Here is a 57,671-nt window from a genome sequence, read left to right as displayed (position 1 = left end):
CTACGTTGTATCAGGCAGGTGCATTTCCCGTTCTAAGCTTGGGAAACGAATTATCAGCCGCTCAGACTTTGCTGAATCAGCTTAATGAAACAGACATCCCCGCTTACGGTGTATATCTGAGTAACGAAAAACTAAGTTCAATCCAAATTCCGGAAAAGGCAGAATTGATTATTTTACCCTTTGGAATTTCGTTGAACAGTAACAAAAACCTTGCCAAAATTTATCAGGTCAGCAATATAGAAGATGCCAGATCAGCTGAACAGTTGGGCGCAAAAGGCATCATTATAAAAGGTAATGAAGCAGGAGGTTTGGTTGGTTACGAATCGTCATTTGTATTGTTTCAACGTGTTATTAAAGAAATTACCAGTATTCCTGTTTGGGTACAAGGAGGAATCGGACTTCATACTGCAGCCGCCATAAAAGCTTTAGGAGCAGCTGGAATTGTTCTGGATAGTCAGCTAGCTTTGTTCCCGGAAAGTAATGTTCCTCAAGACATTAAAGAGCTTTGTTCAAAACTAAACGGCACCGAAACTAAAATAATTGCCGATCACCGCGTCTTGGCAAGACCGAATTCTCCCGTATTACCGGAAAATATTACTTCAGAAGAGCTTAAAGAATATTTTACAGATCTTGATATCAGCAAGAGCTATATTCCAATGGGCCAAGACATTTCATTAGCGATTGATTTGTACGAGGATTTTAAAACGTTGAAAAAATTAGTTTTCGGATTTAAGGAAGCTATGTTTGGTCATTTGAGACAGGCAAAAGCGCTTCAGGTAATAGACCATGATAACATTTTAGCAAGAGAATTAGGCATAAAATATCCCATTGCACAAGGACCAATGACCCGTGTAAGCGATGTTCCGTCCTTTGCCAATGCCGTTGCAGAAGCGGGAGCTTTACCTTTCATTGCCTTATCTTTATTAAAAGGTGAATCGGCAAAATTTTTAGTAATGGATACTAAAAAATTAGCCGGCGAAAAAACCTGGGGAGTAGGAATTTTAGGTTTTGCACCGCAGGAATTGAGAGAAGAACAGACTTCATATATATTAGAAGCGAAACCTCCCGTTGTTTTAATTGCAGGAGGAAGACCGGCACAGGCAAAAGTATTTGAAAAAGCCGGAATTACAACCTTCCTGCACGTTCCTTCTCCTGCCCTTTTAGATATTTTCTTAAAAGAAGGTGCTAAAAATTTCATATTTGAAGGAAGAGAGTGTGGGGGTCATGTTGGCCCGCTTTCGAGCATGGTTCTTTGGGAAAAACAGATTGAAAGAATTTTAAAAGAAGATAACCCTGAAAATATCAGCGTATTTTTCGCAGGGGGAATCCATAATGATTTTTCAACAGCATTTGTTTCCATTATGGCAGCTCCATTGGCTGCGAGAGGTGTAAAAATCGGAGTCTTAATGGGAACCGCTTATTTGTATACGGAAGAAGCCGTCTCTTGCGGAGCCATTCAGGAAGAATTCCAGCTGCAGGCAATGCAGGCAAAAGAAACCGTATTACTGGAAACCGCTCCGGGACACGAAACCCGTTGTTTAGATACGGCATTTGCACAATATTTTAATACTGAAAAAGCAAAACTTTTAGAAGCCGGAACCGACAAAAAAGAAGTCTGGGAAAAGCTTGAAAAATTAAATGTAGGACGTTTAAGAATTGCCGCAAAAGGCGTTGAACGTCAAGGAGACCATTTAGTTAATATTCCGAAAGAAGATCAGCTGGATCTGGGAATGTATATGATCGGTCAGGTGGCAACAATGCATGATAAAGTAATCTCCATGGCTGAACTTCATGAAAATGTAGCGGTTAATAATTTCGATTATATCCAAAATGCAACGTTGCCGGAAGAACCAATTTCAGTGGAAAAACCTTTGGATATTGCTATTATCGGTATGGAATGTATATTTCCGGAAGCTAAAAACCTGGAAGAATACTGGAAAAATATCATTACAGGAAAAGACAGTGTAACGGAAGTTCCGGATGAAAGATGGAATAAAGAACTTTATTATAAACCGGATTCCAATGAAGCCGATGTCTCCCATTCAAAATGGGGAGGATTTATTCCAAAAATTGATTTCGATCCGCTGGCATTCGGAATCCCGCCACAATCTCTGGCAGCGATTGAACCTACACAATTATTAACGTTATTGGTTGCAAAACGTGCTATGGAAGACGCCGGTTATGGAGAAAAAAACTTCAACAGAGAAAATATTTCTGTAATCATCGGTGCTGAAGGGGGAAATGATTTGGCCAACAGTTACAGCTTCAGAGGATATTACAAGCAGGTTTTCGGAGAGCTTCATGAAGAAGTGAAAGAAGCCTTTCCACATACAACAGAAGACTCTTTCCCGGGAATTTTAGCGAATGTAATTGCAGGAAGAATTACCAACCGTTTAGATTTGGGTGGAAGAAACTATACCGTAGATGCAGCTTGTGCTTCTTCTTTGGCGGCCATCGAACTGGCTTGTCAGGAACTGATTTTAAACAAATCAGACATGGTTCTTGCCGGAGGAGCGGATTTACATAACGGAATCAATGATTATTTAATGTTTTCCAGCACACACGCACTTTCCCGCAAAGGAAGATGCTCAACTTTCGACAGCGAGGCAGACGGAATTGCCCTCGGAGAAGGTGTCGCTATTTTAGTATTAAAAAGATATGAAGATGCTCTAAAAGACGGCGACCGCATTTATTCGGTAATCAAAGGCGTTGGCGGATCAAGTGACGGAAAGGCTCTGGGACTTACAGCACCAAGAAAAATCGGACAGGTTCGTGCATTGGAAAGAGCGTATACTCAAGCAGGAATCAGCCCTGCATCTGTTGGATTGGTTGAAGCTCACGGTACAGGAACTGTTGTTGGAGATAAAACTGAACTGAGTGCTTTAACGAATTTATTCAGCCGTTCGGGAGCTTTGCCGGGACAGACTCATTTAGGTTCTGTGAAAACTCAGATCGGCCATACAAAATGTGCGGCTGGATTGGCAGGATTAATTAAAGCTTCCCTAGCAGTGTATCATGGTGTAAAACCTCCTACCCTTCACCTTCAGAAACCTAATGCATATTATAATTCGGTAACAAGTCCATTTGCTTTTCACTCAGAAACAGGATTATGGAATAATAAAAACCGTTACGCAGGAATCAGCGCTTTTGGTTTTGGAGGTACAAATTTCCATACCGTAATTGCCAATCATCCTAAAGAAGACGATTCTGCGGTGCTGAAATCTTGGCCTTCAGAATTATTTGTATTCCGTGGAGACACCTATGATGAAGCTAAAATTCAATTGAATCAGATTAAATCTTTGCTTGAAATCAATGACAGCATTTCATTAAAAGATATTGCGTACAGTTTGGCGATCAGTTCAGAAAAGCAGGTTCAGTTAAGCATTGTCGCAGATACGGCAGAACATTTGATGATGAATATCGAACTGGCTTTATCCGGAATTGAAAGCAAAGACACATTTACAGTCAATAAAAAAGAAGGAAAGGTAGCATTCCTGTTCCCTGGACAAGGCAGTCAGCGAATCAACATGGCACGTGATTTATTCGTAGCGTTCCCTGAAATGCGAAAATTGATCGATTCACACCCTGAACTGGAAAAAGTAATTTTCCCTTCAAAAACTTTTGATGAATCAGCTTTAAAACAGCAAAAAGAAACGATAAAAGACACACGTTTAGCACAACCGCTTTTAGGAATTGTTGATCTGGCTCTGGCTAAATTCTTACAATCTATCGGAATTGTTCCGGATATGTTGGCAGGTCACAGCTATGGAGAATTACCTGCATTATGTTTCTCCGGTGTTTTTGAAGAAGAAAAATTGGTTGAATTAAGTACTAAACGAGCTCATTCAATTTTGGATTCCGTTGAAGGCGGAGATCCAGGTTCTATGATTGCTGTGAGTGCTACCAAAGAAATTTTAAAGCCAATTTTAGATCAGACAGAAGGCTGTTATCCTGTTAATTATAATGCTCCGACTCAATGTGTTGTGGCAGGAAGTACGGAAGCGATCAACAAATTAATGGAAGTTTTGAAACAGGAAAGAATTTCAGCGAAAAAACTGGAAGTTGCCTGTGCATTCCACAGTCCTTTATTGGCAAAATCGAAAGACTTATATGCTGATGTTTTAAAAGATATTGCTTTCAAGGAAATGCAGATTCCGGTTTGGTCAAACACGACGGCAGAAATCTATCCTGCAAATGCTTCAGAAATAAAAGAAAGACTGACCGATCATTTGGTACAGCCTGTAAGATTTGTTGAAGAACTTCAGGCAATGTATGAAGATGGCGCAAGAATTTTTATCGAAGTTGGACCGGGTAAAGTTTTGACGGGATTAACAAAATCTTGCTTAGACAAAGATCAATTGACATTATTTGTGGAAGACAGCAACGGTAACAAACTTACTCATCTTCTTTCCATGCTGGCTCAATATTTAGGAACGGGAAGAAACTTTAACATTGCTAATCTTTTCAACGGACGTAACGCTAGACTTATCCAAATCGATCAGCCTGAACTTTACAAGAAAAATCCTGCCATCTGGCGTGTGAACGGGCAAACTGCACATCCAACGACGGGCGCACTTCCCAACAACGGTGCATTACCAATCATAAACCCAATCCAAATGAACAACTTTACCAACAATACTCAGGCTCCTGCAACTGAAAGCTCATCTACCGCAGAACGTATGCTTCAGGAATATTTAAACAGCATGAAAATGATAATTCAGGCGCAACGTGATGTGATGCTTTCCTTTTTAGGACAAAATCCACAGGTAAATCAGGCACCAGTTTATACTCAACCGGTTCAGATTCCTGTAAATAATCAGGCTCCTGTCATTTCTTCGCCAATCAGTGACGGTGCTGAAAAAACAGTAATTATTCCTGCGAAAACAGTGGCTCCTGTAAAAGATATAAAAGCTTTATTAATGCAGGTTGTAAGTGATAAAACTGGCTATCCTCAGGAAATGTTGGGTATGGAAATGGATCTTGAAGCCGATCTGAGTATCGATTCCATTAAAAGAGTTGAGATCATCGGAACGCTTAAAAACGAATTGGGTGGTTTAAAAATCGATCAGGCCAACGAAGATACGATTATGGAACAGTTAGCTGCCATCAAAACTTTAAATGGTTTAGTGAGCTGGTTTACAGAATACACCGGAAATTCAACAGCTTCTCAGAAAAATGCTGTTGAAGAAGTTAAAACATCGGATGCTCAAACTCAGTCTAAAACGTTATCACTTGAAGAACTTCAGACTGAAATTTTAGATATTGTAAGTGAAAAAACCGGCTATCCAAAGGAAATGTTAGGACTGGACCTTGATATGGAAGCGGATTTAAGCATCGATTCTATCAAGAGAATGGAAATTATTGCAGATCTGAAAACAAAGATAGGTTTCGGGCAGGATCTGGAACAGGCAGATGATTTAATGGAAAAATTAGCAGCCATTAAAACATTGAACGGTTTGGCAAGCTGGATTCACGAAATGAGCGGATCAAGCGATTCTGAAACTATTTCAAATGTTTCAGCTAATAATTTATCACGCCTTCGTTTTGATTTAACGCCAACCGAAATTTCTATGCCTCAAAACACAGATATTTTACAAGGAAAGCGTTTTGCCATCACTCAGAATGACAACAATCAGACATTAGCCATTAAAAATGAGCTTGAAAAACATGGTGCGGATGCAGAATTGATTGATTCTGATAAAGATTTAACGGATTTTGACGGATTAATTATTCTTGATTTATTCTCATCTTCTGCGAATCACAACATCATCGATCATGTTGATTTAATCAAAAAAATGGATCTTGATAAAGCACAATGGATCTATCTTATTTCCGATATTCCGGCTCACGTTCAGGAATTGACAGACACTACCCTCTTGCGCCATTATAAGGGACATCCAGGACTTTTCAAGAGCCTTGCTCGTGAATTTGAACAGACCAATTGCAGATTAATCAGCTTAACATCGCCTCAACAAATCGAGCAGATTGCAGAAATTACATTAAAGGAAATTTTAACGAAAGATAAACCTGCAGAAGTTATTTATAAAAACGACAAAAGACACAAAGTAGATATTATTCCGTCGCCTTTGTCAACTGGTTTAAGTGAGGCTCAAATTCAATTGGATCAAAATTCCGTGGTGTTGGTTCTTGGCGGTGCGCAGGGAATCACTTCCGAATTGGTAAAACATATGTCACAGGCTTATCCTTGTACGTATGTCTTGGTCGGAAGATCAGCTGATCCGAGAAATCAAGCGACAAAAAATGAGTTGGAAGCATTTAAAACTAAGGAAGAAATAAGAGCTTATCTTATCAAATCCGGAACATTTACTTCGCCTTCTGAGATCGAAAAAGAAACGATAAAAGTTTATAAAAACAATCAGATATTGCGTACCATAAGAGATATGGAGCAATTGGGAAATACCATTGTTTATCAGTCATTAGATCTTTGTGATGAAAATGGTTTATCTGAATTAATCAACAGCATTTACGAAAAATACAACCGTTTAGACGGCGTTATTCACGGAGCTGGATTGTTGGAAGATAAATTATTCAAACAAAAAACAACAAGCTCTTTCGGACGCGTTTTTGACACGAAAGTAAAACCGCTTCGTGTATTGGCTGAAAAACTTCGTACCGATTGCCAGTTTGTGGTGTTATTTTCAAGTATTGCTTCGGTGTATGGGAATAAAGGGCAAACGGATTATGCAGCGGCAAACAGCGTTTTGGACGATTACGCCAATGCTTTAAATAAAAAATTAAAAGGAAAAGTAATCTCCATCAACTGGGGTCCGTGGAAAGGCGCAGGAATGGTTTCATCATCTTTGGAATCTGAATACGAAAGAAGAGGAATTTCTCTTATTCCATTGGATCAGGGGAAGGAAATTTTCCTGAATGAAATAAAATACGGAACAGAAAGTCAGGTACTTATCATGTCCGGAAGTAATTGGTAATCTCTGTTTTAAGTAAAAACGTATGAAGAAAACAGATGTTGCAGTAATTGGTTTATCCTGCGTCTTTCCGGGGGCGCAGGATGCCCAAACTTTTTGGCAGAATATTGTCAATAAAGTAGATTCTACCCAATTGGCGCCGGCCGATCGTATTGATCCTGTTCACTTTGGTGATCATTCAGGTTCGGTCGACCGTTTTTATTGCCAACGCGGTGGATTTATCCCTGATTATGAATTCGATCCTACTTCTTTCGGTATTTTGCCGTTAGCAGTTGAAGGAACAGAACCTGATCATTTATTAACCTTAGATTTAGTTCAGAAAGCCTTAGACGATGCAGGAATTTTCAGGAAAAATATCTCCTTGGAAAAAGCAGGAATTATCATCGGAAAAGGAAATTATACAGGTCCCGGCGCGACTCGTGCCATTGAAATTGTAAGAACAGGTGAGCAGATTTCTTCATTATTAAAAGAATTATTACCCGAAGTTTCTTCAGCAGATATCGAAAAAGTAAAACACGCTTTTCAGGAAAAAAAAGGACGTTTTGCTGCCGATACAGCAATGGGATTGATTCCTAATTTAGTTGCTTCTTTGGTTGCGAACCGATTCAATTTGGGAGGTGTAGCTTTTACCGTTGATGCCGCTTGTGCAAGTGCTTTATTAGCAGTGGATCATGCTGTTCAGGAACTTCAGAGAGGTCGTTCAGATATAATGATCGCAGGCGGAGTTCATACCGGACAAAACGCTGCGTTCTGGAGTATTTTTTCTCAATTGGGAGCCTTATCAAAACAACAAAAAATTAAACCTTTCAGCAATGATGCCGATGGATTATTGATCGGTGAAGGCTGTGGATTTGTCGTGTTAAAAAGACTGGAAGACGCTGTAAAAGATCAGGATAAAATTTATGCCGTAATCAAAGGAGTCGGAATCAGCAGTGATGGTAACGGAACCAGCGTAATGAGTCCTTCTGTAAAGGGTCAGTTAAAAGCTTTACAACAAGCCTGGACAAACGCAGATTTGGATGAAAAGCAGATCGGTTATCTTGAAGCTCACGGAACAGGAACTCCGTTGGGAGATAAAACCGAATTGCAGACTTTAGCTCAGTTTTTCGGAAAAGAAGAAAATGCTAAAATTGCCGGAATCGGTTCTGTAAAATCAAATATTGGTCATGCGATGCCCGCTGCCGGAATTGCAGGTTTAATTAAAACCTGTCTGGCTTTGCATCACGACACATTGCCGCCAACATTATATTGCGAAACTCCGACTTCGGAAATGCAGAATACGAGATTTGAACCTGTTCAGGAAGCGAAAAGCTGGTCAAAAACCGGATTGCCAAAAGTTGCGGCAGTGAATGCTTTCGGGTTTGGAGGAATCAATGCGCATGTGGTTTTGGAAGGTTATAATTTGCCTAAAAAAGACAAAGTTCTGATCCTGGCAAGACCAACGCATGAAGAATTATTAGCCGCTTTACAAAATAACGAAACAACGATTGGTGAAGGGAATTTCCGTGTTGCGGTTTTTGAACCCACTAAAGAAAGAATAGAAAAAGCGACGAAAATTGTTGCTAAAAATAATCCGTGGCGAAATAAACAGGATATTTGGTACACCAATACACCTTTGCTTCAAAACGGAGAAAAAGTAGCCTTTGTATTCCCCGGTTTAGATGGGTTGGCAAAAGGTGAAATTGAAAGTGTAAGCCGATATTTTAATCTTACAGCTCCGATAGAAACGGAAGGTGAAGGCTTATTGAATGATGCGTTGAACATTTTCAACAACTGCAGCATTTTGGATAATTCATTAAAAAAATTAGGAATTATTCCCGATATGAATGCAGGTCACAGTTTGGGAGAATGGCTCGCGGGCTACTCTTCGGAACTGGCAGAAGTGAATTCTGTGAAGGCATTAATTGATGTTTTAAACCCCGAAACGTTTGAATTAAAGGATTCAAAATTCATCGCGATCGGGTCCGGAATTGAAACCATTAAACCTATCATCGAAGAAATTCCAAACGTGTACATTTCCAATGACAATTGTCCGAATCAGGTGATTCTTTGCGGAAGCAATGCAGCATTGGATGAATTGGTTCCGATATTAAAATCAAAACAGATATTTCATCAGATATTGCCTTTCCAATCAGGGTTTCACTCACCTTTTATCGCTGATAAATTAGATGTGATTTTAGCCGGAATGGAAAAAGCACAGTTTCAGAAAACGAAAATTCCGTTATGGTCGGCAACAACTTTAGAACCGTATCCGGCAGATCAGGAATCCATCAGAAAACTGAGTGCGGAACATCTTGTGGAACCCGTTCGTTTCCGTGAACTGACGGATAAACTGTACGAAGAAGGCGCAAGATTTTTCATTCAGGTTGGAACCGGAGGATTGATCGGATTTATTGATGATACTTTGAAAGGAAAAGCATTCAGTACGATTGCTTCAAGCACGCCTGTACGATCTGCATTGGCGCAGTTACAACGTGTGGTTGCCGCTTTATTTGTGGAAGGAAAAACGATTGCTTTAGACTTTTTAGATATTCAAAATTCTTCAAAAACATCATCTGGAAAAGGAATTAAGCTCGAATTAGGTTCGCCAATTATCCGTGATTTCAAGGAAATTAAAAATTTAGCAAAAACCGTTGAAGTTCCGAAACAAAAAAATGTTTCAGTGGCTAAAACAGGACATCCGCTTGTTCAGGCATTTCAGGAAAATATTGCAGAAATGATCAGCATGCAGGAAGAGGTATTAACATTATTCCAGAACCCTGAAATCAAAGTTTCAAGACCGGCACCGATTGTTCCTCAAATAACTGTTCCGGCGAGTAAAGATTTTTCAAAAACATTGCATGTTGATTTAGAAAATCATCCTTACTTGATCGATCACAGCTTATTGAGACAGCCAAAAGGCTGGCCAACAGTTGCCGATATGGAACCAGTTATTCCGATGACGATGATCTTTGAACAGCTGGCGGAAATTGCTCAGGCAGAAATTTCAGGCAGTAAAGTTCATAAGATCATGAATGTAAGCGTTTTCCAATGGATGAATGTGGCAAAACCTTTCGAAAAAACCGTAAAAGGTGAATGGAAATCAAGATATCACGCCTATTTGGAAATCGAAAATTTTGTAAATGCAGAAGTTTTATTAACCTCAACAGATCGCCATATCCCGAATATCAATCTTTCAGTTGGAGATGTATTGCCAATCGAAAGAACACCTGAAGAAATCTATGAGATGCATATGTTTCATGGTGAAAAATATCAGGGAATTACGGAAGTTTCAAAAGTTGGAACGAAAGGAATTGTCGGAAAGATCAAAGGGAACGGCGGAAAAGGTTCTCTTTTGGATAACGCAGGACAATTGTTTGGGCTTTGGCTTCAATTAACATTAACAAAAGACAGAATTGCATTCCCTGTAAAAATCAAAGACATTGAATTCTTCGGAGATCTGCATGATCAGGACGGAATTTTTGAATGCACATGTAGTTTAACAGAATTAAATGACGAATTTGCAATTGCGGATATCGTTCTAAAAAAAGACGGAAAAGTCTGGTGCTTGATTTCAGGATGGCAAAACCGTCGTCTGGAAATCGATGCCGCGTTGTGGAATGTCTCAATGTCGCCTTTGCACAATCGTCTTTCCGAAGAAATTGCGCCTGAAATATTTTTCTTCCATCAGGCGTATTCAAGAGTGGCGTCGTGGGATTTTATCCTGAAAAGATATTTTAATCAAACCGAAAAGCAATACCATCAGACACTTTTACCGAACAAGAGGAAAAGCTGGATGGTAAGCCGAGTGGCGGTGAAAGATGCCGTTAGAAATCTTCTTAAAAAGGAAAAAGATCATCCTTGTTATCCGATTACTTTTGAAATTGGAAAAGATGAGGTTGGAAAACCGTTCTTAATTGGAGATTCTACGAAAGACATTCACATTTCTTTAGCACATAAAGGAAAAGATGCAGTCGGAATTGCAAGAAGCGGAAAACAGGTCGGAATTGATATGGAAATTATTGAAGAACGCAGCTCCGGATTTTACGATTTAGTCTTTACAGATCACGAATTAACTTTATTAAAAGACAAAGATCAGGCAGAATGGACGACCAAATTCTGGGTAGCCAAAGAAGCCTACGGAAAGTTTTTGGGAACCGGATTAAAAGGAAATCCGAAACAGTTCGAAGTTGAGAAAATTACAGAAGATTCTTTATGGATCAATCAAACAGAAATCAAAACCATTAAACATAAAAATTATATCATAGGATGGACACTTTAAATACAACAGAAAAATTAAATCACGAAGAATTATTCACCCTTTTAAAAGGATTTATCACAGAAGTTATCGGTGAGGAATTTGCGGAAGAAATGGATATTACCCCGGAAAGTTCATTCACAAAAGACCTTGAAATGGACAGCATTGAAATTGTGTCTTTTTCAGAGAAAATCAAGGCTCATTTTGGTGACCAGATCGACTTTACGGGATGGTTGTCTTCGATGGATCTTGATGAACTGATCAACCTGGATTTACGTATGATCATCAATTATATCTACGAATGCCAATAATCGAAATCAATCATAAAAAAGTTCATATTCAGGAACTCAATAAAGGTGCTGAGCAAACCGTGGTTTTGATCCACGGAATGTTCAGTAATCTGTCCATTTATTATTTTAATATTGCTCCGGTTTTAGCAAAAAAATTTCATGTGGTGATGTACGATCTGAAAAGCCACGGCATGAGCGAACGTTTTGAAGACGGCTACGACTTGGGAAATATGTCTTCCGATCTGATCGCTTTAATGGATGAATTACAGCTTGAAAAAGTACATCTTGTCGGTTATAGTTTCGGAGGCTTAATTGCTTTAAAAACGGCTTTAAACTATCAAAACCGTATCAATCAGCTCATTGTGATGGAAGCTCCTGATCCTCAGGATGAAAAAGCCAGAGGAATTATCGATCAGTACAGCAAGGAATTTCTGGAGCATTATGTGGCTAATTTTACAGACACCACGAAAGTACAGATGGGCAAAAGGCAGATGGAGAAAAACCATCGCATGTATGAGTTCCTTTTCAACAAAACCAGCATCAAAGCGGATATGATCAGGGAAAAAGATTTCCTGAGTGAGGTAAATTTATCTGAAATACATATTCCGACCTTATTGTTGTACGGTTCAGATTCCAACTGCAGAGCAACCGGAGAATGGCTGAACGATCAAATTCCTGATTCTCAATTAAAATTAATTCCAGGAGATCACAACATCCCGATTCAGGAGCCGGCCCTGATCGCAGAAAAAATGGCTGAATTTTTATCTAAAAACTTATCAAAAACTTTGACACAAAACCATGGCTAAATTTGTATTTGTTGTTCCACCTTTGACGGGTCACGTCAATCCCACGTTAAGCATCGGTGCTGCCCTTCTGGAAAGAGGGCATGAAGTAGCCTGGATCAGTCTTGACAAAAATTTAAGTGCAAAACTTCCTGTCGGAGGAGAATTATTGTTGATTGAATACGATCAAACCGACGAAGAAAAAAGAGAAAGTGAAAACTATCTCGATATCATCTCTAAAAAAGTAGTCTACGGAATCGACAGCGTTAAATTTCTCTACGAAGAAGTACTGATTCCTTTAAACAGACATTGCTATAACGGTATTGTAAAATTACTTAAGCTTTACCAACCCGACATGGTGATCGGCGATCATCAGTTATTTGCCGCAGCGGTTGCTGCCAAAAAAATGGGACTTCCCTATTCTACTACAGTCACCGCCCCGGCTGCCATTAAAATCATGGACGAATTACCGAAAGTTCATGAATGGGAAGAAAAACAGGTTATCGCCTTACAAAAAGAATTAGGCATTGATGGTGATAAAGCATTGGACTGTTCAGATCTTCTGACATTGGTCTTAACTTCAAGATATTTCTTTGGCGAAATGGATCTTCCGACCAATTTCCAGTTTACGGGTCCGGTTCTTACCGAGCGCCGTATTTCCTGTGAATTTGATTGGGAAACCTTTCATCAAAGCTCAAAGAAAAAAATTCTGGTCAGTATCGGAACAACTTTCGATCATGATCACAAAAAAGCATTTTTCCAAAAAGTGGTTGATGCTTTTAAAGATGAAGATCTCACGGTTATTGTCGTTTCAGATCCACAGCTTTTCGAAGAATGGCCGCAGAATTTTATGGTGTATCAACAAGTTCCACAATTGGACCTTCTGCCACATTTGGACGGAGTTGTTTCTCACGGAGGTCATAATACGGTTTCGGAAGCACTTTCAAACGGACTGCCTTTGGTTGTGATTCCGATTGCTTACGATCAATCTCATGTTGCAGGTCGCGTTGTGCGTACAGGAGCCGGGGAACGCTTAAATTTCAACAGATTTAAAGCCAATCATCTGAATGAGGCCGTAAAAACAATTTTAAACAATCCTGGTTACCGTGAAGCTGCCGAAGCTGTCCGTGAATCTTTCTTACAAGCCGGAGGTACAAAAACTGCAGCCTATTTACTTGAATTAGCATTAATTCCAACTGCTGAAATTGAAAAACCGAAATCTAAATTTCTATTCGTAATTCCCCCGTTTTTCGGACACATCAGCCCGACTTTAAGCGTTGGCGCGAGTTTAATTTCCCGAGGTCACGAAGTAAAATGGTTCGGAATTACACCTTTAGATCAAAAACATATTCCGGAAGGAGGTAGTTATTTTTATCCTGAACAGGATTTAATTCCGTATCAGGATGAGATCGCAAGAATTTTAAAAAGACAGGATGATGGTCCCTCTTGTTCAGGTCCTGAAGTGATGAAGCTGGCCTTGGAAGAAACCTATGTTCCCTTCGCTAAAATGATGATGCCCGGTTTGGAAACACTCACCCAAGAATGGCAACCGGACGTTATCGTGAATGATTGCATCACTTTTGGAGGAGCCCTTTTCGCTCATAAAAACAATATTCCGTGTGTAACGACAACGCCTGTTCCGCCTGATGTGATGGGTGATACCGCGAACAGTGCACCGAAAATTTTCGAATGGCAGCAAAGTTTAATTAAAAATCTTCAAAAAGAAGTTGGCATCGAGGATGACGGAATTTTTATTCATTCTCATGACTTGAATTTAGTATTTACTTCTCAAAAATTTGCTGATTTTGAAACCGTTCCTTCTCACATGGAATTTGTGGGTCCCGTAAAAGGTCGTCCCAATCCGGCACCTTTTGACTGGGATAAATTAAACGCTTCAACAACTCCGAAAATATTTGTTTCATTAGGAACTCTTTTAGTGGATATCAGAAAAGCATTTTTCGAAAAAGTGATCGCTGCATTTGCAGATCAGCCTGTAACAATTATTGCCGCTACTCCACCCGAAATTTTTGAAGAATGGCCTTCCAATTTCATCGTGAGTAGTTTTGTACCTCAATCAGCTTTGATGCCTCACATGGATGCGGTGATCTGTCATGGTGGTTTTAATACGGTAAACGATACTTTTACCAACGGTTTACCAATGCTGATTACACCCATTGCTTACGATCATTTTCATATTGCAAAACTGATCGAAAAAGCAGGCTGCGGAATCAGCATCAGATATAAAAGATTACGTGTTGAAACGCTTCGACAAACTATTTTTGAATTATTGGAAAATCCAATGTACAGAAACGCAGCGAAAGAAGTTCAGGCAAGTTTACTCAATGCAGGCGGAAACGATCGTGCCGTAGAATTGCTGGAAAACTTCGTTCAGCAGGAATCATTGGTCGAGATATAGAGCACGCTTAAATTTGATATTTTTTAAACATTAAGAAGTTAAGGCTTAAGTAAACTTAATAAAAATCAATCTATTGATTTCTTCATCATATTTAGCTTCATTTACTTAAAATCTTAATGTTAGAATAAGAATAAACAAAGTTTATTTTAATTAAGAAAATTAAAAGAAAGGCAATAAAAATTATATTGTAAAATTTAAATAGCTCTTAGCTATGAAAAGAAAATTGTTATTTGGCGAAAGAATGCTTTTGGGAGACGGTACAGAGCCTTTCAATACGGTAATTCCTTTCAGGTTACGGGGAACATTTGTTTTAAAAGAAATTCAGCATGCCTTGGACAGACTTCAGGAAAAACATCCGTGGTTAAAGGCTGTTATCCAACATGATGAAAAAAATATTCCGTGGTTTGAAGTTTCGGAAAAAGCGAAAATCCCGATCCGAATTTTAGCCCAAAAAGAAGAAAACGACTGGCTGGAAGAATCGAAAAAAGAATGGTACAAAATGTTCAATTACAGAGAACAGCCGTTCATGAGATTTGTCTGGATCAAAGGTGAAGAAATTTCGGACATGATGTTTGTTTTCCATCATTGCTTATGCGACGGTGGTTCCGCCATGTCGGTTTTGGATGAATTTTTAAAAGTTTTAAATGATCCTTTAGCGGATATCGGTGTTGAAAATCCGATTTTGGGAATTCAGGATGTGGTTCCTTCCCATATTCTTTCAAGTTTCGGGCAAAAATTTAAAGCAAAAACGATCGGAAGACTGGCTGCAACGGCGATTAAATTTATTCCCGTTGGTAAAAAATCGATTGACCGACAAAGCGATTATTTAATTCATTGGAAATTTAATTCAAAAACGAGTCAGGAACTGGTTTCTTACTGTAAAGCAAATGAAGTGACGGTGAATACCTTCTTGAGTGCAGCTTTGCTTCAGGCTTTTAAAAAAGTGAGAGGTGAAGGTGCTTTTAATAAAGTTTCCTGTCCGGTTGATATCAGACGTTTTGCGACTCAGATTAAAAACGATCATATTTTTGCTTTCGGATTAATGATCGTACTGTCTTCTGATCATAAGCTGAGTTTTACAGAAAATTTGAAGCTGATGCAAAAATCAGCGGACAAAAAGACATCAAAACTCAATCCTTACATCACGATGATGGTAATGGAATCGGCGCATGATGCGTTATCGAATTTCACCAAATTATTGAAAAACGGAAAATCTTCCAACGACTGTATGTTTTCTAATTTGGGACGTATTCAGATTGAACATCAGTATAAAGAATTCTCGCTGGAAACCATTTTCAGCCCGTCCGTAATAGGACCTTTAGGAAATACGACGACGATGGTAACTTCTACTTTCAGAGGGGAAATGGATTTTTCTTTCATGGGAAGTGAAGGGTATTTACCTTATGTGGAAGCCTTGTCGATCCGTGATGAAATGGTGAAAATCGTAAAACAACAACTTGAATATTTAGCCGTATCATGAGACAACTGATGATGGTGGAAAGGATCATGTATGTTGATGCTAAAACACCTTTAAACTGTGTATTTACCGCAAAGATCAACGGAGAAATTTCTGAGGAAAATTTTAGAGTTGCTTTAGATAAAATACAGAAAAAACATCCTTTATTGAGATCGAAAATCGATAAAAGTAAAAAGTATCCCGTTTTTGTAGAAGAAAAAGAAATTGCCGCCATTCCGCTTCGAATTTTTGAAAGAAAAACCAATGAAGACTGGCTTTCCGAGTCTGAAAAAGAATGGTACAGGATTTTTGAAGAGGCTAAAAAACCTTTGGCTCAACTCGTTTGGGTGAAAGGTCAACATATTTCTGAAATTCTGTTGGTGATGCCTCATTGCATTTGCGACGGAACTTCGCTTGTAACGCTGATGCGTGAGATTCTTGCTGTATTGGATGATCCGTATGTTGAACTGGGGTCTTATCAAACCTTCAATTCTGTGAATGATTTTCTCCTTGCTGATTTTAATCTTAAAAAAAAGAAACGAAAGGCCCGATTTTACTTAATGATGGCAAAGCTTTTTTTCCTGACTCAAAGAAAAAGCAAAAAGAGAAATTTAGGTAAAAACTACGTGATACACTGGAAATTAAATTCAGAAACATCGAAAAAAATCACCGAAAAATGTAAAGCAAACAGAATTTCTGTTCATGCGTTGCTGTGTTCGGTTTTTATGAATTCTTTTCAGGAAATCAAAGGAAAACAGGCGAAACGAAAGGTGATCAGTCCGGTAGATGTCCGTCATTTTGTACCGGAAATTCAGCAGGATCATTTGTTTGCTTTTGCTCCAACTGTCGAACTTTCTTTACAAAAAGGGAATCAAGATATTTTGGAAAATTCTAAGTATATTAAGAAAGATCTTTTGCAGAAAATTGAAAATATGGAAGCGAGAGAACTGTTGTGGATGGGCGAACAGATGCACCCGATCGTGGAGCGTATGATTTCGATGTTAAAATCCAGCAACGGCGGACACGACATTACACTGTCGAATATGGGAAAAATCAATATTCCGAATGATCATAAGAACTTTAAAGTAGAATCCATTATTAGTCCGACGGTGGCATTTCCTTGGCTGAATTCCAATACATTAGTAACAACGACGTTCAACCAGGAAATGGATTTTACCTTTATGTCGAATGAGGATTTTCTTTCCAAAGAAGATTCGGTTAAAATAAAAAATAAAGCTATGGATCTGTTGATTTCATGAAATTTAAAATAAAAAAAGCTCAACCAAAACCGCTCAAAAAAACAACTCTGAACCGCTTTCTGAGAAAACGGATGATCATCTATGCCCTTCCGAATGTGGTCTTTAATTTTATTATTGCTCTTGCAAGTTTCAACGAATTGGGATATACTCATTTTTTCGCCTGTACTCAAAGTTTGGCGCGATTAACTTTGCCAATGGCGATATTTTTACCCGTTGTTCTCACCATAGATATTATGAAAAGAGTAACAGATGCCGCCAGTCAGAATGCGATTGAATTTGCGGTGGACGATCAGCTTAATGTAAAGAAATTAATGACAAAACTAAGCATTCTTCACGGATTGGTCTCCGGTCTACTGGTTTTATCCAGCTTACTTTTTGCTCAGTTTATTCTTTCAAAACATTATAAGCTTGATGCAACGGCAATGGCTGTTTTAGTAGGTCTACTGGCAGGTTTACTTTCTGTTTTGTTTACCTATCTTCCGATCATGAAACTGAAAAGGTATTTGTACAGACAACCGCAAATTTCAGTGGAAACAAATAATTGAAATTATTTTCGTTACAATATTTCTATCCTTTCTAAACTATCAGAAAGGATATTTTTGTTCAGATGAGATGTATCCTTTTTAAAATATTAAGAATCGATCAAAATTTGATTAATTGTTAAAATCATCACTCATTTTTTGACGCAAAGATTTTATTTAAAAACTTAATTATTTAAGTGAGCAAAGAAGAATCAACAAGTTGATTTGATGAAGCTCTTTTTTCAAGCTTAGCGGCGCAAATTTTATTTGTCTTTACCTTCTAAAAAATACTGTGTAAATAAAAATTTTATCCAATTTAAACAGATTCTAAAATTTATTCTTTACTCTTTTTGAATTCAAAACTTACCATTTTTATGTAAATTGGCAGATTAATTAATCATTTCCTGCCGAACTCATGAAGCTGCCTAAAGAATATATTTTACCGGATGCGAATATCACCACACTTTCGGTATATGATCTTTTAAAACATACTCAGAATGCGGGTTTCATTGAGAATAAAGATTTTAAGGAAATCTACCCTCTCACTTTAGAATGCAATGCGGGAGTTTTTACGAAATCAATTTCTACGATTGATTATCCTAACGTTTCTGTAAGCCAGGTCGGCTCTTCATTGATGACTGCCTGTTCTTGCGATAACGAAAGCCAGAAATTGTGCGAGCATCAGACTGAAATTATCCATGCCATTATTGAGCAGAAAAATTTCCGGATTTTTTTTGATCATCACTTGAGACAGCGAACTTTGCTGGTTGCAGCAAAAGGTTTCGGACTGGAAAATGAACCTCATTTGGATGCTTATTTTCAATTGGAATATAAGGATGGAAAACTGGATATTCAGCCTAAAATCAAAGAGCTTGTCCGAATGGATGAAGAGGTTTTTAAACAGGAGCTTCTTCCTCAGCAACCATCAATTCTGGAAGAAATGGCAGCGCAGGATACCGCCAGAGAGAAAATATTGGTGATCGGAAGACATCGTTTTTATAATCAGCTCAATTTTTCGTTGATGGAAGCAGATCTTACCAAAAACGGAAAAATAAAGAATCCGATTACAGGGGTTGATCCCATGAATCTGATCTGGAAAGCCGAACAGCCTTCGGAAATTAAATTTTATACAGCGATTGTCACCTTTCAAACTAAATTCAGTGAAGACAAAAGTCCGGCAGAAATAAAGGCTTTACAGCTTATTGCTCAAAATCCTTTGGAATTGGCTGTTTACTATCATGATCATACGATTTCGGAAACCGTTTCCCCAAAATCTTTGGTTTCAGTACAGCTCGGTATTTTAAAAGCTGAAATACAGCTTAGTGTTTTCAAAAAAAATCCTTTTTATGAAATTACGGGAGAATTGCAGTTGAATGATGCTTCCATTCCATTTAAAAATATTATCCTGAGAAATGAACAGTTTGTTTATCATCAGAATACCCTTCATCTTATCGACAATCCCGATCTGCTACGTGTGATCCGTTTTTTTAAATCAAATAATGAAATTCTTATTATTCACAAGTCAAAATATGATGAATTTTTAAAAACCGTTTTGTCATCATTAGAACAATACATTCATATTAATTACAGCTACATCCGCAAAGCAACTCCTGTGGAATTGGCAGAGAAAAGCTTTCAGACAGAGCGTATTATCTATCTTCAGCAAAAGGGAAATTATATTTCTCTGACTCCGGTAATGAAGTACGGATCGATAGAAGTTGCCGTTTATTCCCGAAAGCAACTCTCTGATACCGATCAGAACGGAAATGAGTTCAGAGTAGAACGGAATATTCCGGCAGAAGATCAATTCACCTCGATTATGATGCAGCAGCACAAAGATTTTAAAGAACAGCTCGGAGGATATGAATATTTTTATCTTCATAAAGATAAATTCTTAGACGACAACTGGTTTCTGGAAGCCTTTGAAGCCTGGAGGAATGAAGGCATTACAATTCTTGGATTTAATGAATTGAAAAGCACTACAATTAATTCGCATCGCGCCAAGATCAATATTGTGGTAACAAGCGGTGTCGATTGGTTTAATGCTAAATTAAGCGTACGTTTCGGTAAAAAAGAAGCGACTTTAAAACAGCTTCACAAAGCGATTAGAAATAAAGCAAAATTTGTACAGCTGGACGACGGCTCCCAAGGTATTTTACCTGATGAATGGATTGAAAAAATTACCCGTTATTTTCAGGTTGGCGATATTGATGAAGAATTATTAAAAATTCCAAAAATCAATTTTACGGAAATATCCGGTCTTTTTGAGAAAGAAATTCTGAGTGAAGAAATGCATGAAGAACTCACGAATTACGCCCAACAATTTTCGGATATTAAAAAAATTCCTGAAATTCCTGTTCCTGCTGAATTAAATGCTCATCTTCGGGACTATCAGAGGGAGGGATTAAACTGGCTCGCCCATCTCGATCAATTCAATTTCGGAGGATGTCTCGCCGATGATATGGGATTGGGAAAAACACTCCAGATTATTGCTTTTATTTTATATCAAAGAGAAAAATACGGAGGCACCACCAACCTGATCGTGGTTCCAACTTCATTACTCTTCAACTGGCAGCAGGAAATTGAAAAATTTGCTCCTTCCATCAAAATACTGCTTCATTACGGAACAAATCGAAAGAAGAACATCGATGAAATGCATCGGTATGAAGTGGTTTTGATCAGCTATGGAATGCTGCTTTCGGATATTCAGTTCTTAAAAAAGTTTAATTTTAATTATATTTTTCTTGATGAATCACAGACCATTAAAAATCCAAATTCTGAAAAGTATAAAGCTGCAAGATTATTACAATCGAGAAATAAGATTGTACTGACGGGAACGCCTGTTGAGAACAATACCTTTGACCTCTACGGACAACTTTCTTTTGCCTGCCCCGGATTATTGGGAAGTAAGCAGTATTTTAAAGATGCTTACGCCATTCCAATCGATAAATTTGAATATACTAAACGTGCTGTTAAGCTTCAGCAAAAGATAAAACCTTTCATTCTTAGAAGAACCAAAAAGCAGGTAGCCAAAGAGCTTCCCGAAAAAACAGAAATGGTGATTTACTGCGAAATGAATTCGGAACAGCGGGCGGTATACGATACCTATGAGCAGGAGCTGCGCGATTATATATCGGGATCTTCAGATGATGAGACGTTAAAAAACAAGATCCATGTATTGGCTGGTTTAACGAAACTAAGGCAGATCTGTAATTCGCCGGTTTTATTAAAAGAAGGTCATTCTAATGAGCATGCGGTAAAAATAGAAATTCTCACAGACCAGATTGAAAATAAATCGAAAGAGCACAAAATTCTGGTATTCTCGCAATTTGTGGAAATGCTTGATTTGATAAAAGAAGAGCTGATCAGGAAAAATATTCCTTTTGAATACCTCACGGGGCAAACAAAAGATCGGGGCTCAAAAGTGAATAATTTTCAGAACAATGAAAATATACGTGTCTTTCTTATCAGTCTAAAAGCAGGTGGCACAGGCCTTAATCTTACCGAAGCCGATTATGTTTACCTTGTAGATCCCTGGTGGAATCCCGCTTCCGAAAACCAAGCCATTGACCGAAGCTACAGAATAGGACAAACAAAAAATGTAATTGCTGTACGCCTTATTTGCAAAGATACAATAGAAGAAAAAATCATGAATCTTCAGAAGAAGAAAAGTAAACTTGTAGAAAACCTAATAAAAACCAATGCATCCGCCTGGCAAGGCTTTACAAAAAATGATCTATTGGAAATTTTAGACGCATAAAAATTACTTTGGTCATAAAGAACTGTCTTTTGTCTACGAAATAGTTTCATTACATTAAGTTTGTTTAAACTCATTTTAAATTTAACCACAAATAAACAGTTTAAATAAAAAAGACCTTAACATCAATACGTTAAGGTCTCGGTTATGAAAAAACAAAAATCTATTTATTTAAAAACTGAAGAGCTTTTGCCACAAAAGCATCATGATTCTGGAAAAAAGAAGCATGTCCAGAATCCGGGAAGACTACCAATTCTGAATTTTCGATCTTTTGAGACATATTATAAGCGTTTTGAACGGCTACCGGAAGATCATTTTCACCATGCACGATCAGTACGGGTTTATGAATGGTTTTCAGTTCTTCAAGAGCGTCGGCATTCGGCTGTGCCCAGCTCAAGACCGCAGTAAACTGTGCTGCTGAGGTCGCATCGCTCAGTCCAAGATCCCTGTCGTTTGTACGAAGCTGAATTCTTGCGTACGCTGCCTTTCCGGCTGCAATACTTTGTGCAGATTGTGTAAACCCAAACTTCAAAAAAGATTCTTCAGGGCTTAACCCGGCTGTGCTGGCAACAATATTGGGCAAATCTGACAGGCCGATTGCTCCTTTCGGGCCTGTTCCCGTTAAAATTATTTTATTGATTAAAGCAGGTTTCGTTAATGCGACTCTTTGTGCAATAAAGCCACCCATAGAAAATCCCATAATGTTGACTTTGTTTAAATGCAGAGCATCAATAAAATCTATCGCGTCATTGGCCATTGCCTGAATATCGTTGGGAGTTGTCCCCTTAGAAGCGGCCACCCCCTTATTATCAAATATAATTACCCTGTATTTTTGTGCCAATCCGTCTGTAACCGCAGGATCCCAGTCGTCCATAGAACCTCCCAGACCGGGAAATAACACAAGAGGAGTTCCGTTTTCTCTCCCTATAACCCGGTAAGCGAATGAAGTTCCTTTCACATCCACAAACTGAGTTTTAGCATCCTGATGGGTAGCTGCAGGTTTTTCCTGAGTAACCGTAATGTCGTTTTCGCTTGTGCAAGACATCGCAAATGTTGAAAAAAGCGTAAGACATAGAGCCCCTGTAACTGAAATTTTTCTAATTGTTTTCATTGTCGTTTATTTTTGTAAGATTATGATGCAAACATACAGCGCATCAACAAGCCAGTTACTCAGAAAGTACTTCAAACGGACATTTTTGGAAGTTAAACAGACATTACCGGACTTAAAAAAACTTTGTTTTATGTACTGCTATTTTAATTTGAATTCTGTTTTGATAAGATTACGTATTTATACCTAATACCATAATTGGTCATTTTCCCGCTACCACAAAAATGAGAATCTTCATTACTTTGGATAGCCTAAGAATAATGCAGACTCATAATCTTAGATGATTGTACCGGCTTTTTATTTTCCTTTATTAAATATATCATCGGAAGATAAGGATCTCAACAGCCGGATCATTTGGCAGAAAAACATTTGCCATTTCTGTCTTTCGAGTGACTCATATTTCGCCATTAAAATTGAAAACATAATAAACACATGACTCAGGAAAACTACGACGTAATCGTCATCGGAGGTGGAGCAATAGGTCTTGCCACAGCCTATCATCTCGGGAAGCGCAAGGCTAATACTTTAGTTCTTGAACAATTTACTTTTGTCAACCAATTAGGAAGCTCTGCAGGAGTTTCCCGCCAATTCAGGATTCCGTATCCGGATCAGTACATGGTACAGATGGCTTTGGACTCCCAGCCTTATTGGGATGAGCTGCAGAAAGAAACAGAAACTCCGTTACTTGATAAAGTAGGAACACTTTGGTTCGGAGATCCGAATGTACATTCGACAGAAGGAAATATCGCTGAAGCTGAAGAAGCCTTAAAAGCATTAAATGTTCCCTATACTACTCTAACCTCTAAAGAAATTGAGGAAAAATACCAATTCAGAAATCTTCCGGATACTTACACCGGATTATTTCAGCCTGATGGAGCGAGCATTAATTTTAAAGCAACCATTGAAACGCTTTTAGACCTTTGCAAAAAATCTGAAACAGTACATTTGGAAGAAAATTCTCCTGTTCTGAAAATCGAACAAATGGGTGATCTTTTTGAAGTGATTACACCCAACGGAAGCTATATCACCAAAAAACTGGCGATCATCCCGGGACCTTATATCAACAGTGTAATCAATTTGCTTGATTTCAAAATTGAGGCAACATATTGGAACATGTCTTCGGCTTATTTCAGAAAAACAGATCCTGATATTCAGTATCCGACGTGGTTTGTGTTTCAGAATGCGACGGGTGACAACGGCAATCAGTTTTACGGCTTCCCTTCCGTAGACTGGGATCATCCTGAATACATTCGTGTAGCTCCCGATTTTGTGATCAATCCTTTAGACGAACCGAACGACAGAACATTAATTCCGAATCAACAGGAACTGGAATATACTTCAGAATGGGTGAAAAATCACATGACGGGTCTTGCCACAGAGCCTGAATATACCTCGACTTGCCTTATTTCATTAAGCAAGCTTCCCAACAAAGAATTATTAATTGATTTTGCGCCGGGCTATGTTCCCAATCACAAAAATATCGTTTTGTATGCAACAGGCTGGGCAGCAAAATTCACTCCTTTCTTAGGAAAAATAATGGCCGATCTTGCATTGGACGGACATACAGATTTTGATATTACGCCTTTTCAGCTTGGAAGAAAATACTTTAAAGCACTTTAAAACTAAAAAATACCATGAACAAAAACACACCTTTAAACTCCGGTATGCATCCGGATTTAAAAATAGAAGTTGCCATCATTGGCGCCGGAACTTCAGGATTGTATACTGCTTACCGTTTGGTAACCGATAAAAAATTCAAAGCTCACGATGTACAGATCTTCGATATGAATGATAAACTGGGCGGAAGATTAGAATCAGTCATCCTTCCGGGAATGAATTTCTGGGGCGAACTGGGCGGTATGCGTTACCTGACTTCGCAGCAAATCGTAACCACTTTAATTGAAGGTTATCCGCTTTCGGCAGATCCTGATCAACGTACCCCTGTTTTGAAAGATACGATGACACCGGTTCCTTTTCCTATGGGAGATCCATCAAAATTGTTAATGTATCTGCGAAAAGAGCGTACTACACAGAATGCATGGAACGAAAGCCAAGATAAAGGTAAAAAATTAATCACAAGATATTATTTAAATGAAAATGATCTGGGTTTCAGTTCGGATCAGCTGTTCAATAAGATTATTTATGATGTTTTAATGGCAGATCCTTGGGTGGCTGAAACTTACGGAAGCAAAATTCTGAAGGGTACTTCTGTTTATGATTACACTTTTAAACTAGACAGCAGAGACTGGGATGATATCAAGCCAAAATTAGTCTACAATTTCCCGGGTTCTTCATATAATCAGCGCAAAGTAAATGAAATAGGTTTCTGGAACTTAATCAAAGACCAGGTTTCGCAGGAAGGTTATCAGTTTCTGGCTAATGCAGGAGGTTATTATTCCAACACCATCAACTGGAATTCGGCGGAAGCTTTTCCTTATATGGTAGGAGATTTTTCGGAAGGTACCGTTTACAAAACCATTGAAGAAGGATATGACAGTATTGCATATGCCGTGGCAAATTCTTACATGCAGCATGAAGGTGCCACTATCTGGTCTGAAAACAAACTGTTGAACTTCACAAAAGATCATCCATTGTTAGGCACCCATCAATACGAACTCACTTTCCTTAATCTTAAAACCAATAAAACCTGGAAAGTGTATGCCAATTCCATTGTTTTGGCCATGCCGAGAAAGTCGCTCGAACTTTTGGATCAGAATAACTTTTTCTTTAACAGCAATAATACGGTTCTTCACAACAATATAGAATCTGTCATTATGGAACCTGCCTTTAAAATACTAATGGGATTTGAATATCCCTGGTGGAAAGAACTGGGAATAGATTCCGGGCACTCTATTACAGATCTACCAATGAGACAATGCTATTATTTCGGTACCGATCAGGAAACAAAAAATTCAATGCTGTTGGGAAGTTACGGAGATATGGAAACAGAAACTTTCTGGAAAGCACTTACCGAAGATGAAGTTCTTTTTGAAGTAAAAGCTGCCAAATCTGCATCATTGAGAGAACTCCACGAGTTGGACCACGTACAGGCAACAAAGCTGATGGTGGGAGAAGTAATGAACCAGCTAAGAGAACTTCATGGGGACACTGTAACCATTCCGGAACCTTATGTCACTTATTTTAAAGACTGGACTGACGAGCCTTTCGGAGCTGGATACCACGCCTGGAAAGCCGGATATTCCGTTGAAAAAGTAATGCCTTACATGAGAAAACCTCTTCACGACGAACAAATTCATATCTGTGGAGAAGCTTATTCTGATCAGCAGGGATGGGTAGAAGGTGCTTTCTGTGAAGCAGAAAAAATGCTGCAGGAATACTTCGGGCTAGACCGTCCTTATTGGCTGAGTCCCGACTATTATTTAGGTTGGTAATATAAGATATGATTAATACACAGGCACAGTTTCAGAATGTTGAAGCTGTGCTTTTTTACATAAAAACTTGTTTAAACTTTTTAAATTTAACCTCAAAAGACACAAAAGATTGGGATAATATATTTGAAGCTTATCATTTAAGGTAAAAAAAATAACACATGAGCACTTAAAAACTTTTGATTTTTATGCTTTTGATGGCTTTTTGTCATTTAATAACGCTTATAAAATAGCTTTTATCCCTTTTGCGGGTAAATTTAAAATTGTCTAAACAGACTTGTAAAGAAAAAAGCTGCAATTCTTACATTACAGCTTTTCATTTTATTTTTATTGATTCTTTTTACGGCTGAGGATACGCCTTTTTATCCGTTAAAATATGCACTCCTTCCCGCTGATTAATCAGTTGCATAGGATACATTTCAGGATTATATTCTCCGTTCAGCACTTCGTTTAAAGCATGCTTCTTAGATTCTCCGAAGGTTACAATTAAGATATTCTCAGCTTTGTTAAGCACAGGCTCTGTTAAAGTAATTCTGAACATTTCCTGAGATGTAAGATAAAATGCATCTACCCATTTCTCTTTTTCTTCCAAAATTTTCTCGCCCGGGAAAAGAGACGCTGTATGTCCGTCATCCCCCATTCCTAACAAGATAAAATCAAAAATTCCCTCTTCTCCGAGAACATTTTTAATTTTCTGCTCATATTCTTTGGCATACTCTTCAGCATCAATACCATCCTGATACATTGGGAAAATATGGTCTTTCTGAACAGGAACTTTATTAAGAAGAGCTTCAAAAGTCATTTTTGCATTGCTTTTCTCATCATCCAAAGGAACCCATCTTTCATCTACCCAGAAAAAATATACTTTCCCCCAGTCTATTTTATTGGCATAATCTTCTGTTGCCAGTAAACTGAAAATAGCTTTAGGAGAAGAACCCCCACTTAGTGCTACCGTAAAACGGCCATGCTTTTGGATAGATTTTTCTGAAAGATCTACAAAAATATCCGCTGCATCTTTATATAATGTATCTAAATCTTCAAATACTGTAATATTCATCTTACTTTTATTAAGTTAATAAAGACTATGCCCAGGTGTGCCCCTGTCTTTCTACCATTGTAAAACTGTCTTCAGGACCCCAGCTTCCTGCATCATAGTTAGGAAAAGACGAATCTTTGCTGTTTTCCCAGGCTTCCTGTATCGTTTTAACCACATCCCAGGCTTCTTCTACCTGATCGGAACGCATGAATAAAGTAAGATCTCCTAAAAGAGCATCTAACAGCAATGTTTCGTAGGCTTCCGGAGTGTTTTCCTGACATGCAAAATAATCAAAGATCATTTCTACAGGCTTAAGATCCAATGAAAGCCCCGGCATTTTAGTCATAAACTGAAGCCTGATATCCATCAAAGGCTGAATATTGATAATCAGTTTATTAGCTGATAAAAGTTGTGAACTTTCTGAGAATGTGGAATGAGGAAGAGGTTTAAACTGAATGGTAATGTAAGAATGCTTTTCCTTCATTTTTTTACCGGTACGAACATAAAAAGGAACGTCCTGCCATCTTTCGTTGTCCAGATAGAAGTTGACAGCGGCAAAAGTTTCTGTATTTGAATTTTCTGCAATTCCGTCTTCCTGTCTATAGCCTTTTACTTTTACTCCGTTTATGGTTCCTTTTCCGTATTGTCCCCGTACGGCATATTGGTCTACTGTTTCGGGTGAAATTCTGCGAATTGCTTTAAGAACGTCCACTTTACGGTCTCTGATCTCACCCGATTCCAATGACGCCGGCGGTTCCATAGCCACCATACACAGAATCTGCAATAAATGGTTTTGGATCATATCTCTTAAAGCTCCCGTCTGTTCGTAAAAGCTTCCTCTGGTTTCTACCCCCACTTCTTCAGCTACGGTAATCTGCACAGATTCTATATGATGACGATCCCACAAAGGTTCGAAAATTGAATTTCCAAATCTGAAAGCCAAAATATTCTGTACCGTTTCTTTTCCTAAGTAATGATCAATACGGTAGATCTGTTCCTCTTCAAAAGTTTCAGCCAGTAAACTGTTCAGTTCAATCGCAGATTGTTTGTTGTGACCGAAAGGTTTTTCAATAATAATTCGGTCTTTCTGAGGATCAGAAGCCAAAGAAGTATTTTTGATGTGATTGGAAATCGTAGAAACAAAATTCGGACCTATGGAAAGGTAAAACAGCCTGTTTCCTCTTGTTCCGTAAACTGTATCAAATTTATCCAGTTTTTCGTGAAGATCCTGATAAGATTTTTCTTCATCCAGCTGATGCTGAAAATAGGTAATGTGAGCCTGAAAGCCCGCCCAATCTCCTGCTGTTACTTTTTTTCTGGAGAAACTTTCAAGATTTTCTTTGATATATGTTTTGAAATACTCTTCCGTATTATCTGCTCTTCCTAAGGCTACAATATTAAACCCCTTAGGCATTCTTCCGTCGATATATAAATTATAAAATGCCGGAAAAAGTTTTCTTTTTGCTAGATCTCCCGTCGCTCCAAAGATAATAATGGTAGTGGGCTGCAGGGTTTTATTTTCACTCATTTTCCGAATATTAATTATTTGCACTTTGCCAAGACGTATGGAAAACTCCTTCTCTGTCAATTCTCTGATAGGTATGAGCCCCAAAATAATCTCTCTGCGCCTGAAGCAGATTCACAGGAAGAGATTCTGTAGTATAGGCATCAAAATATCCTAATGCTGTTTGCGTTCCTATGGTTGAAATTCCGTTTGAAACCGCAAAAGCAGCCGTTTTTCTTAACGACGTAATTTTTTCCTTAACGATTTCAGAAATTTCCTGATCCAATAAAATATTAGATAAATTTTCGTCTTTTGAATACGCTAAATAGAATTTTTCCAATAAAACAGAACGGATAATACATCCTCCTCTCCAGATTTTTACAACATCTTTTAATGGGATTTCAAACTGATATTCTTCAGATGCTTTTACCAATAATGCCAAACCTTGTGCATAACTGATTAAAGTAGCCAGATAAAGCGCATCACCAACCTCTTTGATGAATAACTCTGCATTTTCCGGCTTCACAATTTCATCCTTAGAATATAGCTGAGAAGCTTTTATTCTCTCTTCTTTATAAGCAGATATAATTCTTGAAGTAACCGCCGTATCAATCGTCGGGATCGAAACACCGATTTCCATTGCCTGCTCGGAAGTCCATTTTCCCGTTCCTTTTGCTCCGGCTTTATCTAAAATCATATCAACAAGATAACCGTCTGTTAAATCATCTTTTTGCTGGAAAATATCTCTTGTGATTTCAATTAAGAATGAGTTCATTTCACCGTTATTCCATTCTTTGAAAACGTCGTATAGCTGATCGTTATTCAGGCCTGCTCCTTTTCTAAGCAAATCATAAGCCTCGGTAATCAATTGCATAATGGCATACTCTATTCCGTTGTGAACCATTTTCACGTAGTTTCCGGCAGAACCTTTCCCCATGTATGCAGTACAGGCTTCACCATCCACTTTTGCAGAAATCGCTTCCAACATCGGCTGAAGAAGACCGAAAGCTTCAAGATCTCCTCCCGGCATAATACTAGGGCCTCTTCTTGCTCCTTTTTCTCCTCCGGAAACCCCCATTCCCATAAAATGCAAGCCTACGGCAGCCAGTTGGTCAACACGTCTGTTGGTATCCTTGAAATAAGAATTACCGGCATCGATAACGATGTCACCTTTGCTCAGCAGAGGAGTAATATTCTGCAAAACTGCATCGACAGGATTACCTGCGGGTACCATAAGAATTATTTTTCGGGGAGCTTCCAATTTGGATACAAACTCTTCCAGAGAATCGGTACCTGCAACTATCATATTAGGTGTTGCCCCGTTTTCAAGATCTTTAACCTTTTCATTATCAAGATCAAAACCCGCAATAGAAAATCCATTATCGGCAATATTGTAAAGAAGATTTCTCCCCATCACACCAAGGCCGACGATGCCATAACTGTATTTTTCCATTATATTACTGTTAATAAATGTTTAAACGTTTAAAGCATAAAATTACACATAATGTACCTGAAAGCACAAAAAGAATTACAGAAATTTTCTATACTTTAATTATTTAAATTTAAAATCCATATCTTAAAACAAAATAAACAACAGATTTATAAACATTTACAGCTAAATTAAATTCCGTTCATATATTATTATTTTCCATGCCAAATGATATTTTATATAAAATATGATAAGGGCGTTCACTCTAAATAAAATTACCGCGTCTGGTTTTTCCAAAAAATACAATCTTATCATTCTCGGGGATTTTATATAAATTATCTCATTTGATCCAATTAGCATTTAACTCATAATTACCACTTACAAGAATAAATTATATTGAATCACAGCTCCTTATTATTTTTAACGAAAAAATAATCAAAAAAAATTTGTCAGAATTTAAAAACATCCTATATTTGCACCACTGAAAACAACGATATAATCGGAGTTTAAGGAGAGTTGGCAGAGTGGTCGATTGCGGCAGTCTTGAAAACTGTTGACTGTAACAGGTCCGGGGGTTCGAATCCCTCACTCTCCGCAAGTAACTAGAAGCAAATAGCTCCTAGATGGTCTAAAAAGCTTTAAAGCCTGTAATTTTTAAAAATTACAGGCTTTTTCTTTAGGTGGGAATTCGCAAAATTTTCAAAAACACTCCTAATTTTTGTGGCAAATTCGTGGCAATTTTAAAAGTCAAAAAAAAATGCCACAAAAAGCGGTGTAAATTACTGTATATCAACATGTAAAGCTGTTTAACGACTTGACAAAAGAGCAACATATTTCGAAATTTAACTTAATAAAAATTGAATTATGCTTGAAAAAAGTTTTGGTGTCGCCTTCTTTTTAAAGACACCTGTAAAAAAAGAGAATTTAAGAGCTGTTTATCTGAGAGTAACCGTAGATGGTATTCCGAAGGAAATTTCAACAAAACGAAAATGGGATGTTACCCGTTGGAGCCAGAAAGCCGAAAGGGCTAATGGAAGTAAAGAGGATGCCAAATCCCTTAATTACTTTCTGGATTCCCTGTTCAATCGTGTTTTAAATTATAGAACTGAACTTATCAATAGTGATCAGACTATTACCTCCCAGAAGATCATTGATTTTGTTAAAGGGAAAAATGTATCGAAAGTCAAAGTTTTAGAGGAATTCCAATTGCATAATGATGAAATGTTGGCGCTTGTTAAAAAAGGAGAATATGCTTACGGTACATTTGAGCGTTATACGACAGCCCGCTCCCATGTTGCTGAATTTATTAAATATAAGTATGGCCGGGAAGACCTTGAATTCAGAGAGTTGAATTATGAATTCGTCAAGGATTATGAACTTTATTTAAAGACCGTCAGAAACTGTAGCAATAACACAGCTTTAAAATATATTGCCAATTTTAAAACGATTGTTCTTAGAGCCATTGCAAAAGATATCATTCCTAAGGACCCCTTTAAAATGTTTAAAAGCAAAAAAACTAAATGCAATAAAAAGCCGCTCTCTTCAGAAGAGCTTCAACGACTAGAAAACAAAGTATTTTCTTCTGAGCGACTTTCTGTCATAAGAGATATATTCGTTTTTCAATGTTATACAGGACTCGCTTACATTGATGCCTACCAGCTAAAGCCGAGCGATATTAAAAATGGAATCGACGGAAGCTTATGGATTATGTCAAATCGACAAAAATCAAAATCGAAGACAGATATTCCTCTTCTACCCCAAGCGATTGAAATTATGGAACGCTATAAAAGTCATCCATTGTGTATAGAGCGAGGATCTGTACTGCCAGTTAAATCCAATCAAAAAATGAACGAATATCTAAAAGAAATTGCCGCAATCTGCGATTTGTCCGGCGAGCTCAATACCCATAAGGCCAGGAGGACATTTGGCAGTACCGTAACACTGAAGAATGGTGTTCCAATTCATGTGGTTAAGGAAATGATGGGCCACTATTCCGTAAAACAGACGGAGGAATATGCTATTACTGAACAGGAATCAATCAGTGTAGAAATGCAACAACTAAAGGAGAAACTTAGCAAAAAGAATGAATATGATATGGATGATAAATTAGGCTTTTTAGAAGACCACTGTTTTGATGACAATGAAACGAACAATAAACCGGATGTTCTCCCAGACGCAAATCTAAAGCTGATAGCTCAAGCTCTTGATTCAATTAAAAAAATTCTGGCAAATAGTTAAGAAGATAATAGGATGCCTGCTATGGTACTCTGTTTCTATTATTGTAAAATAAATGGTAACCGGGACGTTGTCATTTATTGAGTGAAAATCCCTTTACATCATGTAAGGGGATTTTACTTTTCTTGAAGCTCTAAAATATTGTATAGTATCCTTTAACTAAAAGCCATTAACTCATGACCTTTCTCACATACCGAAAACACCCTTGCAGCACCTTCAACAATAAAGGCCGCGTATTTACATACATCTATTTCCTGCAAAAGATATTGCCTCTTTTTGAGCCGCCTCGGTTTAAACTTTTCTTCAATAGCAGTATCGTCTTCAAGACTTAAACTCAATCCTGATTTTCTTCAATATATCTAAATAGGATTCGTAAATGCTGGTCAATGAAGAACTCTTACTAAAGGTATGTAAAACGATTTTTAAACAACGAGTTTACTGAATGATTATAACGATACCAAAATCTTTCCCTTAACCTTGCGCATTTCTACTGCCTCATGTGCCTGGTCAATCTGCGCTAAGGGAAATATTTTTCCAATGGTTGGTCTATAATCGCCGGTCGCAAGACAGTTAGTGATATCTCCTACGGCCTTCCTTTTAAACTCTTCAGGAATCGTGTAGACATAAGCAAAACGTAATGCAACATTGCGTTTAATAAGCTCTAGTACTCCCACTGGTACAGTCTGTTCTGGCGAACTAACAGAATAAGTACTAATAGTGCCAGTATTATCCAGGCATCGAACATCGACATCGTAATTTGCCGCTAGATCCACTTCTACTATTTTAGAGACACCAGTACCTTGGGTTGCCATTCTGATTTCATCTTCAACATTTTCACTTCCCAAATGGATAACTAAATCAGCTCCTTTCGAAAGTACTCCCTGCTTATCTTTAATATCACGTACAGTGGTGGCAACCCACGCTCCGGCCCACTTGGCCAAAAGAATGGCGGCCTCACCAACTGCTCCCGCTCCCCCTTGTACCAAGATCTTTTTGCCCTTTATATCTCCATCAGCAAATAAACAATAGTGTGCTGTTAAAGCAGGTACACCTAAGGACGCACCGACCTCAAAATTTACATCACTTGGCAACAAGACAGCACGATGAGCTTCGACAATTGCATATTCTGCTGCTGAGCCATCACTCTTTCCGTATTGCGCTTCATAAATCCAAACTCTTTGGTTAATTCTACTCTCCTCGACCCCTTCTCCGACCAGATCGATTACCCCAGCACCATCCTGATGCGGTATTATTCTTGAAAAAGGCATACTTCCCGTAAAGCCTGTCCTGGTTTTTATATCAGAAGGGTTAACTCCGGACACAGCGATTTTCACACGAACTTGTCCGGGACCGGGAAGAGGTATCGGAATTTCCTGCACTTTTAAAACTTCCGCAGCAGAACCTTGCTTTTCATAAAAAGCTGCCTTCATCTTGCCTTCAAAACTCATAACTAAAATATTTTTCGGGTATTTATCTTCTTAATATTGTATTGACCTTTTACAGAATCTGTGTTATGCCACTATCTCAGTATATTTTTTGCGATATTGTCCTGGGGAAACTCCTTCCTTTGCCTTGAAAAATCGGCTAAAAGTCTGGATATTATCATAACCTAACTCATATGCGATTTCCTTGATTGATAGATTTGAGTAATTAATTTGCCGCCTAGCATGAATCATAATCCGATCATGAATAATGTTTAAGGGCGCCCTATCAGAAATCAGAGAAAACAGATTGGAAAGCGTTTTGGGAGATTTGTTCAGCTGGGAGGCATAGAAGGCTACGTCATGATGCTCTGCGAAATGTCTTTCAACCAAATAGTTAAATTCCCTGATAATATCGCCCTGACTTGCATCAATACGGTCAAAATTTTTATTCTGTCTTAAAATCCGGACAGAAAGGATAAGGAATCTCTTTAAAAGTGCTTGCAGCATATCTTGTTGCAATATATCCGAATTCTTCATCTCACTGCAGAAAATATCCCATGATTTCTCAAAATCGCTCAGCATGCTTTCCGAGATGGTTACGATAGGAATTTCGGTGGCTCCAAAGAAAAGTAGCCCCTTGCTACCAACCTCATTATCATGATTGACAATACAATAAAATGGCTGATTAAATCTTACCATTCGTGCAGATTCAAAAGTGATTTCATCTATGCGATGAAACTCTGTAAGAAAAATGATCTGGTTATGTTCAAGTTCATAGGGAACTTTGTCGATGACCATATCAAGCTTTTTACCCGTATTCCATATAAATGTCATGTCAGTTTTTTTGACATTCAAAATGACATCTTTATCGGTTGGATTTAAATCGTAAATCTGTAAAACCTCATGTGAATTGTTTGTAAAGATCATAATTTGCTTTTCCCTGTTTTTTAATGTCCTATCAAGGTTACGTGTCTTGACATAACATTTGGTGAAACTCTTTTAGTCTTCACAAACATACAATAGAGTTTTCAACTTGACGTTGACAAATATCAATTAGTAAAAATGTTTTGTTGCTATAGAAGTACTATTTCACACGTGGTTTTCTAACTCGGCTTAAAGTTTCTTTTGATACTCCCAGATAGGAGGCAATGTGATGAAGCGGAAATCGCTGTGCTATTTCAGGATAACATCGCAAGAACCGCTCATAACGTTGCAACGCATTCAAACTAATTGCCGCGTCCAGACGTTTCTGGGAAGCGATCTGATTATTTTCACTCATTTTCCAAAACATCCTCTGAATTGCAGGTATCTTAAGTAGCACCTCAAGGTCCTGTCTTTGAAAAACTAATAGATCTGTATCTTCCCAAGCCTCGATATAATAAATTGACGGAATACGATTTATAAAACTATCGCGATCTGTAATCCACCAGTTCTCAATACATAACTGGTTGATACACTCCGTACCATTCTCCGGAATTGTGAATTGTCGCGCAGCACCTTTTAGTATAAATCCCGTGTAAGCGCAAATTTTACCTTCCTCGAGAAACAATTGTCTACGACGAAGTTTTTTTGGTTTCATGATACTGGCAACACGTTCTTTTTCACAAGTTAGCAGCTCCACATCGCTGTATCGTTCGATATAGTTAAAAAGCGGGTCATACATTCTTTATTAATTTTTTTGGTAGCTCATAAATAGTACGTGTACCAAAAATAATAAAAAATCCCGCTTTTCAAAATACAGCTTCAGACAACTTACTACAATCTGCGCTCAGATTCTTCGATCTCAAGGTCGTTCACACTAGCAAACCTCCTCTGCATCAGTCCATTTTCGTCATATTCCCAATTTTCATTCCCATATGCACGAAACCACTGTCCCTCAGCATTACGAAATTCGTATTCATAACGAACGGCGATTCTGTTATCTGTAAATGCCCACAATTCCTTTTTTAACTTATAATCAAGCTCCCTCTCCCACTTTCCAGTTAAAAATTCAATGATCTGCTGCCTACCGTTTATGAAGGTGGATCTATTTCTCCATTCACTATCTATGGTATACGCCTGCGCAACTTTTTCAGGGTCTTTAGAATTCCAGGCATCTTCTGCCAACTGAACTTTCTTTAAAGCTGTCTCCAGTGTAAACGGAGGTAAAGGATGTCTCTGTTCCATATTGTAATATTTTAGATTTATAATATTTTTAAAATTTTAGCTATCTTATAGCTGAGATGTTACTACCAGTAGTTTATTAGGGTACTGGTAGTAAAACATTTCTATCTTCTATTTGCTTAGCAATGAATCCTAAACTGAAAGAACCTTTCTATCAAGAAAATCATCTATGATCGCGGATATTTCCTCACCATGAGATTCAAGAGCAAAATGCCCTGCATCAAACAGATGAAACTCTAAGTTCTTAACATCTTTTTTGAATGCCTCAGCTCCTGACCCCGGAAAAATATAATCGTCTTTTCCGTAAACAATCAGCATTTCAGGTTGATAATCTCTAAAGTACTGCTGCCAGCTAGGATATAATGGCACATTTGTTTGATAGTCATAAAACAATGCCAGCTGTATTGCGCCGTTTTCTGGCCTTTCGAGATGTCTAAGATCAATTTCCCAATTGTCAGGTGAAACAACGCTCTGATCAGGCACATTGTGTGTATACTGCCATTTCAAACCATTAAGATCATGGAAGCCTCTTAACGTATTTTCGGCTTCTTTGTTGTTTCTGTCAGCCCAGTATGCCTTAATAGGATCCCAAAAGGCTTCTAATCCCTCTTCATACGCACAGCCGTTCTGCACAATAAGGGTATCAATCTTCTCAGGACTTGCGCTCGCGATTCTGAAACCGATAGGTGCACCATAGTCCATCAGATATAAACTATACTTTTGAATATCGAGCTTATTCAGGAGAGCGGTAATTATTTTGGCGAAATTGTCAAATGTATATTCAAATTCTGCCATCGGGGGCTGCTCGCTTCTACCATACCCAGGATAATCAGGAGCAATCAAATGGTATTTATGAGACAAGGACTGGATCAGATTGCGGTACATATGTGAGGACGTAGGATACCCGTGAAGCAAAACTAATGTCGGCTTGCTCTTATCTCCAGCCTCTCTGTAAAAAATGTCTACTCCGTTGATTTTTTCTGTTTTAAAAGTTGTTTTCATTGTTTAAATATTTATAAGTGATTAATTCTTTTCAATTGGTGCCAGTTTTGGAAAATCAATATCTGTATCGGCGAGGATATTGACATAGTTTGTGAAAATACTAAGTGAAACCTGAGCTAAAATTTCAACGATCTGCTGATCTTCATAGCCTGCAGCTCTTACATTGGCTAACGCTACCTGAGAGACCGCACCACGGTTATCCAAAATTTCTTTGCTGAAAATCAATGCTGCATTTATCTTTGGATCCGTAGAATTAGCGTTTCTCGCACCGACAACATCTTCATCTTTGATACCCATTTTGCCAGCTACAAAACTGTGGGCTGAATTACAATAATTACATCCGTTTTCATTTGCGACTGTCAAAGCGATCAACTCGCCCAATTTACCGCCAAGTGAAGAAGCGCCAAGAGCACTGCTAAATCCAAGGTAACCGTTAAGTACCGCTGGAGAATTAGCCATCGTTCTCATCATATTGGGAACCATGCCCATTTTGGATTTTACAACATCTAAAAGTTCTTTTGCTTTTCCGGTAGCTTCTGCCGGATCTACTGTTTTAATACGTGCCATAATATTGTTTTTTAATTTTTAATTTGTTTTAAGTAATTTGACAGTACAAAGTTGATCATAATAACAAAGCGTCTGTTAGTCACCCTTTCCCGAATAGTTATCAATTTTTCCTATTCTAAAAAATATTCGTTTTTCTCATTTTCAAATAGTAACTACAGCTAGCGAAGGATTTTTGAGAGATTAGGACACAAGGTTTTACGATAGCCAAATTGACCTGTCGGATCTAATGGTAATTTAGTATACCCACTAATTTTTGGCCGTTCGGACTTGTCCAGTCAATTGCCAGTTCAGAAATAATCTGGTCGACAGTTGTAATAATGGCTCCAGCAGCGCGCATGCGAGCTAGCGCCAGTTCATCACCATACTTCGTATATGAAGCAGATGCATCGGCAGAGACCTGCACTTCGTAACCTTCGTCCAGCATCTGTAAAACCGGGAAAGTAACACAGATTTCCGTTGTAACTCCGGCTACAAACAACTTCTTACGTTCCAAGACTTTTACCGCATGATTAAAACCATCGTGATGCATTGCATTCACAATGCCGGGACGCTTGATACGCGCTGCAAATGCCTCTGGTAAAATCTCCTCAAGTTCCGGAATTAAAGGACCCTGGACATTTTCTTCCATACTGGATGTCAATATGACTGGAAGGTTTAAGGCAGCTGCAATTTTAGCCAGTTTAATGGCATTTTGCTTGACAAGATTGATGTCATGTGAATGTGTCCAGCCCATTGTACCTATTTGGTGATCAATTAAAAGTACTGCTGAATTTTCCGGATTAAAAGCTTTAGTGTGCATAGTCTTTCTGTTTAAATTAGTTGATTTCGTAACGACCAAATTGATCGGCGATTGACACAAATTTGCCCTAATTTCTACTGTTCAACGATGACTTTTGCTAAAAAAAAGTATTGATAAATGTCATTATCTCACAAACTTGACTCACGAAGATCAAGAAAGTGTAAATTCCAAAAAGAGCAATATGAAACGTAATTTTTCACAACAATTTGTCTTAATCACAATTCATTTACAACTATACACTTCTAGAAATTTCCAAAACATATAGGACTGATCTGGTGACTTTAGTCAAGGTAATTTTTTGACAAATGTCATCCTTTTTTAGCGAAATATGGAGGAACTTAGCCAATAGATAATACAAGAAAATAACATAAACAATATTAAAATGATCGTTATGAAAAAAATAGCAATTAATGGATTTGGACGTATCGGACGTGCGGCACTTAAAATAATAACAGAAACTGAAGGCCTCGAAGTCGTTGGAATCAATGATTTGATGAGTATCGAAAATGCTGCATATCTGCTGAAGTATGATAGTAACTATGGAAAATATGAGAAGGATGTAAAGATCGAAAATGATAGCCTCATAGTGGATGGAAAAAGAATAAAGTATACCAGCCTGCGGGAAATTGAAAGTCTGCCCTGGAATGATATCAGTGCAGAAATAATTATCGAAAGTACCGGAATTTTCACCAACAAGGCAGATGCGGAGAAACATCTAACTGCAGGTGCAAAATTTGTAGTAATCTCAGGTCCTACTAAAGATACGCCGACAGTCGTACATGGCGTCAATACTGAAGACGGCAAAGTTTCGGTATTTTCATGCGCTAGCTGTACCACCAACAATATAAGTCCAGTGATAGAAATATTGGGCAGAAGACTTGGTATCAAAAAGGCTATACTCAACACAACACATGGTTATACTGCCTCTCAGACATTGATAGATGCTCCATCTAAGAAAGAACCTAGAATGGGCAGAGCAGCAGGTATTAATCTTGCTCCAGCAGCCACCGGTGCCGCAATAGCTACGACAAAAGCACTTCCGCAGTATGCCGGTAAATTTGACGGTATAGCAGTCAGAGTACCAGTGCCCGTGGGATCCATATCGGATATTACTTTTGTTTCCGAAAGACCAACGACTATCGAAGAGATAAATCAAATCCTGATCGAGGAATCTCAAACGGATCGTTATCGTAAAGTTCTTGCAGTAACCGACGAGCCACTTGTATCTACTGATATCATTAAAAGTGCCTTTGCCGCCACTGTTGATATGGAAATGACAAGAGTTGTCGACGGTGACCTTGTAAAAGTGATGGCCTGGTACGATAATGAATGGGGGTTTACCAACCAAATGATCAGACAGATAGAGTCTATTTAATATTAGATCGATGAATTATGCTAATATCGCCTTCACCGACATTATAAAGGCTCTACAGGAAAAAAATGGCAGTCGAGCTGCCTACGACCGTATGCAAAAGTTCAGCTATGTAGATGGCCTTAGCATTACAGAAGAGAATTTTATCAGGGAAATGGACAGTTTCTACATGGCATCTTTCGGAGAAAATGGGTTTCCATATATACAACATCGCGGTGGATCAAAGGGCTTTTTAAAAGTCATCAATAAAGATACGATCGGGATCATTGATTTTAGTGGTAACAAACAATTTATATCTGTTGGTAATATCACCACGAATCCGAATGTCTCTTTGATAATGGTATCCTATCCCAAACGCGCAAGATTAAAAATTTACGCTGAAGCTGAGATTTTGGAAATTGACGACGATCCGGGATTGTACGACTATCTAAAACCCGAAAATTATAAATTTAAGGCAGAGCGAATATTGCTATTTCATATTAAAGCATACGACTGGAACTGCCCTCAACATATTGTACCTCGCTATAGCGAAGTAGAAATTGAAGAGATAATAAAATCAAAACTACAATACATTGAAAGACTGGAGACTGAACTATCCGATCTAAAGAAAAAACTGAGGCAATAATAATTGACTAACAAAAATTTATCCAAGAATACTATGCAGAGCAAACAAATATATGCCACATACCTAGGTGGTCCCACTATAATTATTGAGATCGGAGGATTGACATTTATGACGGATCCCACGCTTGATCCGGAGGGAACTTTTTTTAAACTAAATGAAACGATGACAGAAAGGAAATTGGCAGGTCCTGCGCTCTATCCTGAAAAGTCTGTCGATATTGTCCTTTTGAGCCATGACCAGCACTTCGACAATCTGGACGGTTTAGGACGGTCTTTTTTGAAAGAGGTCGGTGAAGTTCTAACTACTAAGGCGGGTGCAGAAAGGCTTAAAGCAAATTCAATAGGACTTGACCCACATCAGCAGCGTACTTTCACAGCTCCGAGCGGAGAAAAAATTAAAGTTACCGCTACACCCGCACGCCACGGTCCAGCGGGAATCGAAAAAATTACGGGTGATGTGATCGGGTTTCATATTGAAGTTGATTCGCCTGATGGTATTCAGCTGTATATTACCGGCGATACGGTATACTACAATGAAATCGAGTCACTTTCCAAGCGTATTAGACCGGACTACATATTTATTTTTGCGGGGGCTGCACGACCACGGGGGCCATTCAATGTGACCATGGGTACAAACGATGCCCTTGATACGGCGGCCGCGTTTCCAAAGTCCATCTTGATCCCTGTTCACTCCGAGGGCTGGTCACATTACACAGAAAACAATACAAATCTAAGAGAAGCATTCCAAATTCTAGGAATTGAACATCAGTTAAAAGTACTTGAGCCAGGTGTTCTTACTGCACTCTCTATTTAGATAAAAAGTTTTTACTAGCAAACCATTTTTTTAACAGAACAAATTAAAACAACCAATTATAATGACTAACAATTCGAAAATTACAACAAATGCCGGATCAACAGTACCTCACTATCAAGATTCACTTACAGTAGGACCAAGAGGTCCAGTGCTATTGGAGGATTTTTTCCTTCACGAGAAAATGGCCCAGTTTAACCGCGAGAGAATTCCGGAGCGTATCGTTCACGCAAAAGGAACCGGTGCATTCGGGAAATTTGTAGTTACTGGCGATATCACGAAATATTCGCGGGCAAAGATTTTTTCGGAAATCGGAAAAGAAACTAAAATGTTTGCACGATTTTCTACCGTTGGCGGTGAAAAGGGATCTGCTGATGCTGAAAGAGACCCAAGAGGTTTTGCATTGAAATTTTACACCGAAGACGGAAACTGGGATTTGGTGGGGAATAACACACCTGTATTCTTCATTAAGGATGCGAAAAAATTTCCTGATTTTATCCATACTCAAAAAAGAGATCCGCATACAAACTGTAAAAGTCCGACTGCGATGTGGGATTTCTGGTCACTGAATCCAGAATCACTGCATCAGGTTCTCATCCTAATGTCTGACAGAGGAACACCGAGAACCTTTAGAAATATGCATGGATTCGGGAGCCATACTTTCACGCTGATCAATTCCTCAGACGAGGTTGTGTATGTTAAATTTCATTACAAAACAGCACAGGGAATTGAAAATTTTACTAATGAAGAATCGGTAAAGATGAAGGGTGAAGATCCTGATCATGCACAGCGTGATCTTGTTAATGCAATTGCTAATGGCGATTTCCCTAGATACAATGTTTCCATCCAGGTAATGACATATGAACAGGCAAAAAACTTCCGCTGGAACCCCTTCGATATTACCAAAACATGGCCACAGCAGGAATATCCATTAATAGAAGTAGGATATTTTGAACTCAACCAGATTCCGGCAAATTATTTCCGTGACGTGGAACAGGCGGCTTTTTCACCCTCAAATGTTATCGATGGAATTGGCTTCTCCCCTGATAAAATGCTGCAGGGACGGATTTTATCATATCCAGACGCGCAACGATACAGAATCGGATCAAATTATCAGGATCTACCTGTGAACGCATGCCCATTTATGGTGAATAATTACCACAGGGACGGTGCCATGAAATTTACAGACAACGGCGGGGCATCACCCAATTATTTTCCAAATAGTTTCGATGGGAATTACGAAGACCCGGTCTACAAGACGAAACCTTATCAGCTGGAAAGCAGCACTGTGGCTCACTTCGACAGAAATGAAAATGATGATGACCACTATACACAGCCAGGTATTTTATTCGATAGGGTAATGAACGAGCAGGATCGTATGAACACCATCAGTAATATCGTTGGAGCAATGAGCGGTATCGAGGGGTCTAAACGAAACGAGATAATCATGCGTCAATTGTGTCATTGGTTTAGAGCCAGTGTTCCTCTGGGAATGGGAGTTGCCAAAGGCCTTGGAATAGATATGCAGGAATTGCAACAGCATATGCCAAGATAATGTACAATCTAGAATTAGTTGAACGGAACAAAAAAAACGGTATTTTTTTAATCCATCCGTTGCTATTCTTTCTAACAGTCCTCCACCGGTATATTTAGTTGCTAATGAGATGTTCTAAAATAGACAACAGCATGAACCCGAAGGAAGCCCTTTAATAAGGCTTCCTTTAAAATATCACATTGAACTGAAAATATGATCTTGCAGGCATGTCAGTTTGAACTAAACAGCGTGATTATAGCAACAATTAGCCTGTGGCAGAATGCAGAACAATGAATTAGTAAGTATAAATATCACTAAGAAATTTTATTAAAATGAACAACAGAGAACATCCTATTCAACCAAAGTATGTCTCGCAATGGGACGGAGTAATACAAGCAAAATGTCCTAGATGCCGTATAGGTAAAGTATTTTCCGGACCGGCGTACGGATTAAAAATGCAAAAAATGAATCTTAACTGCCCGCATTGTAATCTAAAATACGAACGTGAACCAGGTTATTTTTATGTCGCTATGTTCGTCAGCTATGCCATGAGCGTAGCAGAAATGATCACAATAGCCGTAGCAGCCTATATAATTGGCTTACCTTTAAACTTTGAACACCTTTGGTACTACCTCAGTATAATCTTTGCGGTTGTTATTTTGTTGGCGCCATTTAATTACCGCTATTCGCGCATGGTTCTTTTGTACTGGCTGACACCGGGTTTAAATTATGACCCGCCAAAATCTTGAGAACCAATAACAGATGAAATCCAAATTTAATACTCTGAGCTAAGTTCATCCCTCAAGGTAGGTTGAAAAAATACTTTGTAAGGGCCTGCCAAAAATACACTTATGATTTACTCCAACCTTCTTTTATTATAATCCCAGATTATTTGGTGATTGGAATTGTTACTCTAAGAACTGAACGGGTTCCCGCGGGCCTATTCCGGGCATCGGTCTCAAACATAACCTTGGCCTCAAACAAAAGTCCGTGAGGCGCAAAATAGGCTAGTCCGGGGCCAATACCGAACACGCTTTCGCGCGTATCGCTTATTTGATACTTATTTTGGTAGTAGTTTCGGTCGCCAGCGAAACTATCCTGTTCAAACTGCCTCAAATAGTACGCAACCCCCTCAACACGTAGCGCCGGTATAATGGCGTAATCCACTGAATAGTTCCCATTATAAAAAGCACCGGCCCTTTCCATGGAACCGATCGTCCTAGAATTGAGGTTCAATTGATTCCTTGCACTTATGCTGATCTTGTCAGTCAACATCATGGTAAAAGCATGGTACCCACTGAAACCCCACAGGTGTGCAGAAGGATTGATCTGATATTCATTTGAGTAACTTCCAAGAGGAATGTTAACATCAATTTCAGCACGATGGTGAAATGCCTTTCCGAATAACTTTTTGTCGGACCACTGAATGGCAGTACCATAAGTGAGGTCACCAACTACCGAAGGATTAGCCCTGGGAATATGTGGGCCACTGCCCGAACTATTAATCTGAACAACCGGAATTATAACCATGAAAGCTAGCTTTCCCTTAAAAACCTCAACCGGTGAAAGATATATTAGCTGATTTATCTGAACGATGGAGTTGATCTTCAGGTCTGAGGATGTCTTTCTTCCTTCCCCATCATAGATAGAACGAGTATTGAAGATCTGGGCAAAACCTTGATATACGAATCCCGGCTCACCTGCAAATCCATCAAAAATGTTTGCACTACCAAGATTTGCCTGTGGAAGTACCGGATCCTGCCCATAAACAACACCGCACGAAATTGCCGTAACTAAAGTTACCGATAAGAATCGGATAGCTCCTTTCATTTTTCTAATAAATTCCCTTTTACATGTTTTCATTCTGCAAATTTATTTAACGGCTTAGGGCTGGACGTTGACATTAGACAATAAATTTTCGTGACAAAAGTCAATTTTATTTACACTTTACTTGAGGTCAGATATTTTCGAAATCATCTTATCTGCATACTGTCTGTAAATTAAAATGATCCCAAAAGAGAATATAGACATACCAAGTGCGGCAAAAGGCAAAACGGAAATTACCTCTTTGGGAAGTATAAAAGCCAGAAAAGGAAAAGCATATACCGCTGGCACATGCATCTTAAATAATTTCAGCATCAGGTACATAAAAAGAAGGTCCGCAACCGAAACTATGAGCCAGTTGTTTACTGTGAGGAAGAAAAAGACCCCTATCGATGCTGAAAGAAATAAAACCGCAATTTGTTTCAGGGCAATTTTTATACTATACATCTTCATTGAAAGTGATTCATAGGTCACAACAGCAATAGGTGGAATTATTGCCATCTGGCCATAGCCAAGAACTGTAGCGATAGCAACCCATGCCACCAGGATTCCGAAGTAGAGCAATAATGTCCTGCTATCAATCGTTGACTTACGGTCACTCCCTTTATTTAAACGGAATATATAGACTGAAACCATTAGAACAGCTGTTGTTGATAGGATTGTAGCAAGAAATGAAAATGAATGTGCCTGGGAAACAATGGGCAGGAATCCTGTAGCCAACGCTGGGGGCAAGCTATACCTAAAGCTATACATCAATATAAGCATTAATATAAGTACAGCGACCAGTTTCATGCCGTAAGGTATTTCCAAAAAATTGATGGAAAATCCAATTATCGCCGTAAGAGAAGGCAATATAAATATCTTCTCTGGCTGTCTCATCCAGGACTGTTCTCGGAATGCAAAAATTGCGACTGCCATCGCAGCAATTTCTGGAAGAATTACCTCTCGATCTGCAAAATGTACCGCCGTTGCCACCATTAGTAGAATAAAGATAAAAGCAGCTGTATATGATAATATCTCTTGCTTTTTGCTTAGGTTGTGATTGTTCATCTTATTTGTTAATTTTATATTGTTAAGTATTTTATTTTAAGAATCAGAGGCCTTACTGATTCCCTCCTGTTTATTTTCTAAATATTGTAGAACCACCATTATGCTCTTGAATCATAAAGGGCAAATCCTTCACAGATTAGTACTTTTTTCCAGATTTTGATGATGACACTACAAAGTTGCGATTTTCGGAAAGTTTAGGGTTAGCCACAATTTCCCAAAGAGTTGGCATTTTTTCATTATCTACATTTTTCTTCCTAAAATCCTGGTATAACCAGATTCTAAAATGCCCTGTATAATGAAAGGCTTTTTAAAGTGAACAACAGAAAAGAGCAAATAACTCAATTAAGAATTGGACGTATTTCTAAGCTCATAAATTTATTAGAAAAAGCATATAATCTTAAGCGGGAGGTTTGATCAATAATAAACTACTGAACTCTGATACCTGTAATTCTGTATGAATGCCTGGGAGCAATTCCATTCGGTACAAAGCGGAATTTATTCTCCTCTAGCCAATTAAAAAATCATGTTTTATGAATGTCTTTATGAGCTATGCCTGTTTATTGTAAGATCTAAGCATAATCATTGACTTTTGTCACTAATCTTTTGTGATAAAGGTCATCGTCTCCGGGACGTGTACAGGGCTACATTTGCTATAGAAACTTTATTTAATAATTTAAAAAACAAGTCTTATGAAAAAGTTTAAAATCGAAGACACAGTAATTTTACTGATCGATCACCAAGAAGGAACCATTAATTTTTCTGCCAACCGTGCACATGAAGTAATCATCTCCCGTGCCCGTACGTTAGCACGATTAGCCAAAGGGCTCAACATTCCTGTTGTTCTAACCTCAAGCCAGGAGGATCTGCAACAAGGTCCACTCTTAAAAGACCTACAGGAGATTTTACCTGTTCAGTTCGCTGAACGTGTCAAACGCGACGGTATCACAAATGCCTGGGATGATGAAAACTTTAGAAATGCCGTATATAAGGCAGCTGACGGCAAAAAAAATATCGTGATGGCCGGTTTGACTAACGATGTTTGTATTGTATGGCCTGCAATAGACATGCAGGAAGAAGGTTTTGATGTTCAGGTTGTTATTGACGGCGGGGGATCACCTACTGAGATCGCCGAAGATGTGGCCCGCAAAACATGGGAAGCTCAAGGTGTAAGAACAACGACGATCAGTCAATTTATATCCGAGATCATCGGCAGCTGGGCTTCACCTGAAGGTGAAATTGCCAAACCAATTGTGATTGAAGAGGTTTATTCACTTCTGTTCAAATAAATCCAGATCAGTAAAACGAAGCAGCTTTTAGGATCTCTGGCCCAAAGACTGGGAAGATGACGAGCGAAAAAGATCTGCTTATCCATTCAGCAGTTAGCTGATTTATCCAAATAAACGGAAGGCCTGAAAGAAATCAGATACTTCCGTTTATTTTTTTCTGCTCTTAAGTATACACCCCAAACCAGTAACAAATCACAATTATTTACCAAATGGTTCCTAATTGCGTATGTTTTTATATAAATAAATCAAACTTTAAGCACATCTTACTCAGAAAAAGCGCGCTTAAAGATTGGTATTGTAATGCCTTTAAGTGAAATCAAAAGAAAAACTATTTAGACCTAAAATAGCTAAAAATGAAGAGAAAGATCGGTTTAGCGCAAGCGCTGCTTTCTGATCCTGCTAAGCGTTTCTCTGGATATTCCAAGGTAGGAAGCTATCTGATGGAGCGGAAATCTCTGAATCATTTCGGGATGAAGCTCGACAAAACTTTCATATCGCTGTAAAGCACTCAGACTTATTGCGTCATCGACACGCTTTACCGAAGCTATGTGGTTATTTTCACTCATTTTCCAGAACATTTCCTTAATTGCGGGAATCTCTAACAATGGATCAAGATTAGGCCGTGGTAATACAAGGAGCTCCGTATTTTCCCAGGCCTCAATAAAATATTTTGAAGGTGTCTGATTGATATAGCTATTCCTGTCAACTATCCACCAATTCTCAATGGCAAGTTGCAGAATATATTCGAGACCATGACTATCAACACTGAACTGTCTCGTCGCCCCCTTTAGAATAAAGCCCGTATATGCACAACTACTGCCCTCTTCTAGAAAATACTGCTTTTTCCTAAGCTTTTTTAGCAGGAATAATGACTGTATCTTCTCCTTCTCATCCTGGGACAAAGTTGATTTGCTGTAACGCTCTATATAATTAAAAAGTGGTTCGTACATTGGAAGTATTTTTAGACTGCGACTGGTAAAGTCGCTATAGATCAAATTTAAGAAAAAATCCCATCTTTCTAGATATCGGCATTCTACTTAAACAGACAAAATAAAATCGCTCAGACATTTTTTTCAGAGCGATTTTATAAATCTAATGCTTAAACGTAAATTTTTATTTAACCTTTCTGTCAAGAAAATCTTCGATGATGGCCGAAATTTCCTCACCGTGTGACTCCAGTGCAAAGTGCCCTGTTTCAAATAGATGGAATTCAAGGTTTTTCACATCTTTTTTAAATGCTTCAGCTCCCGATCCAGGAAAAATATAATCATCCTTACCGTAAACGATCAACATTTCTGGTTGGTAATCCCTGAAGTATTGCTGCCAGCTTGGGTATAGAGGAACATTGGTCCGATAATCATAGAACAGAGCTAGCTGTATTGCTCCATTTTCTGGTCTCTCTAAATGTCTAAGATCTATTTCCCAATTATCAGGGGAAACAACACTCGGGTCAGGGACGTTATGGGTATACTGCCATTTTAGTCCATTTGCATCATGGAAACCTCTTAATGTGTTTTCCGCTTCTTTATCGTTGATATTTTTCCAGTATGCCTTGATCGGATCCCAGAAGGCTTCAAGTCCCTCTTCATAGGCACAACCGTTCTGTACAATCAGCGAATCAATTTTCTCAGGATTTGCACTCGCTATTCTAAAGCCAACAGGTGCCCCGTAATCCATTAAATAAAGACTGTATTTTTGAATATCAAGCTTATCCAACAGAGCGCCGATAATCTTTGAAAAATTATCAAAGGTGTAGGCAAACTCACTTATCGGCGGTTGCTCGCTCCTTCCGTAGCCAGGGTAATCAGGTGCGATCAAATGATACTTATGAGAAAGGTCCTTGATGAGATTTCTGTACATATGTGAAGAAGTGGGATAACCGTGCAACAGGACTAGAGTCGGCCTATTCCTATCACCGGCTTCTCTATAAAAGATTTCCACACCGTTTATTTTTTCAGTTTTGAATGTCGTTTTCATTGTATAAGATATTTAGAATGTTGGTCTTTCCGATTAATTTTGAGATAGCACGGTCAGTTGTGGAAAATCAATATCGGTATCTGCTAAAATGTTCGCGTAATTAGTGAAGATGCTCAATGATACCTGTGCCAATATTTCAAGTATCTGAGGGTCATCGTAACCCGCTGCCCGTACTCTTTGTAAAGATTCATTTGAAACTGCACCTTTTGTCTCAAGGATCTCTTTTGAGAAAAGCAATGCGGCATTTACTTTTGGATCTATTGAAAAAGCATGTCTGGCATTCTCAATGTCCTCAGTATTTATTCCGATTTTCCCACCGATGTAGCTGTGTGCGGCATCGCAGTAGTTACATCCATTCTCGTTCGCCACGGTCAATGCGATAAGTTCACCTAATTTGCCCCCTAATGAAGAGTAGTTAAGACCTGCGTTGAAGCCTAAATAGGCATTGAGTACAGCAGGAGAATTTCCTAAGGTTCTCATCATATTAGGAACCATTCCCATTTTACTTTTAACAATGTCAAAAAGTTCTTTTGTTTTTCCGGTAGTTTCTTCCGGATTTAATGCTTTAATGCGTGCCATAATATTATATTTTTAATTTTTTTTTATTGTCAATATGTTTCTCATTATCAACAGTACAAAGTTGCATTTTTACATAGGGTATGAGTTAGGCAGCATTTCCCGAAGTGTTATCAATTTTTCCAGTTCCTGATATTTTCTTTTAATAGGTCCCTTATAAAAAAAGAATAGTCCGGTATAACTAACATTTCAGTAGGCACTCCCCTCTTTTATAATTACTCGGGAATAAGGATATGAGCTGATAAAAGCAAGAAGGCCTAACTTCTCAATAGTTTACTTTAAAAGAATTCAGCAGGATCAGCTTAATTTATATCCAGAATTTTGGTGTCCCCTTTTTATACGCTTATACTTTAAATCATCCAAGAGGAAATATGCTATACAATAATATGATTACGGTTTTGCACAGCTTAAAATCACTGAATATTTTCTGACGTTTTGTTAATCCAAAACAAATTAATCGCCTATATCTAAGTTTCTTACAGGTAATAATTGACTTTTGTCACAGTTTTTTTGTAGCATATGTCAACGAGCTAGGAAATACAATCAACATAACTTTGTCATATACAAAAGCACTAAAGAGCTTAATGTTAAAACAAGTAAATAATATAAAATATCTAATTATGCACACAAAAGCATTTAACCCAGAAAACGCAGCAATGCTGCTCATTGATCACCAAGTAGGAACTATGGCATGGACCCATTCGCATGACATCAATTTGGTAAAACAAAATGCCATTAAACTTGCCAAAATCGCAAAGGCACTCAACATGCCCGTGATACTGACTTCCAGTATGGAAGAATATGTTCAGGGACCATTGATTCCAGAGCTGCAGGAACTTTTACCCGAGGCATTCGCAGCACGGATCAAACGTCCGGGAATTGTAAACGCCATGCACCATGATGGTTTTAATGAGGCAGTAAAAGCCCTCGGACGAAAAAAATTATTTGTGGCGGGAGTTACCACAGAGATCTGTGTTACTTTCCCGGTTTTACAGATGCTGGACGAAGGTTACGAAGTACAGGTTTCCGCAGATGCGTCCGCTTCCTACACACAATATGGCGACAATTTAGCCCTGGAGAGAATGAGACAGGCTGGTGCTATAATTACAACTGTTGACCAGATTATTTCTGAACTTGCCATTGACTGGACAAGCCCAAATGGACAAAAACTCGTGGGAATTTTAAACTACCACTAAGTACATGACCGCAAGAGGTGCAGCGTAAAAATTGACGATGTTCCTTTTGCTTTAACTATAATATTAAAGCTATGAGAATTATTAGAGCTTCTGAAAAAAATACCCACGGAAATCGTTCTTTCCAGGTCAACATTTTATATCCAGGCGCCAATCTCGGCAATGTGGATACCGGCTATCTAACGGTCGGTAGAATTGATCACGCATCTTTTAGACCTCCTGGTTTAGTTCCGATGCATCCTCATCAAGACGACGAAATCTTCTCCTATATCCGATCAGGAGAAATGGTTCATACGGACAGTACAGGACATCAAGAACATCTAGATTCCTCTTATATGATGCTAATGAACGCGGGAACAGGGATTTCACATGAAGAACGTGCTGTGTCCGATGTAGAAATGCTGCAGATTTTCATGCGCCCTTCACAGAACAGCTTACCACCACAGGTACAGTTTAGCGAGTTCGAAAACATCTATAGTGAAGACGTCTGGAGACTTGTTGCAGGTTATGACGCAAAAGCACCTTTAAAGTTAAGGGTACAGACCAATATATACGATATACACTTACTTAAAAAATCTTCGGTGACATTTCCGGATCATAAAATTCAGAATACATATCTGTTGTACTGTTTCAGCGGAAGCTTTAAGATCGGTGACCATACTATCACAAAAGGAGACAGTGTTATTGTTGATGAAAATCACACTTTAGAGGCACTTTCTGATAGCGATCTTGTATTGTTTGAAATAAGAAAGGATGCGGTGTATAGCGAAACAGGAATGTTCAGTGGAAATAGATTTCATTAGTATCATTCATTAGCAAAATATCTCTAAAAAGCCCTTGAATTAATCAAAGGCTTTTTTATTTTGTTTACCAAAGCACGTTAATAAATAATCCTACACTCCTACATCATTTTATAATATCTCTTAACTGTTGCAAACCATGATCAGTTGTTATTATTATTCTTTCCTTGAAAAAAATAAAAAATAGAGATCAAAAGAGGCCTTTAAAATAGAGTTTACTTTCCTAATTGAGCTGGCGCACTGTAATATGTACTTTTCCTTCTTCATCTTTCCAAAAAGGTCCCTTCACCTTTATCTTATCCCCTACCTCATATTTTTTAAAGCTTCCAGCATTTCTGCCTAAATTGACAATACTTATCGTTGCGACATAGTCTTTCCCATCCTCACTTTTAATCGTTGCCATATATCCATCCTTACCATTTTCTGTGTGCATCACCGTGCCTGTAACAGAAATTGTTTCCTCCTTGTTTTCGACCTGCACATCATTATTTTTTCTTGTCGTACAGCTTGTTGTTAATAGTAGCCCAAAAGTCAAAAGGAGTATAGTGTATGAAGCCTTCATCTGATATTATTTAATAGTAGAACAAAAGTAAGATTTTTCCAAGATGAACCATCCTATTACAAATGAATTTTGTGTTAAAGCCAAAATTGCTATCAAAACAATGACAAAAATGCTGTGATCTGTCGTCATAGTTTTGTTATTAGAAGCGTTATCAATAGCATTTCATCATTGCATTCACCTTTCAAAAATATGATCAGATAAATTTACTTTAATAATTTCTCAGTGCAAGCATAATTTGTAACATAAAAATCGAAAACTTAATCGAATCCACTATGGTCAGATAACTCAACAATCTTTGTAGCCAGAATAAGGGTCGGATCAATCAGGGCGATCTGTTGACCGTCTATCTGGATTTAGGCTTCATCGGGAAATAGTAACAGGAGTTCAGTACAGCCCAAAATGAGCACCTTTGCCCCCTTTCTGGCCAGGAAATCTGCCGCCTTAAGGATATTTTCCTTACAGGTCCCCGTTCAAATCTTTGCGATATCATCCGGGCAAAACAGACCTTTCAATCCGCAGACGCAGTCCATATACGATTCTCTGAAGTAGCTCCTCAGGCTACAGATCTCTAAAGATTATACCGTTCTTGGTCAGTTTATAGGATCTTTTCTCAAAAATCTCTTTCATGATCATCCAGACCTGATCCATGATCTGAAATGATCTCTTTGAGCTTGCGTCGATTTCGCAAAGAAACCCAGTAAAAGAGATTTTTTCTATATCGTACTGCCGATCATCATACTTCCGCACCAATTTACCCGCGACAGGGGGATAATCAACCGTTATTGTCTTTAAAAAAGTTTTATTGCGGTGAAGTTCATCACAGAAGGCACGAAGATACTTATTGAAAGGAATTGTACGCCCTTCCGGGGTCTGGATCATAGCATAATCTGCGAAATGCATTGCCATGATCTGATTCTCCTCACTGATCTGTATACTTCCAAGATCGATCGTTAGGATATTAGGACGTCTAACGGTTATATTGTTGTGTATCTCCAGTTCCGCCAGGGTCACGTCCCGAACAGCTTTCCCTGTACCATCGTCAAATTCACGTAGTTCGACAAGCTTGATTCCAAGATGTTCCGCATAGGTCACTGTATCCCTGGTAAAGCCCATTTTAGAAACTATTATGCCACTTGCGATAGCACAGTCGATCATGATATTATGCAGTTTCATAACCGTGTCCTTGGCTACTTTATCTTTTAGAAATTTGCATTCGATGGCACAGAGAACCGGTTTGCCCTGATCCAGCTGTTCCGTCAATACATCCACCTGATGCTTCACTGTCGATTTACCTACAACCTTGCAGTCTTTACCATAGCCCTTAACTTTTATGCCGTACTTCGCACCGAGCATTTCATAGATATATTTCGTGATTGCCTCGTATTCCTGCCAGGTCAAATCTGATGAACTCTTATTTTCCATAGTTTAATGATCAAATACCGGAACCATAAAATTAAGCGATTTAGTTTATCGGATAGGGAACAAAATAAATTATCGGTGATTTTAGTGTTTTATCTTCCGTCGACCCTATCCTCAAAATAATGAAATACCCACCACCATTGCCCTGTTGTGGGAACCGGAAGGCCGAAAATCGCCCCTTTGATCCTTACTTTAAAATTCATTCATCAATAACTTACATATTCCTCAACCTCAAAATGTTGACATTTATCAAAATAGAAAATTAAAATCAGCGGCCTCGATAAACGATTGTGACAAATATCAACGTCCGAAGGAATGATACAGCGATAAATTTGTAAAAGAAAAATGAATATTAATTTAAATAAAATATTATGTTACAAAAAATATCAGGCCGCACATTCAGAGATCATGGCCCTATTAAAATCCTTCATCCGGGTCCAGAGAACACCGGTGATTCAGGTATTGGAAGTATCGGAAGAATAGATCACGCAACGTTTCGGGGAAAACAAACAATTCGTATGCATCCTCACGTAAATGATGAGATTCTCTCCTATTTCCGGACTGGAAAAGTAAAGCATTCGGATTCCGAAGGTTTTAGTGAAGATCTCGGCCCCAAAAAGATAATGCTGATGAAAGCTGGTAAACGGTTCTATCACGAGGAAGAAATAGATGGCGTTGCTGAACCCCATGAGGGGCTGCAGATCTTTATCCGTCCGGGAGAAAAAGACCTGGTACCCGAAGTGATTTTTCAGGATCTTGATGAGCTTTACAGCGAAAACAAATGGCGCCTACTGGCATCGCCATCAGAAGAAACCAAGTTACGTTTCAGCAGCCAGACCTGGATATTTGATACCAGGTTATCCTCAGACAGCAGCTTTGAATTGCCCAAATTGCCGAAAGACAACCTCACCGGACTGCTGTATGTCTATCAGGGTTCCGTAACGATAAATCCGGAATTAAGTTTGGAAAAAAATGATTCGCTTATTTTCAGAGATGAAAAATTCACGATCAGTACTTCAACGGGAGCGGAATTGGTCCTGTTCTTAACAGACGAAAACAGTCCTATTTTTAAGGAAGGTATGTACAGTGGGAATACAAGAGGTTAACATTATAGAAACCAGAAGTAAGACTTATTTTTCCGGATTTTAACGGATAATAGGTCTATTCTTATTTGCTAGGTGGCAGTGTTGGAAATTAAGAAAGAGCTATCCTATAAAGCTCCCAGTAAAACCTGTACGCGAATGAAAAATCGGAAACATATAATCTTTGACTGACCTGATGAGGACTGTCATGAAAAATTTCAATACCATTTTCAAATATAATGACTTGTGGGCCCCGGATAAATTTAAATGAAAAAAACTGAATATGCACACGCTTGAAAATCTACAAAACTATAATCTTAAACAGCTTAGAAAAACTCAGCGGGGACAACGATACCTGCTGAGCATATCCAAATATAATATCATGAACCTTTACGCAAATCAGTTCGACAATATTCAATAATAATCAGGGATTTATAAAATTATACTATTCTAAAATCCCACTGACTAAAGCACTTTCAGTTCGCTTGAAGGACAGACTTAATTAAACGCTCGATCTCCCCCACCCTGAACTGAAAATATTTTCGCTATTTATAGATCACGCACACAGCGTATCTGCGTACTACGTGAACGGGCATAATCGTTGGTTCCCGTCGGCAGTGTATTCATTGCCCGACGCTCGACCTGAGCTGATCTTAGACCTCCTGAATTCGTTGTGCCCATGTGAAGTGCGAATATCCCACCGCCTGAACCGTCCTCCAACTGTCCTTCCTGCGTTTGGGACCAGTACAAGCCTTCATTCGCAGCAGACAGGGGGTTAGAGGCAGAATTCTGATTATCCTTATAGCCTGCCGCTGGAAAGAAAATTCCTTTGGTCGCGCTGGTTGTATACCAGGCGCCCTGTAGTCCCGAAATTGTTTTATTTTCTACCTGACCAAGTGCCGCGAGAGCGTCAAAGTCTGCTTTGGTGGGTGTACGCCAAGTATAACCATCCATAATACCTATGCAAGGATCTCCCAAATTACTGGGATCATCGCTGTAAGCCCTTTCATCCCCATAAGGATAAAGGTGGCCAAAAGGGAAATAGCTACCCAGTCCATTGGTGTACGAAAATGAATAAGAAGCACCATCATATTTTAGGTTACCGGGTGCCCACACAAGGAATTGTGGGAAAACTTTTCATATGAACCGATTTTATATCTTCTTCCTTAATATCTCCTGCAAATTTTATGGATACTTCAATCTATCAAACAAAAGATATACATTTGAGCTTTTCGGAAAGAAATTAAAAATTAGACCACAAAAGGAAAAAAGTACAATTTTTATCGACTTTTTGCTCTTTATTTGGATTGCCTATATGACATACCTTTGTCCTATAAGAAATTAACAATCAAAATAAAGAGTATGAAACGTAATGCTACCGCCGTTTGGAACGGCACAATCAAAGAAGGAAACGGACATCTAACCACGCAAAGTTCCGTTCTGAACCAGACCCAGTATTCATTCAACAGCCGTTTTGCTGAAGGCGTCGGAACAAATCCCGAAGAACTGCTTGCTGCGGCCCACGCAGGATGCTTTACAATGAAGCTTAGCCTAGACCTCACACAGGCCGGTTACCACCCTGAAAAGCTGGAGACAAAATCCATCATTACATTGGACAATGGGAAGATCACGCAGTCTGAACTGCTGCTCCATGCAGAAGTGCACGGGATCTCATCGGAAGAATTTGAAAAAATCGCCAGAGAGGCCGAAAGAACCTGCCCTGTAAGCGCAGCATTCAGCTTTGAAATCATTTTAAACATCAACCTTAAAAAATAATCACAATGAAAACAATCTATTCAAAAGTTTTAACATTGGCGGCACTCGCCATCTTAAATTCCAATATCATGGCACAATCAAACCCAGCATCCCAGGACCCAAACATTGGCCGGGAAACAAGAGAATTTTTAAAAGCTTTGAACAGTGGCGACGGAAAACCGCTGGAAACTTTATCACCTAAAGACGCTAGACTAGTGTTGGTGGGCGCTCAAAAATCGGTAAGCTTCGATTATTCGGATATCCAGGAGTCCGAAAAGACAATCACACAAGACGGACAGACCGTAAAAATCCATATCGTAAAACCCAAAGACGCAAAAGACGGTTTACCCGTGTTTATGTTCTTTCATGGCGGCGGATGGGTTTTAGGAGATTATCCGACCCATAGAAGACTGGTTCGTGACCTTGTTGTCAACAGTGGTGCGGTAGCTGTCTTCCCTGATTACACACCATCTCCGGAAGCCAGATTCCCGGTTGCTATCAATCAGGCCTATGCCGCGACAAAATGGGTAGCTGAACATGGAAAAGAGATCGGGGTTGACCCAAGTAGGCTTGCTGTTGCCGGAAACAGTGTAGGTGGAAATATGGCCGCAGTGGTAGCGTTAATGGCAAAAGATAAAAATGGTCCTAAACTAAAACAGCAGGTACTTTTGTGGCCCGTAACAGACTCCGACTTCAGCAGAGCTTCTTACACAAAATTTGCACAGGAAAGATTTTTGACAACCCCGTTGATGAAATGGATGTGGGACAATTACTTACCTGACTTAAAAGAAAGGGACAACAAATATGCTTCACCTTTGAAAGCTTCATTGGAAGAACTGAAAGGTTTGCCTCCTGCACTTGTACAGGTTGCCGAGAATGATATTCTGCATGACGAAGGTGTGGCTTATGGCAGAAAACTGGACGATGCCGGCGTACCAACGACTGTTACAGAATACAAAGGCTTTATCCACGATTACGGGATGCTGAACCCGCTAGCGCATATCCACGCTGTACAGGAATCTGTTCTGGATGCTGCGACTGCGTTAAGAAAAGCACTGTTTGCGAAGTAAAATAGCATCTGTTTTTAAAAAATTAACACCAAATAGGTATCTCTGTTTGGTGTTACTGTATTATATGATTGATTATTGGAAGCATGTATACTTGAGCACATTTTCTTGAAAAATGAGGCTATATTTGAGATTGCTAAGAATCCTTATCACCTATTTTTTTGAGATCAATTCCGTCACTTATTGCTGGCTTGGAGGTATTCCAAAATTTATTTGCCCCTCTAATGGAATTTGTACAAATAATTAAAAAATGAGGATAATTAAGCACAAGCAATAGTAATTCTTAAAGTATATGAGTTAAATTTGAATTTAAAATTGCGCCACATGCCAAAAAGAGATTCTATTTTAGTGAACAGCATGGATTCCAGCAGCAGTATTGCTGTTGGAATATGGGATGGTTCAACTCCCGGCATCCTAA

The 57,671-nt window shown here is 38.6% G+C and carries 41 protein-coding genes and 1 tRNA gene (1 of these 42 running past the window's edge); 24 read left to right on the top strand and 18 right to left on the bottom strand.

The window, feature by feature from the left end; genetic code table 11:
* The 9 genes from BUA89_RS20830 to BUA89_RS20790 form a co-directional block, all read left to right on the top strand.
* Window positions 1-6,950: the 3' portion of a type I polyketide synthase gene (locus BUA89_RS20830; protein ID WP_143152416.1), read on the top strand. 61 nt of this gene lie to the left of the window's left edge; only the last 6,950 of its 7,011 coding nucleotides appear in the window; its start codon lies off the left edge, out of view; it ends in the stop codon at window positions 6,948-6,950.
* Between the two features lie 22 nt (window positions 6,951-6,972).
* Entirely contained in the window at window positions 6,973-11,208 is a 4,236-nt protein-coding gene (locus BUA89_RS20825; RefSeq protein ID WP_072963476.1) for a type I polyketide synthase, read from the top strand.
* The gene (locus tag BUA89_RS20820) at window positions 11,196-11,495 is read left to right on the top strand and encodes an acyl carrier protein (protein WP_035662076.1); all 300 of its coding nucleotides are present in this window, start codon (window positions 11,196-11,198) and stop codon (window positions 11,493-11,495) included. Before BUA89_RS20825 ends, BUA89_RS20820 begins: the two co-directional genes overlap by 13 nt.
* Entirely contained in the window at window positions 11,486-12,280 is a 795-nt protein-coding gene (locus BUA89_RS20815; protein WP_072963473.1) for an alpha/beta fold hydrolase, read from the top strand. Before BUA89_RS20820 ends, BUA89_RS20815 begins: the two co-directional genes overlap by 10 nt.
* Window positions 12,273-14,672 carry a glycosyltransferase gene (locus tag BUA89_RS20810; RefSeq protein WP_072963470.1) on the top strand — a complete coding sequence of 800 codons (2,400 nt, stop codon included), beginning with the start codon at window positions 12,273-12,275 and terminating at the stop codon, window positions 14,670-14,672. The genes BUA89_RS20815 and BUA89_RS20810 overlap by 8 nt, the downstream gene beginning before the upstream one ends.
* Window positions 14,673-14,883: 211 nt before the next feature.
* Entirely contained in the window at window positions 14,884-16,152 is a 1,269-nt protein-coding gene (locus tag BUA89_RS20805) for a condensation domain-containing protein (protein ID WP_072963466.1), read from the top strand.
* Window positions 16,149-17,387, top strand: coding sequence for a condensation domain-containing protein (locus tag BUA89_RS20800; RefSeq protein ID WP_072963462.1), 1,239 nt, complete (start codon window positions 16,149-16,151; stop codon window positions 17,385-17,387). Before BUA89_RS20805 ends, BUA89_RS20800 begins: the two co-directional genes overlap by 4 nt.
* A gap of 71 nt (window positions 17,388-17,458) precedes the next feature.
* Window positions 17,459-17,932, top strand: a complete 474-nt coding sequence (locus BUA89_RS20795; protein WP_228420655.1) for a hypothetical protein — start codon at window positions 17,459-17,461, stop codon at window positions 17,930-17,932.
* Window positions 17,933-18,323: 391 nt separating this feature from the next.
* A complete protein-coding gene (locus BUA89_RS20790; RefSeq protein ID WP_072963455.1) occupies window positions 18,324-21,668 on the top strand; it encodes a DEAD/DEAH box helicase in 3,345 nt (1,114 codons plus the stop codon).
* A 160-nt stretch (window positions 21,669-21,828) separates the two neighbouring features.
* Here BUA89_RS20790 and BUA89_RS20785 read toward each other — a convergent pair whose 3' ends face one another.
* Entirely contained in the window at window positions 21,829-22,776 is a 948-nt protein-coding gene (locus BUA89_RS20785; protein ID WP_083531751.1) for an alpha/beta fold hydrolase, read from the bottom strand.
* A gap of 429 nt (window positions 22,777-23,205) precedes the next feature.
* Here BUA89_RS20785 and BUA89_RS20780 point away from each other — a divergent pair, with 429 nt between their 5' ends.
* Both BUA89_RS20780 and BUA89_RS20775 read left to right on the top strand, forming a co-directional pair.
* Complete coding sequence (locus tag BUA89_RS20780) at window positions 23,206-24,393, top strand: FAD-dependent oxidoreductase (RefSeq protein ID WP_072963451.1); 1,188 nt, start codon at window positions 23,206-23,208, stop codon at window positions 24,391-24,393.
* A gap of 14 nt (window positions 24,394-24,407) precedes the next feature.
* The gene (locus BUA89_RS20775; protein ID WP_072963448.1) at window positions 24,408-26,165 is read left to right on the top strand and encodes a flavin monoamine oxidase family protein; all 1,758 of its coding nucleotides are present in this window, start codon (window positions 24,408-24,410) and stop codon (window positions 26,163-26,165) included.
* A gap of 337 nt (window positions 26,166-26,502) precedes the next feature.
* On the opposite strand, the gene pgl is transcribed toward BUA89_RS20775, so the two are convergent.
* From pgl to gndA, 3 genes are read right to left on the bottom strand one after another with little or no spacing between them, the layout of a single operon-like run.
* Window positions 26,503-27,219 (bottom strand): 6-phosphogluconolactonase, encoded by a 717-nt coding sequence (pgl, locus tag BUA89_RS20770; protein WP_072963444.1) that lies wholly within the window; start codon window positions 27,217-27,219, stop codon window positions 26,503-26,505.
* Window positions 27,220-27,244: 25 nt separating this feature from the next.
* A complete protein-coding gene (gene zwf / locus BUA89_RS20765) occupies window positions 27,245-28,726 on the bottom strand; it encodes a glucose-6-phosphate dehydrogenase (protein ID WP_072963441.1) in 1,482 nt (493 codons plus the stop codon).
* A gap of 10 nt (window positions 28,727-28,736) precedes the next feature.
* Complete coding sequence (gene gndA / locus BUA89_RS20760; RefSeq protein WP_072963438.1) at window positions 28,737-30,155, bottom strand: NADP-dependent phosphogluconate dehydrogenase; 1,419 nt, start codon at window positions 30,153-30,155, stop codon at window positions 28,737-28,739.
* A 486-nt stretch (window positions 30,156-30,641) separates the two neighbouring features.
* On the opposite strand from gndA, the gene BUA89_RS20755 reads away from it, so the two are divergent.
* Both BUA89_RS20755 and BUA89_RS20750 read left to right on the top strand, forming a co-directional pair.
* Window positions 30,642-30,726: transfer RNA gene (locus BUA89_RS20755), tRNA-Ser, on the top strand.
* A gap of 269 nt (window positions 30,727-30,995) precedes the next feature.
* A complete protein-coding gene (locus BUA89_RS20750) occupies window positions 30,996-32,369 on the top strand; it encodes a site-specific integrase (RefSeq protein ID WP_072963434.1) in 1,374 nt (457 codons plus the stop codon).
* 443 nt (window positions 32,370-32,812) lie between these two features.
* Here BUA89_RS20750 and BUA89_RS20740 read toward each other — a convergent pair whose 3' ends face one another.
* From BUA89_RS20740 to BUA89_RS20710, 7 genes are all read right to left on the bottom strand, one after another.
* On the bottom strand, window positions 32,813-33,814 hold the full coding sequence (locus BUA89_RS20740) for an NADPH:quinone reductase (protein WP_228420653.1): 1,002 nt from the start codon (window positions 33,812-33,814) through the stop codon (window positions 32,813-32,815).
* Between the two features lie 63 nt (window positions 33,815-33,877).
* Window positions 33,878-34,717, bottom strand: a complete 840-nt coding sequence (locus BUA89_RS20735; RefSeq protein ID WP_072963429.1) for a helix-turn-helix domain-containing protein — start codon at window positions 34,715-34,717, stop codon at window positions 33,878-33,880.
* Window positions 34,718-34,874: 157 nt separating this feature from the next.
* Window positions 34,875-35,453 carry a Crp/Fnr family transcriptional regulator gene (locus tag BUA89_RS20730; RefSeq protein WP_072963426.1) on the bottom strand — a complete coding sequence of 193 codons (579 nt, stop codon included), beginning with the start codon at window positions 35,451-35,453 and terminating at the stop codon, window positions 34,875-34,877.
* A 92-nt stretch (window positions 35,454-35,545) separates the two neighbouring features.
* Window positions 35,546-35,956 (bottom strand): nuclear transport factor 2 family protein, encoded by a 411-nt coding sequence (locus BUA89_RS20725; RefSeq protein ID WP_072963423.1) that lies wholly within the window; start codon window positions 35,954-35,956, stop codon window positions 35,546-35,548.
* A gap of 129 nt (window positions 35,957-36,085) precedes the next feature.
* On the bottom strand, window positions 36,086-36,955 hold the full coding sequence (locus BUA89_RS20720) for an alpha/beta fold hydrolase (RefSeq protein ID WP_072963420.1): 870 nt from the start codon (window positions 36,953-36,955) through the stop codon (window positions 36,086-36,088).
* A gap of 21 nt (window positions 36,956-36,976) precedes the next feature.
* Window positions 36,977-37,522, bottom strand: coding sequence for a carboxymuconolactone decarboxylase family protein (locus BUA89_RS20715; RefSeq protein ID WP_072963417.1), 546 nt, complete (start codon window positions 37,520-37,522; stop codon window positions 36,977-36,979).
* 223 nt (window positions 37,523-37,745) lie between these two features.
* Window positions 37,746-38,321, bottom strand: a complete 576-nt coding sequence (locus tag BUA89_RS20710) for an isochorismatase family protein (protein WP_072963413.1) — start codon at window positions 38,319-38,321, stop codon at window positions 37,746-37,748.
* 391 nt (window positions 38,322-38,712) lie between these two features.
* Between BUA89_RS20710 and BUA89_RS20705 the strand changes: the two genes are divergently transcribed.
* The 5 genes from BUA89_RS20705 (at window position 38,713) to BUA89_RS20685 (ending at window position 43,411) form a co-directional block, all read left to right on the top strand.
* Window positions 38,713-39,696, top strand: coding sequence for a type I glyceraldehyde-3-phosphate dehydrogenase (locus tag BUA89_RS20705; RefSeq protein WP_072963572.1), 984 nt, complete (start codon window positions 38,713-38,715; stop codon window positions 39,694-39,696).
* Between the two features lie 10 nt (window positions 39,697-39,706).
* Complete coding sequence (locus BUA89_RS20700; RefSeq protein ID WP_072963410.1) at window positions 39,707-40,318, top strand: pyridoxamine 5'-phosphate oxidase family protein; 612 nt, start codon at window positions 39,707-39,709, stop codon at window positions 40,316-40,318.
* Between the two features lie 33 nt (window positions 40,319-40,351).
* Window positions 40,352-41,131, top strand: a complete 780-nt coding sequence (locus tag BUA89_RS20695) for an MBL fold metallo-hydrolase (RefSeq protein WP_072963407.1) — start codon at window positions 40,352-40,354, stop codon at window positions 41,129-41,131.
* A gap of 61 nt (window positions 41,132-41,192) precedes the next feature.
* Window positions 41,193-42,683 carry a catalase gene (locus BUA89_RS20690; RefSeq protein ID WP_072963404.1) on the top strand — a complete coding sequence of 497 codons (1,491 nt, stop codon included), beginning with the start codon at window positions 41,193-41,195 and terminating at the stop codon, window positions 42,681-42,683.
* Between the two features lie 311 nt (window positions 42,684-42,994).
* Window positions 42,995-43,411, top strand: a complete 417-nt coding sequence (locus BUA89_RS20685) for a DUF983 domain-containing protein (RefSeq protein ID WP_072963401.1) — start codon at window positions 42,995-42,997, stop codon at window positions 43,409-43,411.
* Between the two features lie 139 nt (window positions 43,412-43,550).
* On the opposite strand, the gene BUA89_RS20680 is transcribed toward BUA89_RS20685, so the two are convergent.
* Together BUA89_RS20680 and BUA89_RS20675 are read right to left on the bottom strand one after the other, a co-directional pair.
* On the bottom strand, window positions 43,551-44,525 hold the full coding sequence (locus BUA89_RS20680; RefSeq protein ID WP_072963398.1) for a SphA family protein: 975 nt from the start codon (window positions 44,523-44,525) through the stop codon (window positions 43,551-43,553).
* Between the two features lie 84 nt (window positions 44,526-44,609).
* A complete protein-coding gene (locus tag BUA89_RS20675) occupies window positions 44,610-45,536 on the bottom strand; it encodes an HPP family protein (RefSeq protein ID WP_072963395.1) in 927 nt (308 codons plus the stop codon).
* 689 nt (window positions 45,537-46,225) lie between these two features.
* Between BUA89_RS20675 and BUA89_RS20670 the strand changes: the two genes are divergently transcribed.
* Complete coding sequence (locus BUA89_RS20670) at window positions 46,226-46,822, top strand: isochorismatase family protein (RefSeq protein WP_072963392.1); 597 nt, start codon at window positions 46,226-46,228, stop codon at window positions 46,820-46,822.
* Window positions 46,823-47,193: 371 nt separating this feature from the next.
* Here the strand turns inward: BUA89_RS20670 and BUA89_RS20665 are convergent, their stop codons facing one another.
* The 3 genes from BUA89_RS20665 to BUA89_RS20655 all read right to left on the bottom strand — a co-directional run bounded on the left by BUA89_RS20665 (window position 47,194) and on the right by BUA89_RS20655 (window position 49,378).
* Complete coding sequence (locus BUA89_RS20665; RefSeq protein WP_072963389.1) at window positions 47,194-47,772, bottom strand: Crp/Fnr family transcriptional regulator; 579 nt, start codon at window positions 47,770-47,772, stop codon at window positions 47,194-47,196.
* Between the two features lie 163 nt (window positions 47,773-47,935).
* The gene (locus BUA89_RS20660) at window positions 47,936-48,799 is read right to left on the bottom strand and encodes an alpha/beta fold hydrolase (protein ID WP_072963387.1); all 864 of its coding nucleotides are present in this window, start codon (window positions 48,797-48,799) and stop codon (window positions 47,936-47,938) included.
* A 33-nt stretch (window positions 48,800-48,832) separates the two neighbouring features.
* Window positions 48,833-49,378: a carboxymuconolactone decarboxylase family protein gene (locus tag BUA89_RS20655; RefSeq protein WP_072963384.1), complete on the bottom strand. Its 546-nt coding sequence runs from the start codon at window positions 49,376-49,378 to the stop codon at window positions 48,833-48,835.
* 581 nt (window positions 49,379-49,959) lie between these two features.
* On the opposite strand from BUA89_RS20655, the gene BUA89_RS20650 reads away from it, so the two are divergent.
* Together BUA89_RS20650 and BUA89_RS20645 are read left to right on the top strand one after the other, a co-directional pair.
* Entirely contained in the window at window positions 49,960-50,571 is a 612-nt protein-coding gene (locus tag BUA89_RS20650) for an isochorismatase family protein (protein ID WP_228420652.1), read from the top strand.
* A 71-nt stretch (window positions 50,572-50,642) separates the two neighbouring features.
* Window positions 50,643-51,371 carry a pirin family protein gene (locus BUA89_RS20645; RefSeq protein ID WP_072963381.1) on the top strand — a complete coding sequence of 243 codons (729 nt, stop codon included), beginning with the start codon at window positions 50,643-50,645 and terminating at the stop codon, window positions 51,369-51,371.
* A gap of 220 nt (window positions 51,372-51,591) precedes the next feature.
* Here BUA89_RS20645 and BUA89_RS20640 read toward each other — a convergent pair whose 3' ends face one another.
* Together BUA89_RS20640 and BUA89_RS20635 are read right to left on the bottom strand one after the other, a co-directional pair.
* The gene (locus tag BUA89_RS20640) at window positions 51,592-51,849 is read right to left on the bottom strand and encodes a hypothetical protein (protein ID WP_143152415.1); all 258 of its coding nucleotides are present in this window, start codon (window positions 51,847-51,849) and stop codon (window positions 51,592-51,594) included.
* 639 nt (window positions 51,850-52,488) lie between these two features.
* The gene (locus tag BUA89_RS20635; RefSeq protein WP_072963373.1) at window positions 52,489-53,352 is read right to left on the bottom strand and encodes a restriction endonuclease; all 864 of its coding nucleotides are present in this window, start codon (window positions 53,350-53,352) and stop codon (window positions 52,489-52,491) included.
* 368 nt (window positions 53,353-53,720) lie between these two features.
* Between BUA89_RS20635 and BUA89_RS20630 the strand changes: the two genes are divergently transcribed.
* The 3 genes from BUA89_RS20630 (at window position 53,721) to BUA89_RS20615 (ending at window position 57,256) form a co-directional block, all read left to right on the top strand.
* Window positions 53,721-54,455, top strand: coding sequence for a pirin family protein (locus BUA89_RS20630; protein ID WP_072963370.1), 735 nt, complete (start codon window positions 53,721-53,723; stop codon window positions 54,453-54,455).
* A 1,338-nt stretch (window positions 54,456-55,793) separates the two neighbouring features.
* On the top strand, window positions 55,794-56,207 hold the full coding sequence (locus BUA89_RS20620) for an OsmC family peroxiredoxin (RefSeq protein WP_072963364.1): 414 nt from the start codon (window positions 55,794-55,796) through the stop codon (window positions 56,205-56,207).
* A 68-nt stretch (window positions 56,208-56,275) separates the two neighbouring features.
* Window positions 56,276-57,256, top strand: a complete 981-nt coding sequence (locus tag BUA89_RS20615) for an alpha/beta hydrolase (RefSeq protein WP_072963566.1) — start codon at window positions 56,276-56,278, stop codon at window positions 57,254-57,256.
* Window positions 57,257-57,671 lie beyond the last annotated feature (415 nt).

Source organism: Chryseobacterium arachidis (assembly GCF_900129245.1).
In the GTDB taxonomy this organism is placed as follows: Bacteria; Bacteroidota; Bacteroidia; order Flavobacteriales; family Weeksellaceae; genus Chryseobacterium; species Chryseobacterium arachidis.
Note: the sequence above shows the minus strand (reverse complement) of the source record. Positions and strands in the feature narration are given on the sequence as shown.

What these genes read in the sequence shown, in the direction of transcription:
- BUA89_RS20825 (WP_072963476.1), top strand. Translation starts at nt 6,973, where the DNA reads ATGAAGAAAACAGATGTTGCAGTAATTGGTTTATCCTGCGTCTTTCCG.
- BUA89_RS20820 (WP_035662076.1), top strand. Translation starts at nt 11,196, where the DNA reads ATGGACACTTTAAATACAACAGAAAAATTAAATCACGAAGAATTATTC.
- BUA89_RS20815 (WP_072963473.1), top strand. Translation starts at nt 11,486, where the DNA reads ATGCCAATAATCGAAATCAATCATAAAAAAGTTCATATTCAGGAACTC.
- BUA89_RS20810 (WP_072963470.1), top strand. Translation starts at nt 12,273, where the DNA reads ATGGCTAAATTTGTATTTGTTGTTCCACCTTTGACGGGTCACGTCAAT.
- BUA89_RS20805 (WP_072963466.1), top strand. Translation starts at nt 14,884, where the DNA reads ATGAAAAGAAAATTGTTATTTGGCGAAAGAATGCTTTTGGGAGACGGT.
- BUA89_RS20800 (WP_072963462.1), top strand. Translation starts at nt 16,149, where the DNA reads ATGAGACAACTGATGATGGTGGAAAGGATCATGTATGTTGATGCTAAA.
- BUA89_RS20795 (WP_228420655.1), top strand. Translation starts at nt 17,459, where the DNA reads ATGATCATCTATGCCCTTCCGAATGTGGTCTTTAATTTTATTATTGCT.
- BUA89_RS20790 (WP_072963455.1), top strand. Translation starts at nt 18,324, where the DNA reads ATGAAGCTGCCTAAAGAATATATTTTACCGGATGCGAATATCACCACA.
- BUA89_RS20785 (WP_083531751.1), bottom strand. Translation starts at nt 22,776, where the DNA reads ATGAAAACAATTAGAAAAATTTCAGTTACAGGGGCTCTATGTCTTACG.
- BUA89_RS20780 (WP_072963451.1), top strand. Translation starts at nt 23,206, where the DNA reads ATGACTCAGGAAAACTACGACGTAATCGTCATCGGAGGTGGAGCAATA.
- BUA89_RS20775 (WP_072963448.1), top strand. Translation starts at nt 24,408, where the DNA reads ATGAACAAAAACACACCTTTAAACTCCGGTATGCATCCGGATTTAAAA.
- pgl (WP_072963444.1), bottom strand. Translation starts at nt 27,219, where the DNA reads ATGAATATTACAGTATTTGAAGATTTAGATACATTATATAAAGATGCA.
- zwf (WP_072963441.1), bottom strand. Translation starts at nt 28,726, where the DNA reads ATGAGTGAAAATAAAACCCTGCAGCCCACTACCATTATTATCTTTGGA.
- gndA (WP_072963438.1), bottom strand. Translation starts at nt 30,155, where the DNA reads ATGGAAAAATACAGTTATGGCATCGTCGGCCTTGGTGTGATGGGGAGA.
- BUA89_RS20750 (WP_072963434.1), top strand. Translation starts at nt 30,996, where the DNA reads ATGCTTGAAAAAAGTTTTGGTGTCGCCTTCTTTTTAAAGACACCTGTA.
- BUA89_RS20740 (WP_228420653.1), bottom strand. Translation starts at nt 33,814, where the DNA reads ATGAGTTTTGAAGGCAAGATGAAGGCAGCTTTTTATGAAAAGCAAGGT.
- BUA89_RS20735 (WP_072963429.1), bottom strand. Translation starts at nt 34,717, where the DNA reads ATGATCTTTACAAACAATTCACATGAGGTTTTACAGATTTACGATTTA.
- BUA89_RS20730 (WP_072963426.1), bottom strand. Translation starts at nt 35,453, where the DNA reads ATGTATGACCCGCTTTTTAACTATATCGAACGATACAGCGATGTGGAG.
- BUA89_RS20725 (WP_072963423.1), bottom strand. Translation starts at nt 35,956, where the DNA reads ATGGAACAGAGACATCCTTTACCTCCGTTTACACTGGAGACAGCTTTA.
- BUA89_RS20720 (WP_072963420.1), bottom strand. Translation starts at nt 36,955, where the DNA reads ATGAAAACAACTTTTAAAACAGAAAAAATCAACGGAGTAGACATTTTT.
- BUA89_RS20715 (WP_072963417.1), bottom strand. Translation starts at nt 37,522, where the DNA reads ATGGCACGTATTAAAACAGTAGATCCGGCAGAAGCTACCGGAAAAGCA.
- BUA89_RS20710 (WP_072963413.1), bottom strand. Translation starts at nt 38,321, where the DNA reads ATGCACACTAAAGCTTTTAATCCGGAAAATTCAGCAGTACTTTTAATT.
- BUA89_RS20705 (WP_072963572.1), top strand. Translation starts at nt 38,713, where the DNA reads ATGAAAAAAATAGCAATTAATGGATTTGGACGTATCGGACGTGCGGCA.
- BUA89_RS20700 (WP_072963410.1), top strand. Translation starts at nt 39,707, where the DNA reads ATGAATTATGCTAATATCGCCTTCACCGACATTATAAAGGCTCTACAG.
- BUA89_RS20695 (WP_072963407.1), top strand. Translation starts at nt 40,352, where the DNA reads ATGCAGAGCAAACAAATATATGCCACATACCTAGGTGGTCCCACTATA.
- BUA89_RS20690 (WP_072963404.1), top strand. Translation starts at nt 41,193, where the DNA reads ATGACTAACAATTCGAAAATTACAACAAATGCCGGATCAACAGTACCT.
- BUA89_RS20685 (WP_072963401.1), top strand. Translation starts at nt 42,995, where the DNA reads ATGAACAACAGAGAACATCCTATTCAACCAAAGTATGTCTCGCAATGG.
- BUA89_RS20680 (WP_072963398.1), bottom strand. Translation starts at nt 44,525, where the DNA reads ATGAAAACATGTAAAAGGGAATTTATTAGAAAAATGAAAGGAGCTATC.
- BUA89_RS20675 (WP_072963395.1), bottom strand. Translation starts at nt 45,536, where the DNA reads ATGAACAATCACAACCTAAGCAAAAAGCAAGAGATATTATCATATACA.
- BUA89_RS20670 (WP_072963392.1), top strand. Translation starts at nt 46,226, where the DNA reads ATGAAAAAGTTTAAAATCGAAGACACAGTAATTTTACTGATCGATCAC.
- BUA89_RS20665 (WP_072963389.1), bottom strand. Translation starts at nt 47,772, where the DNA reads ATGTACGAACCACTTTTTAATTATATAGAGCGTTACAGCAAATCAACT.
- BUA89_RS20660 (WP_072963387.1), bottom strand. Translation starts at nt 48,799, where the DNA reads ATGAAAACGACATTCAAAACTGAAAAAATAAACGGTGTGGAAATCTTT.
- BUA89_RS20655 (WP_072963384.1), bottom strand. Translation starts at nt 49,378, where the DNA reads ATGGCACGCATTAAAGCATTAAATCCGGAAGAAACTACCGGAAAAACA.
- BUA89_RS20650 (WP_228420652.1), top strand. Translation starts at nt 49,960, where the DNA reads ATGTTAAAACAAGTAAATAATATAAAATATCTAATTATGCACACAAAA.
- BUA89_RS20645 (WP_072963381.1), top strand. Translation starts at nt 50,643, where the DNA reads ATGAGAATTATTAGAGCTTCTGAAAAAAATACCCACGGAAATCGTTCT.
- BUA89_RS20635 (WP_072963373.1), bottom strand. Translation starts at nt 53,352, where the DNA reads ATGGAAAATAAGAGTTCATCAGATTTGACCTGGCAGGAATACGAGGCA.
- BUA89_RS20630 (WP_072963370.1), top strand. Translation starts at nt 53,721, where the DNA reads ATGTTACAAAAAATATCAGGCCGCACATTCAGAGATCATGGCCCTATT.
- BUA89_RS20620 (WP_072963364.1), top strand. Translation starts at nt 55,794, where the DNA reads ATGAAACGTAATGCTACCGCCGTTTGGAACGGCACAATCAAAGAAGGA.
- BUA89_RS20615 (WP_072963566.1), top strand. Translation starts at nt 56,276, where the DNA reads ATGGCACAATCAAACCCAGCATCCCAGGACCCAAACATTGGCCGGGAA.